This is a genomic window from Lacticaseibacillus salsurae (assembly GCF_045862175.1).
GTDB lineage: Bacteria > Bacillota > Bacilli > Lactobacillales > Lactobacillaceae > Lacticaseibacillus > Lacticaseibacillus salsurae.
Genome location: NZ_BAAFZI010000001.1, coordinates 172,370 through 230,040 on the forward strand (window position 1 = coordinate 172,370; position 57,671 = coordinate 230,040).

Consider the following 57,671-nt stretch of genomic DNA (forward strand, 5'->3'; position numbering starts at 1 on the left):
GGTGGTCAGTCCACTGTTTGGCTTCAACTTCACGCAACTGTTGTTCGCACTTCATTTGGTGCGTCACTGATTTGATCAATTTCACACCAGGAAAAAAATCCAGGCGCTCAAGTCGCGTGGCTGCCCAAGCCAATTCGCCATATTTGCCGGCCAAACGTTTCAGATCAGCAGCGCCGTACCCTAACGCGTCTGCCAACTGCCACATGATCGTCACGAAGCGCCGATTGTCGCGCTTGACGCGCTGACTCCAAATCATCGAAAGGATCAAAAAGATCCCATAAGCGCCCCATCCAACAACCGAATGATAATTTGATCGGCTCATGAGGATAAACGCGACCGCAAACGCAGCCCAATAGCAGATCAGAAAACCCATCGGTGTCGCATATTGCCCCTCCTGCAATCTTCGATCACATCGTCGACATGATCACTTTAACTGCCGCAACTGATGCACCATCCGTACTGGAAACGTGCAGGTCAACGAATCTGGAAACTGGATCAGCCCTTTTTTGTAGTCGATACAACGGATCTGCGCGGGGTTGATCAAATACGATTTTTTCACTCGCATCAATGCCGGATAGGCGCTGGCAATATCGCGCAATTTACCATAAAACTCATACTGAAATCCCTCGCCATGCAGCACCACGCAATGTGGACGAGAAGCAGCTTCGATAAAATAAATCGCATCAACATCGACCCGAATCTGTCGCGACCCGACTTTGAATGTGAAAAAATTGCGGCTGTTGAGCCTAAGTTGACCAGTCGTATGCGCTACTTCTGCCAATAATGATCGGATCTGAGCTTTGTCATGATCCCCTTTTTCAATGAGATCAAGCGCAGTGATGCGCCGCTTTAAAGCTTCGATCACCGCTTCGTCAGCTGCGGTGACACACACGATTTGCGCTTGGCCAGCTTGCTGTATCCAACACATCTGCTTAACTGATTTTTTCGTTTGCACAACCACATTGTGCCATTACACGCGACTGATTTAGGCCAAATGTCTTCAACCGGCAGATTTTGCGCCTGAAATCACGGCTGGTTCGATCACTGACCCAAAACCATCATAATGGAAACGGTCACAACAAAAAAGCCAAATTTTGCCGGCTTCGACAAAATTTGGCTGATCTGATGATTCTGCGTTAATTCGCTAGTGTTCAACGATAAGCTAAAGCGTTATTTACCTTTCACATCATCGTCGTTCATTTTCAAAATACTCATAAACGCTTCTTGCGGCACTTCCACAGAACCCACGGCTTTCATGCGCTTTTTACCGGCTTTTTGCTTTTCCAGCAATTTGCGCTTACGGGTGATGTCCCCACCATAACACTTGGCCAAAACGTTCTTGCGATAAGCTTTGACGGTGGAACGCGCAATGATCTTGTTGCCAATGGCTGCTTGGATCGGCACTTCAAATTGTTGCCGGGGAATGGTTTTTTTCAAGCTAGCGACGATCGCCCGCCCGCGATCAAAAGCGAAATCTTTATGCACGATGGTCGATAAAGCATCCACTGGATCGCCATTTAACAAAATATCCATTTTGACCAGATCAGACGGCCGATAGCCGGTGATCTCATAATCCAAGCTGGCATAACCTTTAGTCGACGACTTCAAGTCATCAAAGAAATCATAAATGATTTCTGACAGTGGCAAGTTGTAGATCACATTGACGCGATATTTGTCCAAATAATCCATGGTGACAAATTCACCACGTTTGCGTTGGGCGATTTCCATCACTGGGCCGACATAATCATTAGGTACCATGATGCTGGCTTTGACGTATGGTTCGCGGATCTCTTTGATTTCTGACGCATCAGGCAGTTCTGACGGATTGTCGATGGTGAGCTGGGTGCCATCGGTTTGATCGACTTGATAATCAACACTTGGTGCCGTCATGATCAAGTCCAAATTGAACTCACGCTCCAAGCGCTCTTGGACCACATCCATATGCAACAAGCCTAAAAAGCCCACACGAAACCCAAAGCCTAATGCTTGAGAGGTTTCAGGTTCAAATTCCAACGAGGCATCATTGAGTTGAAGTTTTTCCAAAGCATCACGCAAATCGACAAATTTGGCATTATCCACTGGGAACACCCCAGAATAAACCATCGGCGTGATTTGGCGGAAACCTTCCAAGGCCTTTTGCGCTGGGCGATCAGCTAACGTTACGGTATCGCCAACGCGGGTGTCTTGGATGGTTTTGATCGACGCGGTGATGTAGCCCACATCCCCGACCATTAAGAAATCACGGGTGACAGCTTTTGGCGACATCACCCCAACTTCAGTGACTTCAAATTGTTTGCCGTTAGACATCAATTCGATTTTGTCACCGGGTTTGACGATGCCTTGCTTGACGCGCACTGCTAACACCACGCCTCGATAAGAATCATAAACCGAATCAAAAATCAGCGCTTCTAGTGGGGCATCCAAATCGCCGCTTGGTGCGGGAATGTCAGACACGATCCGCTCCAGCACTTCAGGGATCCCTAAGCCAGTTTTAGCCGAGGTCAAAATCGCATCAGAAGCGTCCAAGCCGATCATTTCTTCGATTTCTTCTTTGACCACTTCAGGTTGGGCGCTGGGTAAGTCGACTTTGTTGATGATCGGCACGATCTCCAAGTCATCATCCAATGCCAAATACACATTGGCCAAGGTTTGTGCTTCAACCCCTTGGGCCGCGTCCACTAACAACAGCGCACCTTCGCACGCTGCCAAAGAACGTGACACTTCATAAGAAAAGTCCACATGTCCTGGGGTGTCGATCAAATGAAAAATATAGGTTTCGCCGTCTTTGGCATGGTAGTGCAATTCCACGGCATTAAGTTTGATGGTGATCCCACGTTCGCGCTCCAGCGCCATGTCATCAAGCACTTGCGCTTGCATGTCGCGTTTGGCGATGGTATCCGTCAACTCCAAGATCCGATCCGCCAGCGTCGATTTCCCATGATCGATATGCGCCACGATCGAAAAGTTGCGAATGTGTTTTTGGCGATCGAGTAAGGCTTCTTTATCCATTGTTCGCTCTCTTTCAAAACTTCTTTCTTACAGTATACCAAAGTTTGGCGCAAGCGGTAGTCAGGGACATTTTTCCACGATTTGAAAATTATTGCAAAAAAGGCTTGTTCTCATCACGTTATGGGAGTATAGTCAGCGTAAATTAATCGTTCGCTCATAAACCGTTGAAACGGAGAATGGGTCAAGCCGCGCGCACAGAGAGTCGTGATTGTTGAGAATACGACCGTAGCACTTGATCAAATGGACCGTTGAGGGTACTTCGGAACGCTTTGGCCAGTATGAAGTAACGTGGCGGAATACGTCAGTTTCCAAAAGGTTGTTAGACCTTTGCAAAGTGCGCACAAATTTGTGCGAATCCAGGTGGTACCGCGGATCTTCGTCCGTCCTTGACAAGTGTTTAGGGCGGACTTTTTGTATGCTGACGCGATCTGAGCAACATCAGATCAGGCGATAACTTGGAGGAAAAACATATGTTGAAACGATGGCAACTCGGGTGCTGACTGTCACACACGCCATTTGGAGGAACACCCGATGAAATATTCAGATCTGATCCCTTTTCTTAACGAATTTCCAGCTGTACCGGTGGTGATCCAATACCGCCAGCCTGACTTTGACAGCTTAGCCGTGCTCAATCGCTTAAGTAGCGACGATCAGCGCGCAGTATTACTCCGCTCTGCAGACGATGGCACCACGTTGATCGCCGCTGAAACCACTGCCGAATATGACTACCGCAACGGTAAGTTGACGACGACGATCGGAGATACCACGCAAACCACCACCCAAGCGCTAGGGCCGGTGATCGACCAATTGTTACACGATCAGCGCACGCCACACTTGGCCGACTTGCCCGTCTTCACCGGTGGTATTGCAGGCTATTTTGCTTATGAATATGCCCAATATGCCAAAAACCATTTGGACTTACACGCCGTGGATGATCATCAACTCCCTGACGCGCAATTGTTTGTGGTGCCTACTGTTATCGCTTACGAGCGCGACAAGCAACGCGTGACCATCAGCCATATCGTGCCAAGTGCAGACTTGACGCCTGACAACTTTGATCAAACCTTGAGCAAGTTGCAAGCATTGCGTGAACAGATCACTTATGGTGCGGCGACTTATCACCCCACCCCGTTTCAATTCACCACGCCATTGCACATGACGTTTGACGAGGATACTTTTGAAGCCCGTGTGCGCCAAGCGCAAAAGCATATCGTCGCTGGCGACATTTTTCAATTGATCATGGCAAACCAACAACGCGCCACGATTTCAGGCGACTTGCGCAGTCAAGCGGCCAGCTTGTTTGCCAAAAACCCGACGCCTTATCAATTCTATTTCCAAGCTGGCGATTATGAAGCCCTTGGCGCCTCGCCAGAAACCTTGATCCGTCGCCGCCAAGATACTTTGTTCACCTATCCGTTAGCTGGCACGCGCCGGCGCGGTCGCACCCCTGAAGAAGACAATGCGTTAGCCCAAGAGTTGCAACACTCTGAAAAAGAACTGTCTGAACATAATATGTTGATCGACTTAGGCCGCAATGATTTAGGCGCGGTCAGTCAATTCGGGACTGTGGCAGTCACACGCACCCGCGCATTGTTGAAGTTTGCAAATGTGATGCATTTGGGATCAGTGGTTGAAGCCAAAGCCAAGCCGACCACCACCAGCATGCAGATCATTGATTCGCTGCTGCCAGCTGGTACGTTATCTGGTGCGCCCAAGCAAAGTGCCATGAGCATCATCGATGAACTTGAACCGCAAAAACGCGGCCTTTATGGTGGGGCCTTGGGGTATTTTGATTACAATGGTGACTTGGACTTTGCCATTGGGATTCGCTTGTGCTTCCGCCAAGGCGATACGATATTCATGCAATCAGGTGCCGGCATCGTCGCTGACTCTGATCCACGCTTGGAATATAAAGAGTTCAACAACAAGATCTCTGGGGTCAAAGATGCATTGGAGGCGCGCGCATGATTTATTTGATCGATAACTACGACAGCTTCACGTACAATTTGTATCAGCTCATGGGCACCCTCACGACGCAGCCGATCACCGTGGTCCACAATGACGACTTGACCGCCGCTGAATTGTTGGCCAAACACCCCAGTGGCGTGGTATTTTCCCCTGGCCCTGGCCGCCCAGAAAATGCTGGCAACATGCCGCAAATGATCCAAGCTTTGATCGGTAAAGTGCCGATTTTTGGCGTTTGTTTAGGTGAACAAGCGATCGGCCAAGCCTTTGGTGCCCAAGTTGTGGCGGCCAAGCACTTGATGCATGGCAAGCCATCGACCATCACGGTACAAGGCCATGGCGATTTGTTCAAATCCTGCCCCACCCATTTCACCGGTGCGCGTTATCATTCGCTGGTGGTCAAGCAAACACCAGCCGACTTGACGTTAACTGCAGTCGCTGACGATGGCAGTATCATGGCCATCGAAAACGATGCCAAAAAAGTTTACGGCGTGCAATTTCATCCTGAGTCGATCATGACTGATCCGGCAGTGGGCAAACAAATCGTGATCAATTTCTTAAACCAATGTCAATGACCCTCAAAACCTTTCTCAATTGATGAGAAAGGTTTTTTGTATGGACACACAGCAGAAAAACAGCCTGTGAACGCAAAAAATAGGCACTAATTCAACATTTGGTTGAATTAGTGCCCACTACACCAATTTAGGTGCCTTGAAATTCGTTTGTGAAGTGTGACCCTCGAGTGATTCAAGGTCACACGTTGTTATGCCCGTGGGCACTCTAACAGCCACAGTCCAAAGTTCGCTGTGGGTAAAACGGTGGCGCAGGTGGATCCCGATTTTTGCACAATCCGACGCGTCGTGATGAGGTTGTTGCAACGAAGATCAGGGAGCCATCGGACGAAACTGGGCGACAGTTGTCTCGATGATCCACTGATCAGTCGCGAAACGTTCAAACACGGCGGGCCGCTTCTGTGACTCACTTTTGTCGAAGTGATAGTTGACCATTTTCTTCGGTACGCCAACGCTCTTCTGCCCACGGGAATGCCCATCGCCACGCTTCGACATCATGGGGATGTTTGCTGCCACAAAGCGCAGACGATGTACCTAACCGCGCGGCTTTGCTTAGTGCTTTTGCCAACAAAAGCAAGTGCCTGTTACTTACTTTTTGTTGGTGAACGAAGCATAACACCATTGATTAAAAAATGCAAGCGCTTTTTTAAAAAACTTTCGGTAACAAGATGCCTCAACACCAGTTGATCCAAAAAAAGCGACTATCCGTTGGTTTGGATAGTCGCTGCCTGCCTACTTGCCTTTGAACGCTTCTTTGACCCGGTCAAACAAGCTTCCCTCTCTTGGGGTGACGTCATCACCGCTAGCGGCGGCAAAGGCCATCAAGGCTTCTTTTTGTTTGCTGTTTAAGTTCTTTGGCGTTTGGACATTGACCGTCACGATCTCATCGCCCATACCACTACCTTGTAGTCGTGGTGCGCCTTTACCGCGCAAACGGAACTTGCTTTGCGTTTGCGTGCCGGCTGGGATCTTCAATTCAACTTGCCCATGCACGGTGTCGACTTTGATTGCATCACCTAAAGCAGCTTGCGCAAACGAGATCGGGATCTTCAAATAGATCGTCGCCCCATCGCGTTCAAACTTATCACTCGGTGCTACCCGAAAGACAATGTACAGATCCCCATAAGGGCCGCCATTGGTCCCGGCTTCACCAGCTTCGCGCAAGCGCATTTGTTGGCCGTCTTCAACGCCAGCTGGCACTTTCACGTCGATGGTGTGGCGTTCATTCTTGTGACCAGTGCCGTGGCAATCTACACACTTATCTTTGATCTCTTTACCAGTACCGTGGCAGACGTCACAGACTTCTTGGCTCATCATCGCGCCAAGTGGGGTATTGCGCTGCACTTGAATGTAGCCTGAGCCATGACACTTGTGACAGGTCACAGGGCTGGTACCTGGTTTGGCACCAGAGCCGCCACAAGTATGACACAACGCTTGGCGATCATAAGAGATCTTGGTGTCTTTGCCAAACACCGCTTCTTCAAACTTTAAGTCCATGCGATATTGCAGATCAGCCCCTTGGCGTGGCGCATTGGCCCGTTGTTGTTGGCCACCGCCGCCAAAGAACTGACTGAAGATATCTTCAAACCCAGTTCCTTGACCACCAAAACCTTGGCCGCCAAAGCCAGAAAAGCCTTGGCCACCGCCACCAAATCCCCCTTGAGGACCATCAGCAGAGCCGTATTGGTCAAAGGCTGCCCGCTTTTGCGGGTCAGATAAGACTTGATAAGCTTCGTTGATCTCTTTGAATTTCTCTTCGGCCCCAGGTTCATGGTTGATATCCGGATGATATTTCTTAGAAAGTTGCCGGAAGGCCTTCTTGATGGTAGCGTCGTCGGCATCGCGACTAACGCCTAAGACATCATAATAATCTTTTTGAGCCATTATTGCCTCCTAAAGTCTGCACCAAAAGCTAATCCAGAATAACATAGATCGTCGCTTTCGACTAGCCTCTGGATTCAAACAAAAAGCCAAAGCCAGCTGGCTTTGGCTTCGTGCAGAGACTACTTCTTGTCGTTGACGTCTTTGTATTCGCCATCGATGGTATCGTCATCATCAGACTTCTTGTTGTCACTCGCATCGCTTGTGGCACCACTTGCTTGTTTAGCTTGTTGGTCCTTTTGAGCTTGTTCGTACAACTTGACCGTCAAGTCTTGAACGATCTTGTTCAAATCGTCGCGCTTGGCTTTCATGTCTTCGATGTTGTTTTCTTGTTGGGCCTTCTTCAAGGCTTCCTTGGCATCTTCAGCCTTCTTGATCTCGTCATCAGAAACCTTACCCTTCAAGTCCTTTAAGGTCTTGTCGGTTTGGAACAAGAGTTGGTCAACATCGTTCTTTAAGTCGACTTCTTCTTTACGCTTCTTATCGGCTTCTTCGTTTTCCTTGGCTTCTTTCATCATCCGATCGATTTCTTCATCGGATAAACCGCTGGAACTCTTGATGGTGATATCTTGTGACTTGCCAGTGCCCATATCCTTAGCGGAAACTTGGACGATACCGTTTTTGTCGATGTCGAATTTGACTTCGATTTGTGGCACGCCACGAGGAGCAGCTGGAATGTCAGTGAGTTGGAAGCGACCCAACGTCTTGTTGTCAGCAGCCATTGGCCGTTCACCTTGCAAGACATGGATATCAACAGCTGGTTGGTTGTCGGCAGCGGTGGAGAAGACTTGCGACTTGGAAGTTGGGATCGTGGTGTTACGATCGATCAACTTGGTGAACACGCCACCCATCGTTTCGATCCCTAAGGACAATGGCGTCACATCAAGCAGCACAACGTCTTTAACATCACCGGAAATGACCCCACCTTGGATCGCTGCACCTAAGGCAACGGCTTCATCAGGGTTGATGGAGTGGTCAGGTTCCTTGCCAGTCCAAGACTTAACCGCTTCTTGAACCGCAGGGATACGAGTTGAACCACCGTTTAAAATGACTTTGTCCAAATCAGATGCCGTTAAGCCGGCATCTTTTAAGGCGTTGTCAACTGGGACTTTGGTGCGTTCAACTAAGTCTTCCGTCATTTGGTCGAACTTGGCTTTCGTCAAGGTGCGTTCCAAATGCAGTGGGCCGTTGGCGCCAGCAGAGATAAATGGTAAGGAGATCTGGGTGGAAGAAACCCCAGACAAGTCCTTCTTAGCCTTTTCTGCGGCATCCTTTAAGCGTTGCATGGCCATTTTGTCTTTGGACAAATCGATGCCATTTTCAGCTTTGAATTCGTCAACTAACCAGTTGATGATCTTGTCATCAAAGTCATCCCCACCTAAATGGGTATCCCCGTTAGTGGACAATACTTCAAACACGCCATCGCCTAATTGGAGAATGGACACATCAAATGTCCCACCACCAAGGTCATAAACTAAGACTTTTTCATCAGCGTCGCCTTTGTCCAAGCCATAAGCTAAGGCAGAAGCAGTTGGTTCGTTGACGATCCGCGAAACGTTCAAGCCGGCGATCTTACCAGCGTCTTTAGTCGCTTGACGTTGGGAATCGTTGAAGTATGCAGGTACCGTGATGACAGCATCAGTCACGTCTTCGCCTAAATAATCTTGGGCAAAGCCTTTGATGTATTGTAAGATCTGTGCAGAGATTTCTTGAGGGGTATAGTTCTTGTCACCGACTTTAACGGTGTAACCTGCTTCACCCATGTGCCGCTTGATGGACACAATGGTATCTGGGTTGGTGATGGCTTGGCGCTTGGCCACTTCACCAACTTGGATCTCGCCGTCTTTAAAAGCGACGACAGAAGGCGTGGTACGGTTGCCTTCTGGATTCGTAATGATCTTTGGTTCGCCACCTTCAAGCACCGCAACAGCGGAGTTGGTGGTCCCTAAGTCGATCCCAATAACTTTACTCATTGTTCTACCTTCTTTTAAAATTGATTAACTGATTAAATAAGCTTCAATTGCTCAAAGCTTGCCGACTGTCACCAACCAGACGCTTGGTTTCCAGCCAAGCTGAAGCAAGCACAACCAAGTGCCGACTTCAGCTTGACTGGAAACGTTGACGCACTAGTTAGCCACAACCACCATGGCTGGACGCAAGACGCGATCTTTCATTTTGTAGCCAGCTTGTAACACTTGCACGATCGCATCTTTGGGATGATCATCATCTGCGGGAACAGTTTGGATCGCCTGATGCATTGTCGGATCAAATGTCCCATCAGTGGGGATCTTTTCGACGTGGTTTTCCTTTAAGGCCGCTTCAAGATGGCTGTATACCATTTCGACGCCTTTTTTCAGCGGATCGGTATCATCAGTTGCTGAAGTCAACGCCCGTTCCAAGTTATCTAACACTGGCAGTACGGCTGTGGCCAACTTTTGGCCATCATATTGCAACAAGGTCGCCCGCTCTTTTTTGAAGCGATTGTTCATGTTGCTGATTTCTGCAGCAGCGCGCAAATACTTATCTTCAAATTCGTCGCGTTCTTTTTGCAAGGCCTTGACGTCAACTTCTGAGGCGTTGACTTGTTCATCAAGGTCGGCTTTCATTTCCGCTTCGATTTCATCTTTCAATGATGGTTCAGCATCAGATTGAGTCTCTTTTGGTTTTGGTTCGTCTGCTTTGTCTGCCATAGCGGCCTCCTTGTCATTGATCAAAATGCGAATAATAATCGGTCAGCCGCTTGGCGAGCTCTTCGCGAAAGGCATCGAGCAAGCCGATCATTTTCGAATACGGCATTTGCGTCGGTCCAAGCAGCGCGATGACCCCAGTGCCATGATCGCCTACCGAATAACTGGCAGTGATCACTGAAAGATCATCCAGCACATCTGGGGTCAACTCTTGACCCAAATGGACTTGCACCCCTTGTTTGGGTGAAACCGGGCCGATCAGCTGATTGATATCGCTGGAATCATCGTCAAACAAGCTGAAGATCTGCTTGACGCGGCGCACGTCAGAATCATCCAGATAATCCATCAGATTCAACCGTCCGCCAACATAAAAGCGTTCTGCCGCTGCTTGTTTCAAGACACTGCCAAAAATGTCTAAGAAGCCATCAGGACTGGACATATATTGAAACAACAATGCTGGCACATCATTGGCCAACTTACGCGCCACTTCAGCCAGCGGCAAGCCAACCAATTGGTCGTTGACGATGCGGATCGCCTTTTCCACTTCTTCGGAATCGACTTCACCTGGCAAGGTAAACAGCTGGTTGACCACATTGCCATTGTTGGTGACTAAAATCGCCATCACCTGATGATTGCCTAATGGCACCATGCGAAAACCGGTCAATTTGAGTTGCGCAACTTCAGGGCCCAAGGTGATGGCCGTGTAGTTGGTCAAGTTGGATAAAATGCGCGCCGACTGGGCGACGATCTCATCCATTTTGTAAAAGTGGCCACCGAAACCTTGCTGGATCGCGGCGATCTCGGCAGGTTCTGCCTGCGCCGGTTCGACTAAGTTGTCAAGGTAATAGCGGTAGCCTTTGGTCGAGGGCACGCGCCCTGAACTACTGTGCGTCTTGGTGATCAATCCGGCTTCTTCCAACGCAGCCATGTCATTGCGGATCGTTGCCGAACTGACATGGATCGGCAACTCTTGCATCAAGGTCTTAGACCCGACAGGCTGATTGGTTTCAGTAAACGATCGGATGATCTCTTTTAAGACGAGCAGTTGGCGTTTCGTCAACATATTGCCACCTTCTTCTTAGCACTGAACACCTATGGAGTGCTAACTAACAATTACTATACTAGCAACCCCCATTAGCATAGTCAAGGGTAGAGTGCTAAAAAGTGCAGTTTTTCCCATTAAATCGGGCTTGAGACCGACTCGTCCTCAGCACTTGATCCATTTGCGATCAAATCAGCGGGTCATCCAATAAGAATTGTTGAAAGACTTCATTGCCTAAAAACATCCCTTGGTTGGACAAGCGCACTTGATCGCCGTTAAGTTCAACTAAACCTTGTTGGCGCAAGTCATCCAGCAATTCACCGTACACGTCTTCGATTCGTAAATGAAATTTATCAGTGAAACGCTGACGACTGACACCGGCGCGCGTGCGCAATCCTAAAAACATTTCTTCTTCGATTTGTTCTTCTAAAGGCACCAAGTGATGTTCGATCACTGGCAACTTGTGGTCATGCAGTGGCGCTAAATATTGTTGGATCGGGCCAAAGTTGTGATAGCGATCGCGCCCTAAATAACCAAACGCCCCAGCGCCAAACCCAAAGTAATGCGCATTTTGCCAATAAAGCAAATTGTGTTGGCACTCAAAGCCTGGCTTGGCGAAGTTAGCGATCTCATATTGTTCGCGACCGTTGGCATGCATTAAATCAATGGCATCTTGATACATATCAGCTTCAACATCTTGACTGGGCAACGTCAACTTGCCTTTGCGCATCAAGTTATAAAAAATCGTTTTGCGCTCTAAGATCAGCGAGTACGTCGAATAATGCGGCAGCTGCAACGCTAAGGCTTCGCGCAAACTGTGCAAGAAATTATCTCGGCTTTGGCCAGGCAAGCGAAAGATCAAGTCGATGGACAAATTTTCAAAGCCGACTTTGTGGGCATTGTCGATTGCTTGATAAACGTCTTTGACCCGATGGATCCGCCCGATGCGCTTTAAAATGGCATCGTCAAAACTTTGTACCCCAATGGATAAGCGGTTGACCCCATTGTCGTGCAGGACTTGCAGCTTTTGGGTATCTTGTAAGTCGTTGGGATTAGCTTCAAAGGTGAATTCGCCATGATCAAAATGCAAGATCTCGCGGATTCCGCGACATAATTGATCCAATTGCTTGGGGGTCAAAGTCGTGGGCGTGCCGCCGCCAACATACACAGTTTCAATGGGTTCGTTGGGATATTGTGGCATCACCAGTTGCATTTCTCGCAGTAACATCGCCACATAATCATCCACTGGCTGGCCTTCAATGAAGACTTTATTGAAATCACAGTAATAACAAATATGCTCACAAAACGGAATGTGGATATAAGCCCCTGCCATTAGTTTGCCTCTTTTTCAAGCCATGCTAGCGAATGCGTGCGATCCATTTGAAGCTGATCGATCAGCCCTTGCGCGCCATCAAATTTCACTTCACCGCGCAAATAGTGCAACCATTTGACCACGACTGGTTGGCCGTAGATATCCGCGTCAAAATCAAACAAGTTGATCTCAAGCGTCACCGCCCGGCCGGCACCAAACGTCACATTACGGCCAACTGACGCCATGCCTGGTAGCCACTGGCCGTTGACTTGCATCATCACGGTGAAAATGCCGATGCCAGGCAACCTTTCAGCATTTGGCGTGTCGATATTGGCAGTGGGGAAACCAAGCGTCCGCCCACGCGCTTCGCCATGCACCACCATGCCTGTGGTTTGATAATCATATCCTAATAAGCGATTGGCCAAATCGACATCGCCTTGATCCAAAGCTTTGCGAATGCGCGTCGACGAAATTTTTTCACCATCGTCTAAATGTGCAGGTACTGCAATGATCTCAAAGCGGTTTTGGGCAAACTCAGGAAGCGTATGCATGTTGGCGATGGCTTTTTTGCCATAAGTATAATCAAATCCCGCCACCACCACTGCCGCGTTCAAGCCGACTAAGTACTGATCGACAAATGCTTGCGGCGCCAAGCTGGCAAATTCAGGCGTGAAATGCACAAAATATAGCACATCGACACCAAGCATCGCCATTAAATCGATTTTGCGGGCACGTGGCGATAAATACTTCACTTCATCGGCAGGTTTGTGTTGGTAGATCACTGCCGGATGCACGTCAAACGTCATCACCGCCAAAGGCAGATTTTTGGCGTTGGCCACTTGTTTGGCTTGGGAGATCACCGCTTGGTGCCCACGGTGCACCCCATCAAAAAAGCCCAAGGCTAAGACTTGTGGGTGAGCGGGTTTGGTGACAACTGGCGGGTGAATATCAATGACTTGCATCTTCGGGACTTCCTTCGTTAGTTAAATACATCACATCTGGACGATATAAGGCGTCGGCTTGTTGGTACACGGCTTTAAGCACACCTTGATAGGTCAAACCGACTTTTGCAGCAGTTTCTTCCAATTGTAAAAAGCGGCCGTGTTGCACCCGATCCCATTGATCAGCTGATAAGGCCACCAATGGCAGATCCCCATAAGCGTATTCGATCGGGCGTAAATGTGCCGCCACAGCTTGCGGCGCCGTTTCTGGGGTCAAGTCGCGCAGATCAAGGGTCTGCGCCAAGGTAAAGCCGCCACTGGCAATACGAGTCAGTTGACTCATCACTGCTGGCACTGCGAGCTTGTGGCCGACGTCAACCGCTAATGTGCGAATATAAGTCCCTTTAGAAACTTGCGCTTCAAAGGTGAACTTTTGCACCCCAGCTTTAGCGTCAAATACCACGTCGCTGGTCCGCTTAAACGCATAAACCGTGACTTGCCGACTGGGCCGCTCAACAGTTTCACCTTTGCGGGCATACTCATACAAGCGCCTGCCGTTGACCTTAACTGCGGAAAACATCGGTGGGATCTGCGTGATCGTGCCAGTCAAGCTGGCCAAAGCGGCGTCGACTTCAGCGGCTTCAAAAGGCGAACTAAGATGCACCCGCTCGACTTCGGCGCCATCAAGGTCTTCAGTTTCTGTCGAAAAGCCTAACGTCACTTCGCCGGTGTAAGTTTTACCTAGCGCCATCAACGCCGGCACGCCTTTGGTCGCAGCGCCTAAGGCAATAGGCAATACCCCATCGACACTGGGGTCGAGGGTGCCTGAGTGGCCGATTTTTTTCATATGGATGAGGCGTCGCAATTGTGCGATCACATCAAAGCTGGTCATGCCAGCTGGTTTATATACTGGTAAAATGCCGTCCATGGCAAGCCCCTCCTTTTCAATTCAACGCCTTTCATTATACAAGAAATCCCCTTCAGACACCACGCCACCTCAAAAGCAGCCGAATTTGAAACGCGATCGTCACTGATCCCACACAAAAGGGGTAAGCCATGACTGGCTTACCCCTTTTTGCTGGTTATTGCTTTTTCTTCAGATCTGCCAATAATTGATCGATCCGAGAGCCATATGCCACAGACATATCTTGCTCGAATTTGATCTCAGGCGTTTTGAACAACTTGATGCGTTGGCCGACTTCTCGGCGGATCAAGCCAGTGGCCTTATCTAAGCCAGTTTGGGCATCAGCGATCTTCTTTTCGTCATCGGAAAGAATGCTGAAGTACACTGTGGCTTCTTGGAGGTCGCCGGTCAGCTTGATGCCGGTGATCGTCACACCTTGCACCCGCGGATCGTTGACATCTTTTAACAAAATGTCGTCGATCTCACGTTGGATCTGGGTTTCTACCCGACCAATACGATGCTTCATAGGTTTCTCCTTGTTAAGTTCAACACGTGACCGTGATCACGTTGAGTTGCGTTGATCAAAGCTTACTTCACCGGAACTTCTTCCATGGTGTAAGCTTCGATTTGATCGTCGACTTTGACGTCGTTGTAGTTGGCAATGGTCATCCCAAATTCAAAGCCGGCTTTGACTTCCTTGACATCGTCTTTGAAACGACGCAAGGAGCCCAATTCGCCTTCATGGATCACGATACCATCACGGATCAAGCGGACTTTCGAATCACGTTTGATGAAGCCAGAATCCACATAGCCACCAATAACGGTGCCGATCTTGGAAACGTTGATGGTTTCACGCACAGTGATCTGACCGGTGACTTTTTCTTCAAAGGTCGGGTCAAGCATCCCCTTCATCGCCGCTTCCACTTCGTCGATCGCTTTGTAAATGACCGAATGCAAGCGGATATCAACATCGTCAGCGTCAGCTTGTGCTTTGGCTTGTGGTGTTGGACGCACGTTAAAGCCGATGATGATGGCATTTGACGCACTGGCTAAGGTGACATCAGATTCATTGATCGCCCCAACGGCTTGATGGATGATGTTGACGCGAACGCCTTCAACTTCGATCTTCTTCAATGAACCGGCGATCGCTTCAACAGAACCTTGGACATCGGCTTTGATGATGACGTCAACTTCTTTAAGTTGACCTTCCTTCATCGTTTCAAACAAGTTGTCTAAGGTCACATGGGCATTGGATTGACGTTCTTTGTCAAGTGCCCGCTTAGCCCGTTCTTCACCAGCTGCACGCGCCGTTTTTTCATCATCAAAAACGACAAAGCGATCAGCAGATTGTGGCACGTCGTTTAACCCAGTGATTTCCACTGGCATGGCCGGAATGGCTTCTTTGACCCGACGACCACGATCATTGGTCATCGTCCGGATACGGCCATAGGTATTGCCGACAACCACAGGATCGCCGATGTGCAACGTCCCTTGTTGGACCAAGACCGTGGAAACTGGGCCGCGACCTTTATCCAAACGAGATTCGATCACCGTACCAACGGCTTTTTGATCAGGGTTGGCTTTGAGTTCCAACACATCAGCTTCCAACAAGATCATTTCCAGTAATTCGTCGATGTTTTTGCCGTATTTGGCCGAAATTTCAACGAAAATGGTGTCGCCACCCCATGATTCAGGGATCAATTCGTATTCTGCGAGTTGTTCCATGACATGTTGCGGGTTAGCACCTGGCTTATCGATTTTGTTGACGGCCACGATGATCGGCGCTTTCGCCGCCCGGGCGTGGTTGATGGCTTCAATGGTCTGAGGCATCACACCATCATCAGCAGCGACGACTAAGACGATGATATCAGTGATATCAGCACCACGCGCCCGCATGTTAGTGAAGGCCGCATGCCCTGGCGTATCCAAGAAGGTGATGACGCGATCATTCAAGCGGGTTTGGTAAGCCCCGATGTGCTGGGTGATCCCACCGGCTTCGCCTTCAGTGACATGGGTATGACGTAACTTATCCAGCAAGGTCGTTTTACCATGGTCAACGTGCCCCATGATGGTCACGACTGGTGGCCGAGATTGCAAGTTATCGGTGCTAGTGGTTTCTTCTTCAAAGACTTTGTCCAAGTCAGTGATATCTTCTTGGACTTTCTCTTGCGCATCGATGCCATAATCAGTGGCGATCAATTCAATGGTGTCTTTATCCAAAGATTGGTTTTGGTTGACCATCACACCAAGCATAAACAACTTCTTGATGATCTCAGCTGGTTCGCGATGCAAGATCTTACCCAGATCTTGCGCGTTCATGCCGACAGTGTAAACCAAGGTCTCTGGTAACGGACGATCTTTACGCTGTGGCATTGGCTTTTTCGGTGCAGATTGTTGCTGACGGCGCTTGTTTTTCTTGTTGCGACGGTTATTACGGTTATAACCATTGCCGAAGTTATTGCGGCCGTTGTTACGCCCACCACGGAAGTTATTGTTGCGACCATTATTGTCGTTGCCTTGCGGTGCCGATTCAAAATGGTTGCGCGCTGGCCGTGGTGCTGAAGTTGCTTGCTGTGGTGCAGCAGGCTTGGCAGTCGCTTGTGGGCGACTGTTTTGTGCAGGACGGTTATTGGCAGCCGGGCGCGCATTGTTGTTCGGACGGGCATTATTAGCTGGACGTGCTTGGCTAGTGTGAGCAGCAGGTTGTTGCGCTTGTTTTTGCGCAGCTTCTTGTTGTTGACGCTTAGCGGCTTTAGCAGCTTGTTGCTGTTTTAATTGTTGGATGAACTTTTCGTCATTGCCAGCAACTGGACGCGGTTGTGAGTTAGCGGCAGTGGCGCGACCAGCACGTGGCATTGGACCAGTTTGTTGATTGCGATCATTGCGACGGTTGTCACGATTGCGGTTATTGTTTGGCCGGCTGTTATTGCTTTGACCATTGCGGTCGTTAGAACGGTTATTGGCATTATTCGTGCGGTTATTGTCACGATTGCCATTTTGTGGACGGGCGCTGTTTTGGTTGGCGTTGCGCGCTTGACCACCGCGTTGGTTTGGCTGTTGGGCGGCATGGGGCCGACGAATAGCCGACTTGGCGATCAACGTCTTGCCATCTTTGGTTTTCACGCTGGCATGATGCGGACCAGGTGCAGGTTGCGCTGGCTTGACTTCAGCTTTAGGCGCTGCAGGTTTGGCTTCAGCTGGCTTGGCTTCGGCTTTAGGCGCTGCAGGTTTAGCCGCAGCCGGCTTGGTTGCTGACTGGCTACTGGTGCCCATTGCTTTGCGTAATGTCGCTTCTTGCGCTGGTTCCATGGTCGATTGATGACCTTTAAATTCGATGCCCGCCTTCGCAGCTGCTTCAATGACAGCTTTTGATGGGACATTCATTTCTTTGGCAAATTCATAGACTCGTTTTTTGCCCATTTCTTCACGCTCCCTGTTTAAGTTAGGTGAGCAGCTTTATCAGCTTCTTGGCGAAACCTTGGTCTTGCACAGCCACTGCTGTGCGCGGTGCACCGATCGCATCGCTGATGTCCAACTTGGTGAACACCGAAACGATCGGGACCTCATAAAAGCTACTTTTATCAGTAAATAATTTAATCGTATTGGCACTGGCATCACTGGCGACAATGACTAATTTGGCACTGCCATCGCGAATGGCGTTGATCACGAAGCCTTCGCCCATCGTGAGCTTGCCAGCACGGCGCGCTAAGCCTAAAAGGTTAGCGGCTTGTTGTTGTGGGGTCATTTGCTTTGGTCTCCGAAGAGTTCCATGCGGGCTTTTTTGTGGTCCACGTACGCAAACAACTCATCATAAAATGCCGGATCGACAGTCAGATCAAACGCTTTGTCGATCACTTTTTTGGCTTTGGCTTGAGTGATGGCTTCTGGACGTAATGCCACATAAGCCCCACGTCCTGCCGCTTTGCCGGTGGGATCGATAGAAACAGTGCCGTCAGCGTTTTTCACCACGCGGACCATTTCTTTTTTAGGAAACATGTCACCACTCAGCAAATCTTTACGCATTGGGATCTTGCGAACTTTTGCCATGATGGCCTCCTATTCTGCTGAATCAGTTGAAGCATCTTCAGCTGGTGCCTCTGGCGTTGTGGCTTCGGTAGCTTGATCATCAACTGGCGCTCGTGTTTGGGCGGCGGCTTGATCATCTTCAGCAAATTCATCATCATCGACGAATTCAACTTCAGATTCTGGCTTGATATCGATCTTATAGCCAGTCAATTTTGCCGCTAAGCGGGCGTTTTGGCCTTTTTTACCAATGGCCAAAGACAATTGGTAATCAGGCACGATCACTGTGCAAGAGCGATCGTTGTCTTCGTCGTTGAATTGCACGGCGATGACTTGAGCCGGGTTTAAGGCGTTGGCAATATAGTCGACTGGGTCTTCTTCATATTGCACCACATCCATGTTTTCGCCAGACAACTCGTTAACGACTGCTTGCACCCGCGCGCCTTTAGGACCAACTGTTGTGCCGACTGGGTCAACACTTGGGTTGTTGGACTTCACAGCGATTTTGGTGCGGTCCCCAGCTTCACGAGCAATGCCAGCAATTTCAACGACACCGTCAAAAATTTCTGGCACTTCTTGTTCAAACAAGCGCTTGACTAACCCAGGGTTGGTTCGAGACACGAACACTTGCGGGCCTTTGGTCGCATTTTCAACTTTGGTCACATACACTTTGATGCGATCATGGGCTTCGTAGTGTTCGTTAGGCATTTGATCTTGCTTGCCTAACACGGCTTCGATCTTGCCTAAGTTGACGTAAATGAACTTGTTATCCCGGCGTTCGACCACACCAGACATGATTTCTTCTTCATATTGAGAATATTCATCATATACGATGCTACGTTCGGCTTCCCGCACGCGTTGCATGATCACTTGCTTGGCAGTTTGCGCGGCAATGCGACCAAAGTCTTTTGGCGTTACTTCAAAGCGGATCTCGTCGCCGATCTCATAAGCACGGTTGATCTGCAAGGCATCTTTTAAGCTAACTTCCAAGCGAGAATCAAACACTTCTTCAGTGACTTCCTTGACGGCATAAACATGAATGTCACCGCGATCTTGGTCAAACGTCACTTCCACGTTTTGCGCTTGGTTGTAGTTGCGCTTATAAGCACTGGCCAAGGCTTGTTCCAGCGCGTCGATCACGATGGCTTTCTTCACGCCTTTTTCTTGCTCTAAGGCGTCAAGCGCCTCAATCATTTCCTTTGACATACTGATCTTCCTTTTCTACAGATTAAAACTCGATGGCTAAGCGCGCCTTGGCGATGGCACTACGCTGGAATTCTTGATCGAATTTGCGCGCCTTGTCCTTGAGCGTCAAAGTCAATGTGTCGGCATCGAGTGATTTAAGGGTGCCTTCATAAACTTTCTTGCCATTAACTTTGGAAAACAGTGAAATGTGAATATAATCGCCCACTGCATTTTGATAATCTTGCTCGTTTTTTAAAGGACGCTCGGCACCAGGGCTTGAGACCTCCAAAAAATAAGCTTGCGGGATCGGATCGGGATCCATGGCGTCGAGCTTTTCAGAAAGCGCCTCAGATACCAACACGCATTCATTCAGTGAAATGCCGCCAGTTTTGTCGACGTAAACGCGCAAATACCAACTGCCGCCTTCTTTGACGAATTCAATGTCACTGAGATAAAAGCCGTTGTCAGCCAAAATCGGATTCACGATCGCAGACACGGTTTCGACAACTGTACTCATACTTCCCCCCCTTAACTTGTATTGGAGTTGACATCGTCCATGAAAAAGAGTGAGCATCGCTGCTCACTCCCCGCCGACATCATAATTACTACAATTAATTTACCACATGAAACCAGTCATTGCAACTGTTGTGTCAATTGAAAAACTTGACACCATTTGTTGCCGGTTGCAACTTCGTGATCATTTGGCGCGATCCGCGCCGCTTCGCGCGTCAACCACTGCTCCGTAGCGACTAAAACAGCCCGTCAAATAAGGAAAGCTGGTTTTCATCTGGCAAGTGATCCAAAACATGATTTTCGGTCATGTAATCGATCAAAGTCTTTGACACTTTGCCTCGCGTCGCCAAGTCTTCTTTAGATAAGAAAGGCTTTTCTTCACGCGCCGACACGATTTGTTTGGCCACGTTATCGCCTAATCCTGGCACTGCCCGAAATGGCGCCAACAACGTGTGGTCATCCACGATCAAAAAGTCATGCGCATCAGACTTATCGATATCCACCATTTGGATCTTGAAACCACGCTCGATGCACTCATTGGCGATTTCCAAGATCGTTTGCAGGTTCTTTTCTTTGGCCGATGCTTCCATGCCTTTGTCGCTGATTTCTTTGATCGCAGCTTTCACCGCATCTTTGCCATGACTCATTGCCGCCAGATCGAAGTCTTCAGCTCGCACTGAGAAGTATGACGCGTAATAAACCAATGGGAAATAGACTTTGAACCACGCGATCCGCAACCCCATTAAGTCATAAGCGGCGGCATGGGCTTTAGGGAACATGTATTTTATCTTCAAGCAAGAATCGATATACCAATCTGGCACCGATTCATTGTCGCGCATGGCTTGTTGCCATTCATCAGGGATCCCACGCCCTTTTCTGACGTGTTCCATGATGTTGAAGGCCATTGAGTCATCCATGCCCCAATGGATCAAGTCCATCATGATGTTGTCCCGACAGCCGATCACTTCTTTGATGGTAACGACTTTGTTTTGGATCAATTCTTCGGCATTGCCTAACCACACATCTGTCCCATGAGACAACCCAGAGATCTGTAGCAACTCAGAGAAATGCTTGGGATGCGTTTCTTCAAGCATTCCGCGCACAAACCGGGTCCCAAATTCTGGCACGCCTAGCGTCCCAGTTTTTGAACCGATCTGCTCCGGCGTGACGCCTAACGCTTCGGTGCTGGAAAATAACGACATCACGCCAGGATCATCCATTGGGATCGATTTTGGCTCAACGCCAGAAAGATCTTGCAACATCCGGATCATCGTCGGATCATCATGGCCTAAAACATCCATTTTTAAAATGTTGTCATGGATCGAATGAAAATCAAAGTGAGTGGTTTTCCAGGCGGCATTTTGATCATCGGCAGGATATTGGATCGGCGAAAAGTCGTAAATATCCATATCTGCCGGCACGATCAAGATCCCAGCTGGATGCTGACCGGTGGTGCGCTTGACGCCAGTGGCGCCTTTGGCCAAGCGATCGATCTCAGCGCCGCGCATCATTTGCCCAGTGTCGCGTTCATAAGCTTTGACGTAGCCATAAGCAGTTTTATCCGCCACTGTGCCGATCGTCCCAGCCCGAAAGGCGTGATCTTCACCAAATAACACTTTGATGTAGTTGTGCGCAACTGCTTGATAATCCCCAGAGAAATTCAAATCGATATCAGGCACTTTATCCCCTTTAAACCCTAAGAAGGTTTCAAAAGGAATATCTTGGCCGTCTTTGACTAATTCAGTCCCACACTTGGGGCAATTTTTATCTGGCAAATCAAACCCAGACCCATATTCGCCTTTGGTGAAGAATTCAGAATATTGGCACTTCGGGCAGCGATAATGTGGCGGCAATGGGTTGATCTCGGTGATGCCTGACATTGTCGCAGCTAAACTGGACCCCACAGATCCACGAGAACCAACCAAGTAACCATCTTTGTTGGATTTTAATACCAATTGTTGGGCAATGTTATAAATCACCGCAAATCCGTTACCAATGATCGATTTGAGCTCTTTGTCCAAACGGGCGGAAACAATTTCCGGAAGCGGGTCCCCATATAGCGCATGGGCCGTGTCCATCACGTCTTTGGTCAAGTTTTCCTTCACGCCAGGAATATCTGGCGTGTAGAGTTTGGTTTTGACTGGCGTGATGTCGTCATCGATCCAATCTGCGACCACATGCGTATTGTCAACCACGATTTGGTGGGCTTGCGTTTCTGGCAGCCAGCTGAAGGCGTCCAGCATTTCTTTAGTGGAGCGGAAATGCACATCAGGCAAGCTGTGGCGATTTAGCGGATTAGCGCCACCTTGGGAATGGATCAAGATCTTGCGATAGATCGCATCAGTTTGATCTAAGTAATGCGCATCCCCAGTGGCGACCACCGGTTTATTTTGAGCCGCACCGATTTTAATGATATTGGTGATGATGTCTTTTAAATGAGCATCGCCTTTGACTAACTCTGCTTCTTTTAATGGCAAGTAGTTATCCAGTGGCTGCACTTCCAAATAATCATAAAACTTGGCTTTTTTTTCAGCTTCAGCGTAACCTTTTTGCATCATGGCGGTAAAAACTTCACCACTGGCACAAGCTGACCCGACCACTAAGCCTTCGCGCAGTTTTTGCAAACGCGAACGCGGTACTCGCGGCATGCGGTAATAGGTTTCGACGTTAGACATCGACACCAATTTGAACAAGTTCTTCAATCCCGCTTGGGTCTTGGCCAAGATCACAGCATGGCTTGGGCGACTTTGCTTCCAGGCATCGCCGGCACCAACGCGCGAGTTAAGTTGATCTAAGGTCGTGATGTCGTATCGTTTCGCGGCTTCTTTTTCCAAAGCGTACAACAAATACCCAGTGGCTTCAGAATCGGCGTTGGCGCGGTGATGATTTTCCAAGGCGATTTTGTAAGCTTTGGTCAAGGTATCCAGTTTGTGGTTTTTGCGTTCTGGATGTAGCATCCGCGACAATTCCAAAGTATCGACCACTGGATTTTGAATGTCAGCTTGCTTTAAACGCCGGTAGCCTGCATTGATAAAGCCCACATCAAAAGTCACGTTATGCCCGACCATGATACTGCCATCACAAAATTCCCGAAATAAGGCCAACACTTGTGCTTCGGTTTTAGAACCGTGCACCATGTCATCAGTGATATGCGTCAAATTGATCGTAAATTCTGACAATGGGAAACCCGGATCGATCAATTCTTCAAACTCATCGATCACTTTACCAGCTTGCATTTTCACTGCGGCGATTTCAATGATCTTATCATAAACCGCTGACAGCCCAGTGGTTTCAATATCAAACACCACATAAGTCGCCGACGCTAAATCACGCGCTTCATCAGCATGATAAGCCACTGGGGTACCATCATCGACTAAATTGACTTCCACACCATAGATCATTTTCATGTCGGCTTTAGCTGCGGCAGTATGGGCTTCAGGGTAAGCTTGCAACCCGGCATGGTCGGTGACAGCAATGGCGGTGTGGCCCCACTTTTTGGCACGTTTGACATAATCGGAAATCGACGTCATCCCATCCATCGTCGACATGTTGGTGTGCAAATGCAATTCGATGCGCTTGTCGCCTTCAACATCGTCTTGCGGCAAGGGATGCTTCACTTCTTGCACGTCTTGGGCCATGATGGTCAATTCACGCGAAAAGTTATCTTCTTGCACACTGCCGCGCACGCGCAACCACATTCCTGCTTGGATGCGATCAAACATTGCTTCGTCGTCGGCATTGTTGGAGAATTTCTTGGCAATGAAACTTGACGTGTAATCCGTCAACTTAAAGATCAAGAGCTTGCGTTTAGAGCGCAGTTCGCGCACTTCCACGTCAAACACATAACCTTCAACGGTCACCGAGCGTTCTTCTTCAGTGATCGATACCATTTGCTGAGGTTCGTCACTGGATTTGATCCCACGGCCTAAAGTGATCGGGCCACTACCAGCGTTGGGGTCAGCAGCTTGCGCTTGTTGACGCTGTTGCACCACTGCGGCAGCTTTTTTGGCCAATTCGGCAGTTTCTTGCGCCTTTTGGGCTTTGAAAGCTTCGATTTGGGCGTTGGCTTTGGCTTCGTCGACATCAGCATTTAAATGTAAGGTTTGAAAACCCACTTGCTGATAGGCCGCTTCAAGCTTACCTAGCCCTTGATTGACCAAAAATTGGCGCACTGGCTCATTTTCTGCTAGTAAGCTGACGCGCCCGTCTTCAAGTTTGGGTTCTTGTTTGGTACACAATTCGTAAACCAAGCTGGACTGGATCCCCGCATTTTTCACCACATGCGCCCAATAACCAGACAGCAAGGCTTGATCAAAGCGCGGATCTTTGGCCTTGATCGATAACCCGACACTGGCAATGTCTTTAAACGCCGCTTGCAAATGTTGTTCAAAAGGCGTAAACACCGCCACTGGTAAAATCGTCGGCACCTCGATCGTGAAATGGTAGTGTTTGGATTTGGTATGCACTGCCACTTGGTCGATCGTCGCTTCAGCAAAGCCAGGATAGTTGGCGAGATCTTGGGGAAGTTGCAGTTGTTCCAGCAACTTCATAAACATTTCGTGTTTGGATAAAGCCAAAAAACGGCCACCTTTCTTCTACGCCACAGCGCAGAATTTTGTCATGCATCTAGCTTAACTGTTTTTTTGTGTGGTCACAAGCGTTCTTGAAGTGACAATTGCGTGAAAAAATTCGCCGCAATTAAAGCGAGAGCCTACTGTCACGCCATCATCAAGCCCAGACACACAAAACGCCTTTGCCCAGCGATCCAAAGAAAGATCAAGGGACAAAAGCGCTTCGAGATTGCCTGAAACGAAATCAGTTTCTGGCCATTAATTCAATTGGTCGAGCAAAATATGCAAGGAGTTGATCAGTTCGGCTTGCTTGACTTCAAGCGTTTCGCCGGTTTTGCGCAACTTCAATTCGACGATATCGTCTTCAGCCTTTTTACCCACAGTGATGCGGATCGGCAAACCGATCAGATCAGAATCGGCAAACTTAACGCCAGCGCGTTCATTGCGATCATCCAACAACACTTGGTACCCAGCTGCTTGCAGATCATTGGTAATGGCTTCGGCTAAGTCTTTTTGTTCGGCTTTTTTCACATTGACTGGGATCACATGCACGTCAAATGGCGCAATATTCTTTGGCCATACCAAGCCGTGTTCGTCAGCTTGTTGTTCGGCGACAGCAGACAATAAACGTGACACCCCGATACCATAAGACCCCATGATGATCGGTTGGGCGCGGCCGTTTTCATCTAAGAAATCAGCCCCCATGGCTTTGGAATAGCGCGTCCCTAACTTGAAAATGTGGCCGATCTCAATGCCGCGAGTGAAATGCAAGACGCCTTGGCCATCTGGTGACACTTCGCCTTCAGTCACAAAGCGGATGTCTGCAAATTGTGCTGGCGTAAAGTCACGATCCAAGTTGACATTGACCAAGTGCTTGCCTTCAGCGTTAGCACCGGCAACTAGGTTGGCTAAGCCTTTCAAGGAGTTATCTGCGATCACTTGCACGTCGTCATCAACGCCAACAGGGCCAACGTTGCCAATGGCACAATGCATCGCTGCTTGCACTTGTTCTGGGGTGGCCATATCTAAGAAATCGGCGCCTAACAAGTTCTTCAACTTGACATCGTTGACTTCATAATCGCCGCGAACCAAGGCCAATACCGGCTTTTCATCAGCGATGAATAGCACGGATTTGATCAGTTGCGTCGCCGGCACGTTGAGCTTGGCGCTCACTTCGTCGATGGTTTTAGCAGCACCAGTTTCAACTGTTTCCAAAGGCTTCGCTTCGGCATGGCTCGGTTGAGGCATCACCATGCTGGTGGCCATTTCCAAGTTGGCGGCATAATCTGACGCATCGGAGTACACAATGGTATCTTCGCCAATTGGCGCAACTGCAGAGAATTCTTTGGAATCTTTGCCACCCATGGCACCACCGTCACCGATGATCGTCCGGAAATCTAAGCCCACCCGGTTGAAAATGTTGGTGTAGGCCTTTTCCATTTGCTTGTAAACCACATCCAGATCCGCTTCAGTCGCCGTAAATGAATAGGCATCTTTCATAATAAATTCGCGGCCACGCAACACGCCATAACGCGGGCGATCTTCATCACGGAACTTGGATTGGATCTGGTATAACACCAAAGGCATTTTTTTATAAGAGTTCACCGCATTTTTTACCGTATCGGTAAAGGTTTCTTCATGCGTTGGCCCTAAGATAAAGTCGCGGTTATGGCGATCTTTAAACTTAAATAAATTGGGTCCGTAAGTTTCATAACGGCCGGATTGTTCCCAAAGTTCTGCCGGTAAAATGCTTGGCATACGCATTTTAACCGCATCGATTTTTTGCATTTCATCATCGATAATGTTGTCGATGTTTTGCAAAACGCGTTCTGCCAATGGCAAGTATGCATAGACCCCAGCTGATACCTGGCGCACAAAGCCAGAGCGGATCATCATTTTGTGGGACAGCGCCACTGCGTCAGTCGGTGCTTCTTTAACTGTGGGGATAAACATGCGAGATTGTTTCAAGGATTTGCCTCCAAATTAGTTTGCCAGCTTAAAACTGGCGCAAAATATCATTGATCGTGACTGCCACTAACAGCAGCACCATCAACCCAGCACCGATCATGGTCACGATGCCTTCTTTGTCACGTGAAAGCGGCTTGCGGCGAATGATCTCAACGAAATTCAATAAGATCTTGCCACCGTCTAGCACAGGGATCGGGATCAGGTTCATGATCCCTAAGTTCAAGGACAGATACGCCAAGAAAAATACCAGCGAATTGATCCCTCCTGCTGCCGCCGAGCTGGTCATGGTATAAATACCCACTGGTCCAGCCAACTTATTCAACGAGAAATGCCCGGTGATCAACGACTTCAACACGGTCAAGATCCGCGTCGCCAACGACCAACTTTGCGTAAACCCATATGGGATCGCGGCTTTAGCAGACTTATCCATATAAGTGGTCACGCCGATCAACCCTTTTTTGGTGGGGGTGATCGTCAAGTGTTTGGTGGTACCTTGTTGTTTGGCCACCACCGTCAGCGGGCCGCCTTTATGTTTGGTGACGGCTTGTTGCAAGTCTTCAAAACTGCTGATGGGGGTCTTGTTGATGGTTTGGATCTTGGCGCCGCTGACCAACCCAGCACGCGCGGCAGGCGAGCCTGCTTGCACGTCACCGATTTGATTGGTGTTCAGTTGTGGCACCCCAGCCAAAAAGCCGACCAAAATAAACGCTAAAATCGCCAAAATGAAATTATTCATCGGACCAGCGAAATTCACCAATAACCGCTTCAACACTGGCGCATTTTGAAATTGGACGTCATTGGGCGCGATCACGACTTCAGTGCCGTCAGCTTCAATGATCGTGGCATCATGGTCCACTGACCAAGTCTTTAACGTCGTGTCGTCGCCGTATTCATAACCAGAGATCGTCAGCGCTTCTCGCAGATCCAAATGATCCACTTGCACTGCGATACCGCCGGATAAAGTGACTTTATTGGAAGTGTTGATGCGCGTGACCACACCCGCATCATTCAAGGTCAACGTCAACTGAGTGCCTGGTTTGATGTCGTCTTCTTCATCTTGCCAGCCAGCCATGCGGACGTAGCCGCCTAATGGCAACAAACGCAAGGTGTATGTCGTGTTATTTTTGCGCCACGCGACTAATTTGGGTCCCATGCCGATCGAAAATTCCCGCACTAAAATGCCAGAGCGTTTGGCAAACCAATAATGGCCAAACTCATGCACCAACACCAAAATGACGAAAACAACGATAAATGCCAGGATGGTCGTCATAGTGCCCTCCAAATTAAACGATCCCCAATAAATGCAACATGGGGAAAACCAACAACATCGAATCGAACCGATCCAAGATCCCGCCGTGACCTGGCAAGATCTTACCAGAATCTTTCACGCCATAATACCGCTTCAAAGCCGATTCGACGAGATCGCCGAGTTGCCCGACCACAGACAAGAACAAAGCGATGGCCATCATCGTCCAAAAGCCATAAAATTGGGGGAAGAAATGTAAGTAGATCGCCGCAAAAATCAAGGCGACGACATTGCCGCCAATAGAACCTTCCCAAGTTTTGTTCGGGGAAATGGCAGGCCATAATTTATGTTTGCCAAGCTTGCGCCCGACCATATAAGCGCCAGAATCCGTCAACCAAACGATCAACATCGCAAACAGCAACGTATCCAACCCAGCACCATTGCGCACGGTGATCAAGTTGTGAAAACCCGTCCCGATGTAAAACAAGGCTAACGTTGAAACTGCCACATCATCAAAACTGGTGCGGTTTTTAGTGGCCACTGTTACCAGTAGCAAGCACGCCACGGCCAAGTAGATCAGATCCAACCGGCCAAGATGTGCTGGCAACCACTTGAAGTAGCTATCTGGAAATACCACCAGCAACACCCCGATGCCTGCAAACAAGAAATCTGCTGACATAATGATGCGTTTTCTCATGATGAACACTTCAGACAAAGCCACTAGGGCCAAGGCGGCAGCGGCGACTTCAATCCAAATGCCCCCAGCCACAAGAATTGGGATAAAAATGATCAGCGCGACAACCGCGGTGATAACACGTTGTTTCATAAAATTACATGCCTCCATATGATCCGCTTGGGACCCAGGTTTATTTGGATAAGCCACCAAAACGCCGATCGCGACTTTGATAGTCAGCGATCGCTTGCTTCAAGGTAGCTTCGGTAAAGTCCGGCCACAAAGTATCGGTAAAAACCATTTCCGAATACGCCAGTTGCCACAACAAGAAATTGGAGATCCGCTCTTCGCCGCTGGTGCGAATCAGCAAATCAGGATCAGCCAACTGGCCAAGACCGGCAGTCATCAAATGCGCACTGACGGTATCGGCAGTGATCTCAGCTGGGTCGATGTGCCCAGCTTGCGCCAAAGTGGCAACTTGTTGGAACGCTTGCACGATCTCGTCACGGCCGCCATAATTCAGCGCAAAATTTAAGATCAAACCGGTGTTTTGCGCCGTATCCGCCACTGCATCAGCGGCGGCTTTGCGGGTATGCGCAGGCAAAGCATCAAGCTCGCCCATCACGCGTACTTGCACATTTTCTTTGATCAATTCCGGTACGAAGGTGTTAAAGAAATCGACTGGCAGCTTCATTAAGTAGTTCACTTCACTGTCTGGGCGTTTCCAATTCTCCGTGGAAAAAGCATACAAGGTCAAGACTTTGATGCCAAGATGACTGGCAGCTTTGGTAATGGTTTTAACCACTTCCATGCCTTGTTTATGCCCAGCGATGCGCGGTAAGAAGCGCTTTTTCGCCCAGCGACCATTACCATCCATGATAATGGCGACATGTTGTGGGATCCGTGCGGGATCAAGTTCTGGCAGGTTTGGTTTTGCCAACAGATGGATGCCTCCTTATACGGCGTTAGCCATTCTTACTGATTGTAGCAGAAAAACCCCACCGCTTGTAGCTTCCACCTAAAAATTCATGCCAGATGTCGTTTGTCGGCAAAATAAAAACGGTTCGGACCAAGATCCCAACCGCTAATGTAATGCCATTAATAGGCCCAACGCCACAAAAGCCACGCCTAAACCGATTTGGACAAACCGTAACTTGGATTTGGCAAACTTCCCGCGAGTGCTGGTGCCTAACAAAAACGCGCCAATGGCAAGCGCTGCTAACTCAATGATCGATGCCATGTTGACCCTCTTTTCATAACGGTAATTATCCGCTTTCTCAAAACTTGGGTCAAGCCTTAGCAGCCACTGAAAATTCTGCTGGCGGCGGCATCGTCGGATCAAAATAACTTTGGATGGCTTGCAAGATCCGTTCAGTGGCATGACCATCCCCGTAAGGATTTGGCGCTTGCGCCATGGCTTGATAAGCCTTAGGGTCAGTCAACAAAGTCATCATCGCGGCTTTGACGCGGTTAGGATCAGTGCCAACTAACTTCAACGTGCCTGCTTTCACCCCTTCTGGCCGCTCAGTGGTATCGCGTAACACCAACACCGGCTTGCCTAAAGCCGGTGCTTCTTCTTGCACCCCACCAGAATCAGTCATGATGAAATAACTGCGCGCAGCCAAATTATGAAAATCCACCACATCCAATGGCGCGATCAAATGGATCCGTGGATCATCTCCAAAAATTGCCCGCGCTGCTTGTTGCACCACGGGATTTAAATGCACTGGGTAAACGATCTGCACATTTTCTTGGGCATCCACCACTTGCTTCATGGCTTCAAATACCCGCCGCATCGGCTCGCCTTGATTTTCACGGCGATGCATCGTCACTAAGATCATGCGCTGGTTGACATCAAGTTGGGTCAACACCGCATGATGATAATGCGGGTCAACGGTTTGCTTTAACGCATCAATGGCTGTATTGCCCGTCACAAAAATGTGCGCATCTTGGTGGTGTTCTTGCAACAGGTTCGCTTTGGTTGCCGGCGTCGGCGCAAAATATAGGTCTGCTAGATCATCGGTCATTTGCCGATTCATTTCTTCTGGAAACGGGCTGTATTTTTGCCACGTGCGCAACCCTGCTTCAACATGTCCGATCGGCAATTGATGATAAAAAGCCGACAGCGCCGCCGCTAGCGTCGTGGTGGTATCACCATGCACCAAGACGATATCTGGTCGCACTTGTGCCATGATCGGGGCAAGTTTGGTCAACACCTTGGCCGTCAGCCCATCCAAAGTTTGCTTGGGTTGCATCACATTCAGATCATAGTCTGGCTGGATTCCAAAGATTGCTAACACTTGATCCAGCATTTGCCGATGTTGCGCAGTCACCACGCACGTTGATTCAAACGCTGCGCGTTGTTGCAGGGCCAGCACCACTGGCGCCATTTTAATGGCTTCAGGGCGCGTGCCAAAAACTGTCATCACGTGAATTTTTTTCATGAAGACGCCTCACACATCATATTCCAGTTCCTTGAGTCCGGCATTCATCATGTCGGTGGCGGTTTGCATTTTTTGGGGATCCCATTGCACCACACTGAGCTTTAAGCGCAGATCCACATCGCCTAACGTCTTGGAAGCAACCAACTGCTTTTCGAAAAATTCGCGGATCCGATCTGCGGCGATTTGCGCCCCATCAGCGTCAGAATACAACAACACCGCCCAAGTCGGGTCTTGCGAATTTAAAATATAGGTGATGTCATTATCGCGGGTGGCCGCTTTTAATGTGTCTAACGTCACCGTGATCAATTCATCGATCCGCTCAGCACCAAGCATTTGTTTGAGATCATTGAAATAGCGGATCTTGATGATCACAGTCGCCACCGGTATCTTAAAGCGCGTTCCAGTTTCGACATACACGGCAGCATCTTCCAAATATGCCACCGTGGTGCGCAAATTGGTTTGGCGATCAAACGCCCCGTGTTCCACCATGTTTTCGCGCAGTTGCACATTGTCTGCTTGGATCTGGCGTAAACGTTGCGTTACGCCATTGAAAGTCAGACACAATAACGCTGGCAACAGCAACCAAAAGCCTAACACCACCGGCACCGTATGCCCCGCCAAATGCAAATACACCATATAAAAACTTTGGGCGAAAATAAATACCAGATTGCCGCCAAGCCCAACGATCAAACCAAAGAAATACGTCATTAGCAGTAACAACAAAGTCACGGCCAAATCGATCATGTTGATCAGCACATGGCCAGTCAACATCATGCCCACGGCCATCACTGCGATCAAAAAAACCCCGGCGATCAAATACAAGTCACTGCGAAAATTTTGGCGATCACTCATGCCTTGGCCCTCCTTTGACGAGATTCTTGCGGATAGTTAAAAATACCGCCAAAATGATCAAGGCTACCGCGACAAACGCCCCGATCAAATAGCCGATCAATTGCGCATTCTTGTTGATCACTTGTTTGGCACTAGGATGTGCATGAAGCGCGGCGACTTTCTTGAAGCGGTAACTATAGTGCTGATCGTCAGGATCGACCACGATCGCATCGCCTGAATATTGCGAGATCGCCGCTTGTGTGGCAATTTGCGTCGAACCCAGTTGGGTCGCTTCTGGCGTCGCGCCAGTCACCACCAGCAGTGCTTTTTGGTCATTGGCTGGTGAGCGCAACAATTGCGCAGTGCCAATGGTTTGCCCATAAGCTTTTTCGATGGACAATTTTTCATTACTTAAAAAGCCTGAGCGATCACGGCGATATTTGAAGTAAAGTTGTGGATTCAACTGATCGATGAAGGCATTGGCTTTTGGCGTCCCAAATGCCACGACTGAAGCCGACTGCATTTGAGTTTTGCTAGGCGCCAAATGCGTCACAGCCAAGTGGCCGGTATTGCTTTTGGCGTAATTGCCAAACAAGTTGCCAATATTAGTCAGGGTTTGATAATCTGCCGCAGTCAGCGTTTTGGGCCGGACCAGCAATACGTTGGCATAACTTTCATTGTGAATGAAGGTGCTGGGAAAATTATTGAACAGGAGTTGCTTTTGCGTGGTCGATTGAATATCCGCTTCAGAACTGGCGTCGATCACCGCCCAAGGTGTTTGTGTGTTGTCACTGCTACCCGCCATAGCCAAATCAAAATCCACGCTCACAGTAAACGTATTACCAAGCGCTTGGCCTTTAGGTAAGGTCACCGTCATCGTGTCTGCATCGGCATGTTGTTGGCTGAGTGGTTGACTGCCGATTTTTCGCCCATTGACAGTGACGGTGGCTAAGGCTTGCTTGAAGTCCAGGTTTTTGGCATAACTGAAGCGCAAGCGGATCTTTGAGCCGTTGGCATTGGTACGATCATTAGGCAAACTGACAAAAAACGTGGCACTGTGATGCCCTGCCCCAGTCACAGTGGTATCTGCGCTGGCTAATTGATAGTGGCCTTGATATTGCAACACTGACGTAAATACTTGGGTTTGAGCGTCGATCGGCGCCACGCGGCTGCGGGTCTCTTGCATCAATTCTTGATTGGCCACAAAGCGAGCCGCTTGTTTCAACAAACTGTTAGTTCTGGCAGTGACGATCAAATAATGGGTATGGCCGTTGGTGTAAGTGACCAATTGCGCTTTTTCACTAGCCAAGTGCACCTGATTTCGCAATGCTTGAGGTAAATGCGCATAAGTGGCGACGACCAGCTGGTAATCGGTTTCCCCGTTGGTGGTCAATGGCAACTTGGTATCAGTGGTGGTGATCACCCGCGCGATCCCGCCTAGTGCATACATCGCCGCCGTCAGTTCGCCATCGCTGGCAACTTTGGGCACCACGATGCTGGCGCGATGATTGGCAATGGTATCCATCCCGGTAAAATGCGCATAAAACGACTGCATCGTTTGATCGGCTTCTTTCAAGTCGTATTGAAAGTTCACATTCGCGCCAGCCTCGATCGTCAACCAGTTGGCTGGTGTTTGCGGCAGTGAATTCTGGTTGTTGTTGATCACTTGACCATAGATCGTCAAATGATTGGTACCTTGCAACAGCTTCAGCGGCAAATCGATTTGCTTTGTTTGCAAACCAGTGGCCGCACTAGGCCGAAATGAGTCGAATTTGACCCCGTTAAGTGCCAAAGTCAGATCCGAAGTTTGCCGCGCAGCCAACTGCGAAAGCTGAAAATTCAAACTCAACGTGGCTTTTTTCACGGACCAATAATCTTCTTTGCTGAAATAAAGATCAGTTTGCACCGATTTGCCAGTTAAGGTCGTGGTCGGATTTTGGAAGATCTCAGTATAAGACTGTGTGGCTGCATGCACTGGCGTTGGCGCCAGCAGGATCAGCAAAAAGCAGACCAAACCCAGCCACCAGCAGTTATTGATAGCGTTTAGTTTTATACCATTTGGCTTGTTGATGAAAGACTTGTTCACGGATATACCCCACCATTCCATGTGCAGCTACTGCGAGCCACAACTGACTATAAACGATATACATGCCGATGATCACCAGCACATTACTCAAGCGCATTTCCGATTTTTCCGTGGTGATGGTCAAATAGGTGCTGACGATAAAAATCAAAATGGCAGCCAGCCACAAATTATTCGAAAATCCTTGGAGGCTCGAATGCACCACCCCGGCAACGGATAACACAAACACAGTATCAGACAAGATCAAGCTGGTCAGGAGCAAAAAGTAGATCGACAAAAAGTAGATCAAATCAAAACGAATATGCCTGCCGGCTTTGGTGAAGAGTTTGCCGGCATTTTTCAACACCACATAAATGTTGCCTTTGACCCAACGCGTGCGCTGATGAAACCACACGTCCAAAGTTTGTGGCTCTTGTTCCCAAGTGACGGCTAGTGGCTGAAACCCGATTTGAAACCCACGACGATACACTTGAAACGAGATCTCGGTGTCTTCAGACAACGCTTTGACATCCCAGCCGCCGATTTCTTCCAATAACTGACGACGGATCACATAATTGGTGCCTGGGATCGTGGTTAAATGAAACAGCTGCTGGCGACCAGCTTGGGCCATCCATTGAAACGACAAGGTCTCAACATTGATAAAGCGCGTTAAGATGGTGGCGTCTTTGTTGCGGGTACGGAACTTGCCGATCACCGCGCCACATTTGGGATGGTTCATCAGTTCTGCCACCAAATAACGCAACGCCGGATGTTCTGGGGTGTTATCGGCATCATAAATGGCAATAAGCGACCCTTTGGCTTGCTTCAAACCAATATTTAAAGCGTTGGATTTACCTTTGCCACCATTGGTTTGATCGGTATTGATCACGGTTAAATTGCGATCGGGATGCACTTGTTGCAGGTTTTTCAATAGATCTGCAGAATTGTCGCTGGAATTGTCGTTAATGACAATGATTTCATAGCGATCATGTGGATAATCAAACGTCAATAGCGCCTGGACGGTTTTGACGATCACAATGCCTTCGTTGTGTGCTGGCACCATGATCGACACAAACGGCGGCTGATCAGGCAACACTGGTGCCGGTCGATGGACCCAACGCAAGTAATAAATGTAGCCGGCGATGGTCAACACCACATTCACGATCAAAATCGCCCAAATGGAAAAAATCGCAATAAACAAACAATAATCTAATAGCGACACGTGCTCACCGCCTTTTATACATGCGTAAGTAAACTTGACGCCCAATGATCAACATGACTGCCATCACCGCGATGGTGACGGCAAAAAACGCCCACATGACTTTGCTTTGTCCCGCAAAGAATTTATTCATCCAAGACTGCGGCGTTTTTTCAAGCTTCAGTGCAGACGGCGTGTGATAAGACCCAGTAGCGCGACGGCCGTTGACCAAATACACGCTACTTTGATACGCCAAGTCAAGCATCCCCACTTGATACGTGGTGGTAAGCGTTTTGGGATCGCGCCAAGTTTGATCAAAAGCTTGAACATGCCGCTTGAAATTCTCAAAAGCTGTTTGCGAGTTTGGCATCAAAAACCACACGGCTAATGGCAAGCGTGTGTTGATCTGTGCGGTACTTAGGCGCGCGCCGTAGCGTGACGTCATCAAACTCGTCGCCGATACTGTGGCAAAAGCCAACTTTGGTGAAGTCGCTTGATCATCTTCGTCGGCAAACGTTTCGAATTTGGGGTTAGGCAACAAAACCGTTGTATCTGCGCCTGCCAAGGCTTGCTTGCGATACAGCTGATCATCGCGCCAATAAGTCGGTGAACTGACGCCGACTGGAAACACATGCCGCTGTGCCAACGCGGTCAAGGTATTGGTCATATCTGTTTGCAAAATTTTGGTGCCGACTAGCCCATTGCCTACTGCTGGCGTTTGCAAGAAAATCACGCCACCGGCTGCCATCACATGGCGCAAAGCTTTGGTATAACTGGCAAACGCGGCCAGTTCTGTGTTGCGGGCAACTGACGTGGCAGATACCGCAAACGCGATATTGTGAGCCGCCAAGTAATCACTGACTTGCGTTAATAACTTGAGATTCGAATATGGCGTGACATCTGTCAGCAAAAATAGCGGGGCTTGCAGACTTTTGGCGCCAAATAATCGGGCGATCACCTCTGCGCCGACTAACTCACTTTGACCACTGCCATCAAAATAAGGCAAATAGCCGTGATGCGCGACCATGGTGGCATAAGGATAAGTTTGGGCATTGCCTTGGATCTGCAGCGTCCCGATATTGACCGCAGACGTTGGCGTTTGAGTCAACACCCAAACCGGCGTGGTGTAAGGCAATAACTGCGCGCCAGCGGTATTTGGCCAAGTGGCGATCAGCTGCCGGCGATACAACGGCGTGGCCTTGGCTTGTAGGGCTGCCAGCTCGTCTGGCTGCAAATTGCCGCCAACATGTAGCGTCACGCCGCTAAAGTGTTGCCGATCGCGGGTGAGAGCGGCATTTTGCAAGTGTTGATCATCCCAATTGATCATGGTCACCACGCCTTGATAAGCCTTTAACTCCCCACGTTGATAGCTGGCTAAGCTTTGCGTATGCACCTGCATCCCAGCCGCTAATAAAAGTTGTTGCAACTGGGTGATGCGCGTCGCTTTTTGCTCAGGCACGACTTTGCTGTCATACACCAACAAGACTTTCGCGTCGGCACTGGCAAAAACCGGTTGCGGCGCAAACACCATCCAGCCCACCACAAGCATCAAGGCCAACAGCCAATTCCTTTTACGCATCGAATTGCTCCTTTCGCCAAGCGTGCCACAAGCGCCCATTGAGACTGTCAGCGATCAAAATCGTGAACAACAAATACAAACTGACTGGCACGTTAAACAAATGTTTTGCCAGATCCGCTGCCCCATCGCCAATGATCGATACAATAGGCACAAATACCACGATCGAAAGCAATCCCAACACCAATGCCAAACGCATCGGCCCTTCTTTTTCGCCGGTTTTCCAATCGGCAAACGCGCCGACCATAAACACCATGATCAGCGTCACCGCCAACATCAACCCAAACGCATAACGTTTGGGGTAAAAAGTTTGTCCAAGCTTGGTCACTGTGGTGTTGTGATGCATTTGCTGCTTTGGCTTGACGCCTTGGCTTTTGGTATAGTCGCCAACCATGGTCGGTTGCACGATCATTTGGTTTTTGGCAGCGACATCAAGCATCGCCACGCCTTGGGTGGGATGTTTGAGATAATACATCACGATCCAGCTGGTACTGAGTTTCTTGAGCAAGTGGTTCTTGGTGTAAAAAGCACTTGGCAATACCGCCGCGGTGCCAGGTGGATTGTAAGCGTCACCGCGCATCAAAGCATACTGACCATTGAGGCCAGCTTGTTGGATATTGCCAGTGGGATGCGAATTTTCCAACAAGACGCCGTTGGTGAAAGATTGATACAGGTTGATGTCATTGAAATCTTTTGAGATCAATGCAAACGTGAGCACGCCGCTTGCGGCCACGACACTTATGCCGATCAGCAAATACGGCCAGCGTTTGCGCACCGCAGGATACGCCAGTAAGCCTAAAGTCACCACCATAAACGATAACGCGATCGGGGCATTTTGCTGCTTGTTGGTGATGAAAACCAACACATTGAGGAAATACCCAATCACCCACAACTTGCGATGCTTAGGCATGCGCGCGATAAACAGCCACGCAGCAGTCGCATTAAGCAAGGCAATGTAGCCACCAGGTTCGGCAAAAAACGAATTGAAATACAGCGTAAAGCCGGCATCGGCAAACACCAATACCACCATGATTGCGATCAAATAACTGCGAAAACGCCGTAGCGGCGTCGTCAATGCTGTTGTCAATAACCAAATGGTGCCTAAAAACAGCGTGAAATACACCAACCCCATAAATCGCAGATCAAACACGGTGCGGCTATAAAACAGCCGGTTCAGCCACAAGGCCAGTTGAATAAATAGCGCTTGTGAGCTGTAGACTTGCGTTTGGTTTTCATTGAAGTACTGCATGATGTGGTAATGCGGCGCCACATAATTGAAGTAATCACTGCGATTTGATGCGGCAAAAGGATAAATGCCATTAGGCAAAATCGCGCGCCAAAAGTCCCCATTATCGGCATACCCGTGAATCGGGCTGATAAACAGCATTGGGGCCACCAAAATCACGGTCAACCCCACTGCCAACCAGGCTGGCGATACATGTTTGACCCACCATTGCCAAAATCGCCAGCTTAAATTTTTGCGCTTACTCATGCGCTTGCCTCCTCAGATCTGCGGCTAATAGCACATTTAAATTATTATAGGAGAAGGCTTTGCCCGTTTTGGCATCACCAAATCCGCCTTTAAGCGGCCCTGATTTGAGCTGTTGCGCCCAAATCAATGCCATGGTTTGATCATAATGGCGACGGTCATGGATGGTCGCAAAGATCTGCGCCACTAGCGCCCAGTTGGCCACTGAACGATCAGCATCAACGATCGCACCAGTGGTGGTCATGGCGTTAGGCAAGTCTTGTTTTTGGACGCGCTGGATCAGCCAGGCTTTGGTGGTGGCTTTTAAGTGACCGACACGGGCAAGTTGTAACACAGTTTCTAGCGCTTCAGACGTATTCAAATGCTGGCTTGAATACGCCACGTCATGCCAGTTGTAGCTAGCGGCATAAAGCGGAAAGGCATCACCTAAATACCCGTGTTGGACCACGGCAAGCAACTGACGATAAGCTTTGGTGTTGCCTCCTAAATAACGTAACGTTTGTAGATCAACATAAGCCAAGCTGACTTGGCCGCTGGCTTGATGATGCCGCACATCATAAAAATCACGCAGTTGGCCATTTGGTAAGCATCCTTTGGCCCAATTGGCATAAAGCGTTGCCACGGCTTTTTGGTAACGGGTCGACGCAGTGGCTTGATCATAAGCAATCAATGCGCGCATGATCCGCAAGTCATCAGCAGAGGCATTCACCGCACTGCGTTGGTCGCTTGGCCGCGACAGGCGATAAGCAAAATTTTGGCCGTTGTACAATTTGGCTTTACCTGCCGCATAAAATTGCCGAAATGCCGCATATTGTTTGATTTGCACCAAATGCAACAACCACAAGCCCATAGACTCAGCCAAATAATCTGCTCCAGAGGCGTCGTCAGCCCCGACTTTGGCCCCACCTAAGCTGGTCAACACCCCAGCATGTTGCACAAAATTGTGGTCGACAAAAGCCGCCAGCTGTTGCGACTGGAAATTCTCAGCCGTACTGGTGGTCACAAAATCTTGCGGTGGGGTCGTCGGCACTTTCACTTCAGCGCGCTGACATCCTGTCAACAAAATCACACCAAGCGTTATCATCAGTCTTAAGACACATCGCATCATGTCCTCCCAAACTGTCAAGTCACCAAGCCTTCATCTGCCTTTAGTATAACATAATTGCGCCAAAATGCCTTGTAACCTGTTTGTCATTTAGCTGAAGGTGACGCTACAATTGCCGATATTTCGCTGAAAATGTCGCTGAAATCACAGCAGAAAACACCCTTCCATAAGAAATTTAATAACGTTTTTTAGCTTGATGCCTATTTGCTTTCACCCGCTATCATGTCACGTTGACGCGTTGTGACCACGACAACCTTTCCCAAAACAACAAAAAAGCCCACGCATCGTTTGCGTGAGCCCAAATTGAAAGCCTTAGCCTTCAGTGATTTCTTTTTCTTTGTCGCTGGCGATTTTTTCGATGTTTTTAGCCGCATCATCGATCACCTTTTGAATGTCTTTTTCAAAGCGATGCAAGTCGTCTTCTGTGATCTCGCCGGCTTTTTCTTGCTTTTTAAGCTTGTCTAACGCTTCGCGGCGAACATTGCGCGTGGCGATCTTGGCTTCTTCAGCATATTTGCCGACTTCTTTGGCCAATTCTTGACGGCGTTCGCCAGTCAATTGCGGGATCACCAAACGAATGGCGCTACCGTCATTGGCTGGGTTGATGCCAAGGTCTGACATGTTGATGGCCGCTTCGATTTCTTTTAACGCCGATTTGTCATATGGGGTCACCATCAAAACGCGTGGTTCTGGAATCGTGATGGCAGCCATTTGGTTCAATGGCGTCATCACCCCATAATATTCCACTTCAATGCGGTTCAATAACCCAGCGTTTGCTCGGCCGGCACGAATGCCGCCAAGCTCGCGTTGCAAAGCCTCCGCAGACTTTTGCATGTTGGCTTTAGCAGCTTCAATCACTTCATTAGCCAAAATTATTTCCCTCCTCGAATCGTAGTCCCAATGTTTTCGCCTTCAACGACGCGACGAATGTTGTCAGCTTCGTTCAAGTTGAACACGACCAACGGAATGTCATTGTCCATCGACAACGTGCTTGCGGTCGAATCCATGACGTTCAAGCCTTTGTTGATGATGTCCAAATGCGTCAGGGAATCAAACTTGGTGGCAGTGCTGACTTTGTTAGGATCAGCGTCATACACACCATCGACGCCATTTTTGGCCATTAAGATCACATCCGCGTTGATTTCTGCAGCCCGTAATGCGGCGGTGGTGTCAGTGGAGAAATAAGGATTGCCAGTCCCACCAGCAAAAATCACGACGCGGCCTTTTTCAAGGTGGCGCACGGCTTTGCGGCGGATATAAGGTTCAGCGATCTGGCGCATTTCGATCGAAGTTTGGACCCGTGTTGGGACGCCGATGCTTTCCAAGCTATCTTGTAAAGCCAGCCCGTTCATCACCGTTGCTAACATCCCCATATAATCAGCTTGGGCACGTTCCATCCCCATTTCCGCGCCGGTTTCCCCACGCCAAATGTTGCCGCCGCCGCAGACGATGGCGATTTCAACGCCAAGATCATGCACCGCTTTGATCTCCTTGGCGATATCGGCGATCACTGGTGGCTTGATGCCAAACCCAGCTTTGCCTGCCAGTGCTTCGCCACTCACTTTGAGGACGATTCGTTTATATTTAACCATTGTCACGATTCCCTTCGTATTTACTGATAATAGTTTACCATAATATTCGCTTTGACGCGCAGTTAACGGCTCAACGCAAGCCCAAAGTTTTTTTCACCAATAGATCCACTTCAATGTTGCGATCGATCGGGTGCGCGGCATCATGCGAGTGCACTTTATAAAAGGCCAAGTGGATGGTCCCGGCTTGTGCCAAAATAAACTGCCGATAAGCGATGGCCGCTTTAGACTTGGCTTGCCAATGCCCCAAAGCCCATTCATGCACCCCTAAATAATCGGCATAGATCGCTAAGCTGCTTTTGTGATGGGCTTTGGCCCAAACGATCGCCGCTTTTACCGCGGTGACTTCGCCGATCACTTGATGCGAGTCATCATTGGGGTCTGCTGGCAAGGCTTTGGCCAAATGCGTGGTCGTGATCTGGCCATTCAGGTTTTCGATCATCACCACGCCATAAGCATACTGACGCGTGGTTTTGTTGTACGAGCCATCGGTAAACGCGATGGCTTCATCGGCTTGTAGTTTGGCAATATGGGCATTGATGGTCGCATTATCGCCAACGACTGTGTAACCCAAAGCTGATGGCGCCGCTTTGGTATGCGCGGGCCGGCTGAGGGCTTGACCACCCATGAACGCTTGGGCTTCAGCTGCTGACGTGAAGCTTTTATATTGGGCGCCGGAAAAGCCAGAGACTTGCTTTTTGGCCGCATCCCACGTCCGATAGATCCCAGTTTGTCGTCCAGCGCGAACGGCATAATATTTGCTTGGCATCGTCGTCCTCCAATTTCATTGCCTGAAGGGTCACAACTTCAAAAAAAGACGCCGCAAAATGCGACGCCTAAGTTGAACTGAAATTACTTCATTTGTTCGGCAACTTCTGCAGCAAAGTCGTTGGCTTTCTTTTCGATGCCTTCACCGACTTCAAAACGAACAAAGCCTTTGACTGTTGCGTTTTTGCTCTTGGCAAATTCTGCAACTGTCTTGTCGGAATCCTTAACGAATTCTTGGTCAACTAATGAGATCTCAGACAACCACTTGTTGACGCGGCCTTCAACGATGCGAGGGATGATTTTTTCTGGCTTGCCTTCACCTTTAGTTTCTTCAGTGAAAAGGTCAGTTTGATGTTGCAATTCATCAGCTGGCACTTGGCTACGATCCAAGTATTGTGGGTTGATGGCAGCCACGTGCATCGCGATGTCACGGGCAGCAGCTTCGTCGCCACCTTCAAGGGTAACTAATGCAGCGATTTGGCCACCGTTATGCAAGTAGGCACCAAAGTGGTCGCCATCATTTTTTTCAGCGATCTCAAAGCGACGCAAGGAGATCTTTTCGCCAATGACTGCAGTTAAGGCTTTGGCTGCTTCGTCAATGGTTTGGCCATCAAGGTCTAAGGCCAATGCCGCGTCAAGGTCAGCTGGTTTGTTAGCAGCGATGGTTTTGGCTACGGCAGTCACATAATCCGTGAACTTGTCGTTGGAAGCCACAAAGTCAGTTTCAGCGTTGACTTCAATGATGGCAGCGGTGTTGCCGTCAACAGCGATTTCAGCTAAGCCTTCAGCCGCAATGTTACCAGCTTTTTTAGCGGCTTTTGCCAAACCTTTTTCGCGTAAAACGTCGATGGCTTTGTCCATGTCACCATCAGCGGCAACTAAGGCCTTTTTAGCATCCATCATGCCGACTTGAGTCCGGTCGCGCAGTTCTTTGACTTGTTTTGCGGTAATAGCCATGAATCTTGTCCTCCTAAGGATAATTAAGTTTTAGATTGCGGCAAGCCACGCTGATCGATAAGCACCAGTCAGTGTCGCTTTGTCATCAAAACAAGCACCGCCTGCAAATCTTGCAGTAGCGAGATAACAGACCGTGCTTGTTTTGTCGAGTTCAGTGAACTCTGGAATTTATAGAATTACTTGTTGTCGCCTTCAACAGCTTCAACAATGTCTTCGATGGAGTCAACAGGCGCAGCTGCTGCTTGTTGGTCTTCAGCGTCTTCTTGGTCTTCGCCTTGGTTACCTTCGATAACAGCATCAGCCATTTTCGCGGTGATCAAACGAACGGCACGAATGGCGTCATCGTTAGAAGGAATGATCACGTCGATGTCATCAGGGTCAGTGTTGGTATCAACCATGGCAACGATCGGAATGTTCAACTTTTGGGCTTCGGAAACGGCGATCTTTTCCTTGCGAGGATCAACGATAAAGATCACATCTGGGATGCGAGGCATATCTTCGATACCGCCAAGGAACTTGGTCAGCTTTTCTTCTTGCTTCTTGAGTAAGGAAACTTCCTTCTTAGGCAACTTGTCGAAAGTGCCGTCAGTGGCCATCTTCTTGATGTCTTTAAGACGCTTGATCCGAGTTTGGATGGTGTTCCAGTTGGTCAAGGTCCCACCAAGCCAACGATGGTTAACATAGTATTGACCAGCGCGGGTCGCTTCTTCAGCGATGGCATCTTGGGCTTGCTTCTTAGTGCCGACGAATAAGAATACGCCGCCTTGAGCAGCTTCATCTTTAACGAAGTTGTAAGCATCGTCGATCATCTTAACGGTCTTTTGCAGATCGATGATGTAGATACCGTTACGTTCAGTGAAGATGAATGGCTTCATCTTTGGGTTCCAACGACGGGTTTGGTGACCGAAGTGGACACCCGCTTCAAGCAGTTGCTTCATGCTTAATACAGACATAATAGTCCTCCTAAAGGTTTTGTTCCTCTTGCCGTATCATTTCCGCCTCGACTCATTTTGAGCACCAAGATTTGGATCCGCGGCAATGTGGATTGTGTGTTCTCACACTCAAAATATCATACGCCAAGTACGCGCCCTTGACAAGCCTTACCATGGAATTTTATGCGCAGTCAAAAATGCTTCCTTCGCCGCACGAGATTGATGTTTGAAATGCCACTCTGCCGAAAGCGCCTCATGCTTGGTGGTAAAGCCTTCAAAATACAGCAATCGCACCGGTCGGCGGGATTTGGTGTACTTCGCCCCGCGGCCCGCATTATGGGTGGCCACGCGCGCGTTGACGTCATTGGTGAACCCGCCGTAAAACGTCCCATCAGCACATTCTAATATGTAGAAAAAATATTGCGCCTCAGCCACGATCGGCCTCTTTTCCATATAAAGCCGCCGCCACTTGCGGTGAATATTGCCCATTTTGATCATACACCACGATCGGAGGCAAAATGCGAATACCATCAGGCTTACCGGCTTTGACGGCTTCGATCAACACCATGTTGGCTTCCCGATCGGCTTTAGGGTGGATAAAGCGAATGCGCTTTGGCGCCAGCTTGGCCGCATTTAACGTTTGCAACAACTCTGCCAAGCGATCTGGTCGGTGCACGAAAAAGGCTTTGCCTTGGTATTTCAACAGTTCACTGGCGGTTTTTGCCACGATTGCAAAGGTAGTGGTCAATTCATGCCGCGCCAGCGCCAAATGGTCATTGGGATTGGTCACATGTCCTGGATCCAGCTTGAAATATGGCGGATTGCAAGTCACCACATCCACTGAATCTTTTGGTACCACTTGGGTTGTGTCTTTGAGATCGAGTTGATGGACATCCACATGGGTGAAGTGATTCAACGCCACAGAACGCTTGGCCATATCTGCCAAGCGCGGTTGCAATTCGATCATGGTCACTTGATTATCAGTGCGCGGTGCCACAAATAACCCCACGGCCCCATTGCCTGCTGCCAGATCGACCACGCGAGAATGTTTTTTGATCACTGCAAAGTCAGCCAATAACACGGCATCCAAAGAAAACGCAAAAACTTCCTTTGATTGAATGATCTTGACGCCAGCAGCTTGTAGTTGATCGATCCGCTCATCATCATGCACACTGATCACCTCCTTGAATTTCTCAGTACTGCCAGTATAGCATTGCCGCAGGGAGCATGAAAACCTGACTGCCTTTGTCCAAATCAATTGCACAAGGGCAAACGCTTTGGTAAAATGCTTGCGGTCAAAGCTTATTTTGGGAGGGTCGCAAATGAAGCCAACGAACATTGGGGCGTTTGTGCGCCAAGTGCGCAAAGATCGTCACTTATCACTAGATGACGCCGTGGTGGACGCAGGATGTTCAGCCGCTTCTTTGTCACGCTTTGAACGCGATCAAAGTGACTTGAGCTTAGCCAGCATGCGCCAGATCTTACACAACATTCAACTGACTTATTACGATCTGGAACATTTTCAAGAGCAACGCCAAGACAACTTGGCGCGCTTGGCCTACTTTTTGTTCATCGCCCAAGATCTGGCCAACTTGTCACATTGGACCAGCAATTTTCGCCAAGCGCATCGGCAACACGCTGACAAACCGTCGATCCAATTTGCCCAATTGGTCTTGACCTCAACTTTGCGTCAAAATGCTGACCACACCCCACTGACCACTGATGCTGAACAGCTGATGAGTGATTTCTTGCAGCCGTTTGCGGGTTGGCGTTTGTCAGTGCATACCTTGGCGATCGCCGCTGGGTTGACCAACGCGTCGCATGAGTTATTGGCCACGATCACTGAGCGTTTGGTCGCTTATAGCCAACGCTTCAATGCCCAAAATATTGGCGAGGCCGTCGTCGGTGCCGCAGATCTGGCGCATTTGGCGATCCATTTGCTGGCTCACCGCGAAACGAAACTGCTCAACCAACTGTACCCAGCGCTTTGCCACTACCAAACCTTGCGTCAAGCCCATAAAGATATGGGCACCATCGAAGCTGAAGCCGTACATGCCGCGCCGCTGGTGATGTTTGTTGGCATGGCTGACGCTTGGGTGGTGCACCAAGACCCCAGTGCCGCAAAGCAGATCGCGGGGTTATGCGCGCAACTTGACGCGCTAGAGTGCACTGATCTTGCTGGCTACTTGCGGCGTTGTTGGGCGATGATCCAATCTGGGCGCACCACTTGGCACAATCACGCTTTACGGGCTGAGGATCGCCAGTTGCAAACCGATCAATGGCGCTTTGATGGGGCCACGATCGCGCAGATCCGCCAACTTTATCACTTACAGTTGGCAGATGTGGCCTTGGATTGGACCACCGCCACGCAATCGCGGTTTGAAACTGGCAAAACGCAACTAGGCTTTCGTGCCGTGTTGACGTTAAGTAACACGTTGTTGCTAGACGCGCGGTTATTATACGAGAATTATTTTAGCGACATGCAAGTGCAACTGTTTCAAACTTTCAATCAACAACTTGGCCCAGCCAAAGTCGTCACCCCACAAACTGTCACCAACGCCTTACAAACGGCGTTGGCGCAAGCACCGAAACAGCCAGCTGGCCGTTATTTGATGGTGCAAGGGTCACTGACGGCACGAGCGGCGATGCATTTGGTCAATCAAGGGATGACTTGGGCGCAAGTCGCTGATTTCTTTGATGAGAAAACCACTGCCGAGGCAGTGATGAACGGATTTTGCAGCATCAAACACTTACAAGTTTCTGATCTGGCATTGTTGATCAATTGCTCAAGTTTGCTCAACGCCCAACAACAGATCACCGCTTGGCAGTGGTTGAAAGCCCACGCAGATTTCGACCTGCAACACACGCGCTTAGCCGCGATTTTGGCAGGTGAAGTGATGTATGCTTGCGGCATGCAAGCAGATGTCGACGCGATCAAAACGCTGAACCCAGAATTTGAGCCGTTATGGGTCAACCGGGTATGGCCTTCTTCAACTGTTGCGTCCAGTGGCGCGCATTTGATCGCCAAAGCCTATTTGCATCCCGAAAACGCCACCCAAATTTGGGCCACGATCAATGAAAATGCGCAAACCATGGTGACATTCGCTCAACCCAAACCAGAAACCGAATTTTGGATCGGGAATATGTTCCAATCGGTGGTTCAAGATATTCAACCGGTGTATCAAGCCTGGTTGGCCAAACGCGCCTAAAAAACACGCCAAATCGGCGTGTTTTTTTGATCAATTCATTTTCGTGCGCTTACTGCGGACCCATAACGCGGACCCTAACGCCACGATTACCATACTCAAGCCCCCACCGATCAGCACTTTGGTTTGCGTGCGGTGATTGGCGGCATTGAGGCGTTTGACTGTCGCCACTTGATCTTGGTTAGCGCGAGTCACTTTGATGGTTTTTTTCGCTGGGGGTTGCTTGCGTGTTGCGGGTTGTATCGTCGGTGCCTGCGCCGCGTTGAATTTGAAGCTCAACGTGTGCTGCGCCGCATATACCCCGACCACATTAATGGCGATATCAGAGTTAATGGTTTGCGTCAGATCCTTGGTTTCAAACGCATACTGGTAATCATAACCCTTGGCGTCGTGAGATTTGATGACATTGGCCGGCCCGACACCGTTGATACTTAAAACACTGACTGGCCAAGCGCCAAGAGTGTTGGCTGTATGAATAGTCATGGTAACCAAATACGCATCCCCATTGACCACCACTTGCGCTGGCTGCACATAATATTTTGCGGCCAAAGAGGTTTTGGTGGTGCCATAAGTTAAGGCCTGATACGCCACGCCTTTGGCCAAAACCACTTGCGAGATCCCCAACCCGGCGATCAGCGCGATCAGTAACCCGATTTGGGTAAGTAAATGTTTAATCATGTGCCACCTCCTGATGCTTGCGCCGACGGATCAACATGGCCGCTAGCACCATTAACGCATCGATCAAGACAAACCCTAACAATTCCCAACCGATCGGATATTTTTTCAACTGCGGCAAAGCTTGCGCCAGATTTTGCGCTTGCGCTGTTTGCGCAGTGGCGCTGGTAGCTTTGCTGGCGGTAGCTGAAGGCTTTTTAACGATGGTGGTCGCGGCTAACGCCTGAGCTTTGGGCTGAGTGGCTGATTGCCTAGCAGTGGCGCCAAAGGCCTTTGCTTGGCGCGCAAACGCCAATTGAATCTGGAAACTTTGATCGACGATATTGGCCATCGGCACGCTCATTAAAATCGTGGCTGGCACCAGGTGGTCTAAAGCTTGCGCGTCAGTAACATGAAACGAAAACGTCCAAACATCTTGCCCGCCTTGGACTTGATGCTGTAAATGGGTAATGCCTGCCCCGTTGACACTTTGCGGCGTGAATTGCACCAACCCTGCCGCGACTCGAACGGTCAAAGTGACAGTGTAGCCAGTGGCATCTTTAACAATATGAGCCAAATGCGTGAAATACTGATCCGCAGTTGATTGGGCCTCGCCACTCGCATCTAAAACCGTGTAAGCCACATTTTGTTGCGCTTTGGTGGCGTCGATGGCATGAGCCAATGGCGTTTGCGCAAACGCAGTGGGGCGACGCGTCGCCGCTTGCTGTGGTTTGGTGGCACTGGCATCCACATGGGCTTGTTGTGGCGTCACGCCAAGCAACAAGAATGCCGTTTGCGTCATTTGACTGGCACCTGGCACCGACAATACGAAGGTAACTGGCAACGCATCATGCAATTTGGCGTTAGGTAACGTCATCACCAGATCTGCAGTGGCCCCATGGCGCTTGGTGATCGCCACCAGCTGGCCGCCAACGCACATGCTTTTGATATATTCAGCGCCGCTGGTGTGCAACGTCACGGTACTGTCAGTCGCGTGGCGCACGACTGTTGCCGAAGAAGCGATAAATTGTTGGGCCGCTGACGGCGTGGTGGTGAGGTGCCCATCGCGCGCTTGATACAACTTGGCTGACACTTCACCAGCAGATTTAGCTTGAGGGGCTACCACCACGTGCGGTGTAACGATCGCAGTTGCCGGCTTGGCTGGCGTTTTTGGCTGGGTGGGTTTGGTCTCAGGCGTGGTTGTCAACGGCTGGTACAAGGCTTTTGCAAACACCAGATCCGCTTTTTGTTGCATGTTCATCACAGACATTGCCGCCGTTACCACTGACGTTTGAAACTGCGGGTCGATGTTGAAGGTCAAATCCGCGGTGTTGTTGGTGGCATTGGTGATTTTCGCTTGTTGCGCGCCGATGGCAAAGCTTTTGATCAAGCTGGCATACTTTTGCAAATGTAACGTGACCGTTGCCGGCCGACCGGCGATCAATGCCACGGTTGCCTCTTTGGCAAAAAAGCTGTTGGCGATCGATGGCGTCTTGGTGCCGGCTTTGTTCACTTGAAATTTCACGGTTTGCGTATTTGCTGACGACTGCGGCTGATACAAGGCTTTTGCAAACACCAGATCCGCTTTTTGTTGCATGTTCATCACAGACATCGCCGCTGTCACCACTGGCGTTTTAAACTGCGCGTCAATGTTGAACGTCAAGTCCGCGGTATTGTTGGTGGCGTTGGTGATCGTTGCTGGCTGCGTGCCAACAGCAAAGCTTTTGATCAAGCTGGCATATTTTTGCAAGTGTAACGTCACGGTTTTGGCTTGGCCATCAACACGCGTCACCGTTGCCGTGTGGGCAAAAAAGCTATTGGCCAACGACGGCGTATTGGTGCCTACTTTGTTCACTTGAAAGTTGACAGATTCCGTTGTCGTGCTTGCAGCAACCGACTGTGGTCGACTCAAGCTAAACAACCCCACCATCAGCAATAAAAGTCCAAGATATTTTTTCATTGGTTTCACCCCACTAAGCGTCGATGCTGACTTGATTGTATCGCCATCGGCGCTTCAAATACGTGCAACATTTCGCAAAAAAGCTTGTGGTACTGCGAAATGAAACGCTTCACTTGCCCATTATTGTGGAAGTGGCAACCGGTTTCAACGTTTAAACGAAACTTCAAGAAATTCCACAGACTGGCACAAGCGTCAAAAAAATCCTCGCCACAATTGACGAGGATCCAGAGGCTTAATTTAATTGTAATGGGAACTGCCAAACTTGCCGCTCGACCCCATCACGATCCGCTTGCGTCACAGCGATCGGCGCGGCGGAAAGTTGAGCTTGGCCTAAATAGCGATAAGCCCGGTGTGGCGCTGGGGCAAAAACATGCAACGCCAAGTCTTTGGCTTGGGCCAAGGTTTTGTTAGGGGCTTTGGTCAAACTTTGATCACCAAATCGGCCGACGCCAGAAAACATGAACTGGCCATCAGCATTTTGAGCGTCATCAGCCGCTGCGATCAATACCAAGGCCTGTTTGGCGCGGCGGATCCGGCCAGTGGTTTGACCATTGAAGTGCTGATTGATTTCGGCATTGGAATACGTCGCATCGACTGTTAAGCCAAATGAGCCTTGCGCGCTGGCAACTTTTGGTTTGGCAGCAGACTTGCGGGATTTGGGCTTAGTAGCAGGCTTGCGGACTTTTGGTTTGGTAGCAGGCTTGCGGGCTTTGGATAATTGGGCCATGAATGCCGCTTCGACTTTAGGATTTAACAGCTTCAAGGTGCCTTGCGGGATCGCTTGGGTCAACGCAAAAATCTTTTCCCATTCCGAAAAGTGGACTGTCACCAAGTCACCTTCCGCTTTAATGATTTGACCAACACCATAAAGCCGGTGCAACACCCATTGATTCAACATATAAATTTATCCCCCCGATACCAAATTGTGCGAATATTCGCAGATTTAACCATGCTCATTATACAAGAAAACGCCAAATGACGCACGTTTTTGCTAGGCTTGCGGGTCGATACCTAAAATCAAGCGGATGTCATCATCGCTTAAGCTGGCTTTATTTAGCGCCCCATCCATGACGACATCGACCAAGTCACGCTTTTTTTCTTGTAATTTGGCGATCTGTTCTTCAATGGTGCCTTTGGTGATCAAGCGATACACATCGACTTCATGCGCTTGCCCGATACGATGCGCCCGCGCGATGGCTTGGTCTTCCACCGCTGGGTTCCACCACAGATCCACTAAGATCACCAGATCTGCCCCAGTCAAATTCAACCCAGTACCGCCGGCTTTTAATGAGATCAAGAAAATCGGCAACTCACCGGCATTGAAGCGATCCACCATGCCTAAACGCTTTTGTGGCGGGGTGCTGCCGCGTAGCGTGAAGTAGCCTAACTGCGCGTCATCTAACGCCGCTGCGATTTGATCAAGCATGCCGGTAAACTGAGAAAAGACCAATACATGGCGCCCATTGCCCACGGCTTCTGCCAACAGATCTTTTAGCTGCTCTAATTTACCTGAGCCGCCTTGGTAGTCAGGCAAATATAACGCTGGGGTATCGCATAACTGCCGCAAGCGCGTTAAACCAGCTAAGATCGCCAATTTGTTTTTCACCAAGCTCTTTTGATCTAGCCCGCGGACTTGCACTTGCATCTGTTGCAACTGCGCTAGGTAAACGGCTTTTTGTGCTTTGGTCATTTCATTGGTGAGATTAGATTCCACGCGCGGCGGCAGATCTGGCAACACGCTTTGTTTGTCACGACGCAAAATAAACGGTGCCACGCGCGTTGCAACTGTTTCTGGCGCCAGTTGCTTGAATGCCTTTAAACCTGGTAGCAGTCCAGGCATGACCAAGGCAAAAATCGCCCAAATTTCATCAGTGCGATTTTCGATCGGCGTCCCAGATAATGCAAAAGTGTTGATCGGGTGTAACTTGCGCAAGGCTTGGTTGGTTTTTGACGCCCCATTTTTGACGAATTGGGCTTCATCCAACACCAAATAACCTAACGACGCGTCCAGATATTCGGCAATATCATTGCGCACACTGTTGTAGCTGGTGATCCACACATCAGCGCTGTCACTGATCGCAGCTTTTCGCTCAGTTTTGGTGCCATCAACGACGACAACATGAAGCGCTGGGGTAAACTTTTCAAATTCAGCTTTCCAGTTATACAGCAATGACGCAGGTGCCACCACCAAACTGGTATGGGTGGCATCTTGGTGATTATTCAAAAAGCTGATCATTTGTAAGGTTTTGCCGAGACCCATTTCATCGGCTAAGATCCCACCAAAGCCATGACTATTCAACATTTCTAGCCACTGTACGCCGCGTTGTTGATATGGGCGCATTTGCGCTTGCACTGGGCGTTGACCGACTACCTCAAATTGTTCTAGATGCGCCAGATCATTGGCGATTTGTTCAAACGCCGCATCAAATTGGACATCTTCGCCTAAGGTTGCGCGCACTGCCAGCGCTTGTGAAGCGGGCACTTGCAGCTGGCCGTTGGTAAATTTGGCGTGATCGCGCAACTTGGTCAATGCTTTTGAGACCCGGCGCAATTGCTCATCAATCGGCACCAGCGCCCCATCGCTGCGCTGCAAATAAGGGCGATCGATATCCAGTTGCGCCAACATCGCATCCACTTGACTGGTGGATACCCCATTCATTGAGAAATTGATCGCCAATAACCCATTGGCAGCTTTCACGGCCACTTTTGGCGTCAAGGTTTGGCTATCTTGCCATAACGCGGCTAACTCTGGGTCTAACGTCACATGCCCATTTTCACGCAGATTCGGCAACTCTTGCACAAAAAAGCGATACAACACATCAGGATCGCGAAAATCTTTGTGCCAGCCATGATCATCGACCACAAACCCCAACGCTTCCAAATACGCTTGGGCTTGGCGTTCTTGCGCCAGATTTCGCCGGGCGGCATCGCGTTTGACCACCTCTGAGGCACTTAAGACCTGATCGCCGTAATCAAACCGTAGATCCAGTTGCAAACTTTGCTTGTGTTTGCCCAAGTCAAATTGCGGGGTCATCGTCGGCGCTGCGATCAAGTCTGGCATGTCAATGGCAGCGATGGGTTTCAAATAAGCCACCAATTGGCGCAAACTTTCGCGTTCATCAAAACCAAAAGTCAAACGCAAGTCCCCACGCTCAACAAAAAACTCATCTAAGACCCGTTGGATCAAGTCAAATTGCCCAGTGGTGGCTTGATAAAAGTCGCCGCCGCGGATCATCAACTCGTCGCTGGTCACCACCGCATCAAAATCTTCATGGAAATCAAATTGATAGCCCGTGTCAAGCTTGGTCACAGTGCCATCAAACAGTCTTTGTTTGGCTGCAAACGGGATGACATTCACATGGTCATAAGGCGTTTGATCCGCCAGATTGATAAACACCACATGCGCCATTTGCTTCAAAGGTTGCACCACGCGAGAAAAGTCGCCAGGATTTAAAATTGCCAAGCGCCGATACACCGAAGCGGCACCGCTTAAGCGCACTTGCTCGACTGGTTGGGTATTGCTTAAAATCGCGATCAATTGGCGCTCAGCTTCACCAAAAACTTGTGGTGACAACGTGAACACATGCTTGTGCCCAGCTAAAGCCAAGCGGTCATGGTCATGATAAGCCGCCAAGAATTCTTGCATATCGCGCACGGCAAAAAAGCGCCCGTCACTGGCATTGGCCAGGCGTAATTTGATGAAAAGACGATCTTTTTTAGACCAATCTGCCGCCACATAAGGGTGGATCTCGACGGTGGCTTCAAGCAACAACTGGTCTTTCGTCACTGACGTCAAGCCGTGAAAATATTGATGCTCCGGCAGATCCAACCCCGCGACGAACCGCGCGCCTTGAGAGGCATTGCCATGTTGCGGCAAATCGGTATTGGCAGCCAACGCCGCTTCAATGGTTTGCCCTTGGGCTTTGAAATACAATTCCACAGCAGCCACGTGTTTGCAATACCCATGGGCTGGGAAAAACGGGCAACTACAGCTGTCTTGGCTGGCTCGGATGCCTACGATCACATCATAAGCATGCGTGCCATAAACACGCGCTTCAATCACTTTTAAATCCGGATCAATGGCAATGATCTCCACTTTATGAGCGGCGACGATAGCTTTGCCACGACTCCACATGACACTTGGCATTTTCCGATCCGACATCAACCTGACCTCACTTTTTCAATACCTTCAGTGTAACACAAATCCCCTTGTTGGCTGTGAGCCGACAGGCGTTTGGCTGAGGAGATAGTTAGCCGGCTAACTATCTCGTTGCCGCTGGGCGACTTGCCAAAGTCCAACGCTTTTTAGCGCCCACCAAAAAAGCCAGACCTCAGCCTGACTTTTCGATATTTATTTACTTAATGCCTTGATAGCCGCATTCAGTTGCGGATTGTCATTGGCATACTTTGAAGAAAGCTTGGCTACCAGCGTTTGCAGCGTCGCTGTGTCGGCAGTGCCATTTGCTGGCAACCCATTGGCAGCTTGGAAGGCTTTGACAGCGGCTTGCGTTGACGGACCGTAGTAGCCATTTTCAGTGCCTGGGTCATTGCCTAAGGCTTTTAACAACTCTTGCAAGGACTTCACATCGCCGGATTCATCCCCGACTTTCATGGAAGTCACAGAAAATGCCGTGATATTCATATAGTCTGGGTATTTCACTTTGATGGTCGGCGTCAGGCCTTTTTTGTTGATCCAAGTGCCATTTGGCGTCAGCCATTTGGCGACGGTCAACTTCAATTCAGCACTTGACGACATAGCGGCTACGTTTTGTACGGTGCCTTTGCCATAACTTTGTTCGCCGACTAATGGGGTTTTGTTGTTTTCGTTTAACGCCGCAGACAAGATCTCAGAAGCAGAAGCCGAGTTGCCATCGATCAAAATGGCCATCGGTTCGGTGACTTTGAAGCCTTTATCATATTTCTTGGAGGCTTTGTAAGTTTGCACAGCGCCAGAACGATCTTGGACCTTGACGATCGTTTGCCCATTTTTCAAGCACATGGAAGCGATCTTTAAGGCTTGGGTCAATTCACCACCAGGGTTGCCGCGCAGATCTAAGACAAACGACTTTGCCCCTTGTTTGCGCAACTTCTTGACGGTGGTTTCAAACTGCTTGGCCGTCGGATCTGAGAAGGTGTCCATGGTGATCACGCCAACGGTTTTGTTGGTTTTTGACAGCGCCCCCACCACAGTGTCGGTGGTGATCTTGGCGCGCTTCATGGAAAAAGTCATGGCTTTGCCATCACGTTTGACCGTGACTTTGACCGTGGTGCCAATCTTGCCGCGGATCTTGGCCACAGCGGCGTTGACGTCATCTTGGGCGACATTTTTGCCGTTGACTGCCGTCAGCACATCGCCAGTTTTGATGCCGGCTTTTTTGGCTGGGGTGTTGGCCATCACGCCTTGGATCGTCAATTTGTTGTTACCTTGTTGCACGGTGGCGCCAATGCCACCAAACGATGCGGAAAGCGTTGAATCCAAGCTGGACTTGGAATCATTGGTCAAATACGTGGAGAATTGATCCCCTAAGGAATTGACCATGCCTTTGATCGCGCCATTGGCTAATTTCTTGCTATCAGTGGATTTGTAGTAGCTGTTTTCAATGGTGGCATAAGTACTCAACACTTTATTAAAGCCAGCCGGTAAGTTCGCACTGGATGCGCCAACTGCTGAATCTCTTAACCCATGGGCATAATAGCCGATCAAACCGCCACCGACTAAGGTGACACTCATCCCAACGGCTAACAGCCATGCTGGGACTTGTAAATGTTTTTTTGCCACAATTATCCTCCGATCTGTTCAGACGCTAAATATTCGCGCCAGACATCGTCAAACACGCTCATGCTTTGCAAATAGTTGCCATTAAGTTCCAAGTATTCGCTAAGCGCGTCAAAATCTGTTGCTTGCTTGGGAAAACTGTGGTCCAAAAATGCGTTTTGCGCAAAACCGGCAATTTCGCCGTGATCATTGGGATTGCGCAAGGTCATCAAATATTGATAAAAGGTTTGACGCATGCCCGACTTCCTTTCAACTTACTGCCAGTTCTTGTCAATGAATGCTTGGCGTTGCGCATGTTCTTGCGCATAACGCCGCGGGTTATGTTGATAGAATTCTTGATGTTCTGCTTCGGCGGGATAAAACGTTGAGGCATCCTCGATTTGAGTGACGATCGGTTGGTCAAACCGGCCGCTAGCTTCAAGGGCGGCTTTAGACGCTTCAGCGATTTCACGTTGCTTGGCATTGGCCACATAGATCACTGGGCGGTAGTTATCACCGCGGTCTTGGAATTGGCCCATGGCGTCAGTGGGATCAGTTTGTTGCCAATAGATCTCAACCAGTTGCGCATAACTGATGATCTCAGGATCAAACGTAATGGCAACCGCTTCCGTATGGCCAGTGGTGTGGCTTTTGACTTGTTCATAAGTGGGGTTGGCAACATGGCCGCCGGTGTAGCCGGATACCACATTCAAGATCCCAGGTTGGGTCTCAAAAGGTTGCACCATGCACCAAAAACACCCACCAGCAAAAATTGCAGTTTCTTTCATGATCGCTCATTCCTTTGTTGAACTGTTTGGCAAGTAAACCGAAAAGTCGATATCGTCATTAGGTAAGTCGATTTTCGTGGCTTTGATCTGCATGCCATTTTGCAGTTTGAATTTGCTCAATTTTAACACAACGGTTTCTTGTGAGCTATTAAGTTTGACCCAGCTCGGCAATTTATAGCTGTGGCCAACATAATTTAACACATATGAAATCGGCACCGGTAAGCTGCCGATATTGAGTTTAGTGGCTTTAAGTTCGACGTCGCCGTTAGCGCGCACTAACGGGTCAAACTGCAAGCCAAACTTAATGGTCGCGCCAAAGAACTTGAAGTGCCCGCCTAGTACTGCCGAATCGCCAACGGTCACGGTGTACTTGATTTTGGAATCTTTTAAATAATCGTTTAAATAATAGTCCACAATGTGATTGACTTGCCGTTTGGTCAGTTGCACCGAAAAAGCGGCTTGCCTGTCGTCGGAGTTGGCACTTTGCGTGATCGGATCGTTGTAAGGCGTTAAGATCTTGGTGGTAAACCAGATCCCAGTGCCTAATAACAACCCTAACAAGATCAATGTCGCAAAGCGCCAGCCATTGATGGCTTTTTTTGGTTTGGTTTGTTTTTGTCGCGTCATATCATTGCTCCCATTGACTCTTGGTTTTGGTCATTTCATGCCACAACTGCTTGGTCATTTGCGCATACCCGGCATTGTTGGGATGGAAATGATCTTGCGTGAAGATCAGCGGATTGGCATCGCTGTCGCCAGCAACGGCAGCTTTCAGCGCCTTTTTTGTGCTGGTCGATGCACTGCTCGTATTGCCTTTGGACAAAACTGAATCGATATCGACAAAATAAGCGTGATCGACTTTGCGCAAGGTTTTTTTGGTTCCGGCATTCCAGTTTTGCACGCTGGTGGTCATCGCCGTTAAGTGAGGAAAATAAACATAAAACGGATTGTAGATCCCAAACACATAAATCGGCGCTTGGGGATTGGCTTGACGCATGGTGGTCAACAGCTTCAACAAGCGCTGTTGAAATTGGGCATTGCCTGTGGCCACATCTTTTGTGGTCATATCAAAAAAGTGTTTTTGAAGTACCGCCATTAAGTCGTTACCGCCGACGGTTAAGGTGATCACATCGGCTTGTTTAAGCGCTTTTTGCAACTTTGGTTGGTGATCGAGTCGGTGTTGGACTTGAGGCGCAGTGTTACCCGTCACGCCAAAGTTTTGCGTAGACACGGCGTAATCACCGCTTTGCTCCAGATCACGTTTGATCAACGCCACGTACCCGCCAGCATTGGTGGCATCCCCGACCCCATGAGTCAAGGAATCCCCAACGCCGACGACTTTCAGTGGTTTGACTTGGGTGGTCACCCCAGCCAAATGCGTGGCTTCAACTTTTGGGCCAAACAGTTGCCAGCCGCCAAACGCTAACAGCGACACGACAACCACTACAGCCAGATCTTGCCAGAAATGTTTGATGGTGTTCACCTCTTTGCCCTTGCTTTAAGTCAACTAAAAAATGGCAGGAGTCAGCCTCCTGCCAGCAGTGTTTTAATCGGTGTAGCACATGATGGCAAAAGCCCCGTCACCAGTATGCGTGGCGATCACCGGATCAGTCGGCCGCACCAGCACTGGCAAGTTTGGCAAAACGGCTTTGATCTTGTTGCCGATTTCTTGGGCGTATGCTTCACCACCAGCAAAGCTGATGCCGACTTCTTTAAGATTGTCTAAGCCTTGTAACTTCTCAATGAAGCTGTCAACAAAGCGGTGCAAGGTTTTGACCCCACGGCCTTTTTGCATCACTTTTAATTCACCGTCAGCGACTTGTAAGATGACTTTGATATTTAAGAAACTCCCGATGGCCCCAGCC

Annotated in this window: 49 protein-coding genes and 1 other annotated feature (2 of these 50 running past the window's edge); of the genes, 3 read left to right on the plus strand and 46 right to left on the minus strand. The window is 49.3% G+C overall.

Annotation, left to right across the window (positions count from 1 at the left end; translation table 11 throughout):
- The 3 genes from ACKTSG_RS00860 to lepA form a co-directional block, all read right to left on the minus strand.
- Nucleotides 1-322: the 5' portion of a hypothetical protein gene (locus tag ACKTSG_RS00860; protein WP_407891019.1), read on the minus strand. It extends 8 nt beyond the left edge of the window; 322 of the gene's 330 nt are visible here — the first part of the coding sequence; its start codon is at nucleotides 320-322; its stop codon lies beyond the left edge, outside the window.
- 102 nt (nucleotides 323-424) lie between these two features.
- A complete protein-coding gene (locus tag ACKTSG_RS00865) occupies nucleotides 425-928 on the minus strand; it encodes a LytTR family DNA-binding domain-containing protein (RefSeq protein WP_407891021.1) in 504 nt (167 codons plus the stop codon).
- Between the two features lie 242 nt (nucleotides 929-1,170).
- Nucleotides 1,171-3,009 carry a translation elongation factor 4 gene (lepA, locus tag ACKTSG_RS00870; RefSeq protein WP_407891023.1) on the minus strand — a complete coding sequence of 613 codons (1,839 nt, stop codon included), beginning with the start codon at nucleotides 3,007-3,009 and terminating at the stop codon, nucleotides 1,171-1,173.
- Nucleotides 3,010-3,164: 155 nt separating this feature from the next.
- Nucleotides 3,165-3,400, plus strand: a binding site (T-box leader).
- A gap of 140 nt (nucleotides 3,401-3,540) precedes the next feature.
- On the opposite strand from lepA, the gene ACKTSG_RS00875 reads away from it, so the two are divergent.
- Complete coding sequence (locus tag ACKTSG_RS00875) at nucleotides 3,541-4,977, plus strand: anthranilate synthase component I family protein (protein WP_407891025.1); 1,437 nt, start codon at nucleotides 3,541-3,543, stop codon at nucleotides 4,975-4,977.
- On the plus strand, nucleotides 4,974-5,549 hold the full coding sequence (locus ACKTSG_RS00880) for an anthranilate synthase component II (protein ID WP_407891027.1): 576 nt from the start codon (nucleotides 4,974-4,976) through the stop codon (nucleotides 5,547-5,549). The genes ACKTSG_RS00875 and ACKTSG_RS00880 overlap by 4 nt, the downstream gene beginning before the upstream one ends.
- 729 nt (nucleotides 5,550-6,278) lie before the next feature.
- On the opposite strand, the gene dnaJ is transcribed toward ACKTSG_RS00880, so the two are convergent.
- The 33 genes from dnaJ to ACKTSG_RS01045 form a co-directional block, all read right to left on the minus strand.
- Nucleotides 6,279-7,433, minus strand: coding sequence for a molecular chaperone DnaJ (dnaJ, locus tag ACKTSG_RS00885; RefSeq protein ID WP_407891157.1), 1,155 nt, complete (start codon nucleotides 7,431-7,433; stop codon nucleotides 6,279-6,281).
- 116 nt (nucleotides 7,434-7,549) lie between these two features.
- Nucleotides 7,550-9,400, minus strand: coding sequence for a molecular chaperone DnaK (gene dnaK, locus ACKTSG_RS00890; RefSeq protein ID WP_407891029.1), 1,851 nt, complete (start codon nucleotides 9,398-9,400; stop codon nucleotides 7,550-7,552).
- A 153-nt stretch (nucleotides 9,401-9,553) separates the two neighbouring features.
- Nucleotides 9,554-10,117 carry a nucleotide exchange factor GrpE gene (gene grpE, locus ACKTSG_RS00895; protein ID WP_407891031.1) on the minus strand — a complete coding sequence of 188 codons (564 nt, stop codon included), beginning with the start codon at nucleotides 10,115-10,117 and terminating at the stop codon, nucleotides 9,554-9,556.
- A 13-nt stretch (nucleotides 10,118-10,130) separates the two neighbouring features.
- Nucleotides 10,131-11,177, minus strand: coding sequence for a heat-inducible transcriptional repressor HrcA (hrcA, locus tag ACKTSG_RS00900; protein ID WP_407891033.1), 1,047 nt, complete (start codon nucleotides 11,175-11,177; stop codon nucleotides 10,131-10,133).
- 166 nt (nucleotides 11,178-11,343) lie between these two features.
- The gene (hemW, locus tag ACKTSG_RS00905) at nucleotides 11,344-12,489 is read right to left on the minus strand and encodes a radical SAM family heme chaperone HemW (RefSeq protein ID WP_407891035.1); all 1,146 of its coding nucleotides are present in this window, start codon (nucleotides 12,487-12,489) and stop codon (nucleotides 11,344-11,346) included.
- Nucleotides 12,489-13,430, minus strand: coding sequence for a riboflavin biosynthesis protein RibF (ribF, locus tag ACKTSG_RS00910; RefSeq protein ID WP_407891037.1), 942 nt, complete (start codon nucleotides 13,428-13,430; stop codon nucleotides 12,489-12,491). The genes hemW and ribF overlap by 1 nt, the downstream gene beginning before the upstream one ends.
- The gene (gene truB, locus ACKTSG_RS00915) at nucleotides 13,417-14,337 is read right to left on the minus strand and encodes a tRNA pseudouridine(55) synthase TruB (RefSeq protein WP_407891039.1); all 921 of its coding nucleotides are present in this window, start codon (nucleotides 14,335-14,337) and stop codon (nucleotides 13,417-13,419) included. The genes ribF and truB overlap by 14 nt, the downstream gene beginning before the upstream one ends.
- Before the next feature lie 154 nt (nucleotides 14,338-14,491).
- Nucleotides 14,492-14,839, minus strand: a complete 348-nt coding sequence (rbfA, locus tag ACKTSG_RS00920; RefSeq protein ID WP_407891041.1) for a 30S ribosome-binding factor RbfA — start codon at nucleotides 14,837-14,839, stop codon at nucleotides 14,492-14,494.
- 62 nt (nucleotides 14,840-14,901) lie between these two features.
- Nucleotides 14,902-17,733 carry a translation initiation factor IF-2 gene (infB, locus tag ACKTSG_RS00925; RefSeq protein WP_407891043.1) on the minus strand — a complete coding sequence of 944 codons (2,832 nt, stop codon included), beginning with the start codon at nucleotides 17,731-17,733 and terminating at the stop codon, nucleotides 14,902-14,904.
- A gap of 22 nt (nucleotides 17,734-17,755) precedes the next feature.
- Entirely contained in the window at nucleotides 17,756-18,058 is a 303-nt protein-coding gene (locus tag ACKTSG_RS00930; protein ID WP_407891045.1) for a YlxQ-related RNA-binding protein, read from the minus strand.
- Nucleotides 18,055-18,360, minus strand: coding sequence for an RNase P modulator RnpM (rnpM, locus tag ACKTSG_RS00935; protein WP_407891047.1), 306 nt, complete (start codon nucleotides 18,358-18,360; stop codon nucleotides 18,055-18,057). The genes ACKTSG_RS00930 and rnpM overlap by 4 nt, the downstream gene beginning before the upstream one ends.
- A gap of 9 nt (nucleotides 18,361-18,369) precedes the next feature.
- Entirely contained in the window at nucleotides 18,370-19,542 is a 1,173-nt protein-coding gene (nusA, locus tag ACKTSG_RS00940) for a transcription termination factor NusA (RefSeq protein ID WP_407891049.1), read from the minus strand.
- Nucleotides 19,543-19,564: 22 nt separating this feature from the next.
- Nucleotides 19,565-20,038: a ribosome maturation factor RimP gene (gene rimP / locus ACKTSG_RS00945; RefSeq protein ID WP_125706820.1), complete on the minus strand. Its 474-nt coding sequence runs from the start codon at nucleotides 20,036-20,038 to the stop codon at nucleotides 19,565-19,567.
- Between the two features lie 232 nt (nucleotides 20,039-20,270).
- Nucleotides 20,271-24,611: a PolC-type DNA polymerase III gene (locus ACKTSG_RS00950; RefSeq protein WP_407891051.1), complete on the minus strand. Its 4,341-nt coding sequence runs from the start codon at nucleotides 24,609-24,611 to the stop codon at nucleotides 20,271-20,273.
- Between the two features lie 252 nt (nucleotides 24,612-24,863).
- Entirely contained in the window at nucleotides 24,864-26,573 is a 1,710-nt protein-coding gene (locus tag ACKTSG_RS00955) for a proline--tRNA ligase (RefSeq protein ID WP_407891053.1), read from the minus strand.
- Between the two features lie 28 nt (nucleotides 26,574-26,601).
- Nucleotides 26,602-27,843 carry an RIP metalloprotease RseP gene (rseP, locus tag ACKTSG_RS00960; protein WP_407891055.1) on the minus strand — a complete coding sequence of 414 codons (1,242 nt, stop codon included), beginning with the start codon at nucleotides 27,841-27,843 and terminating at the stop codon, nucleotides 26,602-26,604.
- A 13-nt stretch (nucleotides 27,844-27,856) separates the two neighbouring features.
- Nucleotides 27,857-28,645 carry a phosphatidate cytidylyltransferase gene (locus ACKTSG_RS00965; RefSeq protein ID WP_407891057.1) on the minus strand — a complete coding sequence of 263 codons (789 nt, stop codon included), beginning with the start codon at nucleotides 28,643-28,645 and terminating at the stop codon, nucleotides 27,857-27,859.
- A 40-nt stretch (nucleotides 28,646-28,685) separates the two neighbouring features.
- Complete coding sequence (gene uppS / locus ACKTSG_RS00970) at nucleotides 28,686-29,441, minus strand: undecaprenyl pyrophosphate synthase (RefSeq protein ID WP_407891159.1); 756 nt, start codon at nucleotides 29,439-29,441, stop codon at nucleotides 28,686-28,688.
- A 135-nt stretch (nucleotides 29,442-29,576) separates the two neighbouring features.
- Nucleotides 29,577-29,732 carry a hypothetical protein gene (locus ACKTSG_RS00975; protein WP_407891059.1) on the minus strand — a complete coding sequence of 52 codons (156 nt, stop codon included), beginning with the start codon at nucleotides 29,730-29,732 and terminating at the stop codon, nucleotides 29,577-29,579.
- Between the two features lie 49 nt (nucleotides 29,733-29,781).
- Nucleotides 29,782-30,936, minus strand: a complete 1,155-nt coding sequence (gene wecB / locus ACKTSG_RS00980) for a non-hydrolyzing UDP-N-acetylglucosamine 2-epimerase (RefSeq protein WP_407891060.1) — start codon at nucleotides 30,934-30,936, stop codon at nucleotides 29,782-29,784.
- Nucleotides 30,937-30,945: 9 nt separating this feature from the next.
- Nucleotides 30,946-31,788, minus strand: coding sequence for a GGDEF domain-containing protein (locus ACKTSG_RS00985; RefSeq protein WP_407891062.1), 843 nt, complete (start codon nucleotides 31,786-31,788; stop codon nucleotides 30,946-30,948).
- The gene (locus tag ACKTSG_RS00990) at nucleotides 31,781-33,781 is read right to left on the minus strand and encodes a cellulose biosynthesis cyclic di-GMP-binding regulatory protein BcsB (protein ID WP_407891064.1); all 2,001 of its coding nucleotides are present in this window, start codon (nucleotides 33,779-33,781) and stop codon (nucleotides 31,781-31,783) included. Before ACKTSG_RS00990 ends, ACKTSG_RS00985 begins: the two co-directional genes overlap by 8 nt.
- A gap of 16 nt (nucleotides 33,782-33,797) precedes the next feature.
- The gene (locus ACKTSG_RS00995) at nucleotides 33,798-35,051 is read right to left on the minus strand and encodes a glycosyltransferase family 2 protein (RefSeq protein ID WP_407891066.1); all 1,254 of its coding nucleotides are present in this window, start codon (nucleotides 35,049-35,051) and stop codon (nucleotides 33,798-33,800) included.
- A 4-nt stretch (nucleotides 35,052-35,055) separates the two neighbouring features.
- Complete coding sequence (locus ACKTSG_RS01000) at nucleotides 35,056-36,606, minus strand: hypothetical protein (protein ID WP_407891068.1); 1,551 nt, start codon at nucleotides 36,604-36,606, stop codon at nucleotides 35,056-35,058.
- Nucleotides 36,599-38,095 (minus strand): glycan biosynthesis hexose transferase WsfD, encoded by a 1,497-nt coding sequence (gene wsfD, locus ACKTSG_RS01005; protein ID WP_407891070.1) that lies wholly within the window; start codon nucleotides 38,093-38,095, stop codon nucleotides 36,599-36,601. Before wsfD ends, ACKTSG_RS01000 begins: the two co-directional genes overlap by 8 nt.
- Nucleotides 38,088-39,152: a glycosyl hydrolase family 8 gene (locus ACKTSG_RS01010; RefSeq protein WP_407891072.1), complete on the minus strand. Its 1,065-nt coding sequence runs from the start codon at nucleotides 39,150-39,152 to the stop codon at nucleotides 38,088-38,090. The genes wsfD and ACKTSG_RS01010 overlap by 8 nt, the downstream gene beginning before the upstream one ends.
- Before the next feature lie 357 nt (nucleotides 39,153-39,509).
- Entirely contained in the window at nucleotides 39,510-40,067 is a 558-nt protein-coding gene (frr, locus tag ACKTSG_RS01015) for a ribosome recycling factor (RefSeq protein WP_407891074.1), read from the minus strand.
- Nucleotides 40,068-40,069: 2 nt separating this feature from the next.
- Nucleotides 40,070-40,789 carry a UMP kinase gene (gene pyrH / locus ACKTSG_RS01020; RefSeq protein ID WP_407891076.1) on the minus strand — a complete coding sequence of 240 codons (720 nt, stop codon included), beginning with the start codon at nucleotides 40,787-40,789 and terminating at the stop codon, nucleotides 40,070-40,072.
- 70 nt (nucleotides 40,790-40,859) lie between these two features.
- Nucleotides 40,860-41,555, minus strand: coding sequence for a ribonuclease H1 domain-containing protein (locus ACKTSG_RS01025; protein WP_407891078.1), 696 nt, complete (start codon nucleotides 41,553-41,555; stop codon nucleotides 40,860-40,862).
- Between the two features lie 83 nt (nucleotides 41,556-41,638).
- Nucleotides 41,639-42,511, minus strand: coding sequence for a translation elongation factor Ts (gene tsf, locus ACKTSG_RS01030; RefSeq protein ID WP_407891080.1), 873 nt, complete (start codon nucleotides 42,509-42,511; stop codon nucleotides 41,639-41,641).
- Nucleotides 42,512-42,687: 176 nt separating this feature from the next.
- The gene (gene rpsB, locus ACKTSG_RS01035) at nucleotides 42,688-43,464 is read right to left on the minus strand and encodes a 30S ribosomal protein S2 (RefSeq protein ID WP_054714795.1); all 777 of its coding nucleotides are present in this window, start codon (nucleotides 43,462-43,464) and stop codon (nucleotides 42,688-42,690) included.
- 147 nt (nucleotides 43,465-43,611) lie between these two features.
- On the minus strand, nucleotides 43,612-43,896 hold the full coding sequence (locus ACKTSG_RS01040; RefSeq protein ID WP_407891082.1) for a GIY-YIG nuclease family protein: 285 nt from the start codon (nucleotides 43,894-43,896) through the stop codon (nucleotides 43,612-43,614).
- Nucleotides 43,871-44,620 carry a tRNA1(Val) (adenine(37)-N6)-methyltransferase gene (locus ACKTSG_RS01045; protein ID WP_407891161.1) on the minus strand — a complete coding sequence of 250 codons (750 nt, stop codon included), beginning with the start codon at nucleotides 44,618-44,620 and terminating at the stop codon, nucleotides 43,871-43,873. Before ACKTSG_RS01045 ends, ACKTSG_RS01040 begins: the two co-directional genes overlap by 26 nt.
- A 145-nt stretch (nucleotides 44,621-44,765) precedes the next feature.
- On the opposite strand from ACKTSG_RS01045, the gene ACKTSG_RS01050 reads away from it, so the two are divergent.
- Nucleotides 44,766-46,652, plus strand: a complete 1,887-nt coding sequence (locus ACKTSG_RS01050; protein WP_407891084.1) for a helix-turn-helix domain-containing protein — start codon at nucleotides 44,766-44,768, stop codon at nucleotides 46,650-46,652.
- 30 nt (nucleotides 46,653-46,682) lie between these two features.
- On the opposite strand, the gene ACKTSG_RS01055 is transcribed toward ACKTSG_RS01050, so the two are convergent.
- The 10 genes from ACKTSG_RS01055 to ACKTSG_RS01100 all read right to left on the minus strand — a co-directional run.
- On the minus strand, nucleotides 46,683-47,327 hold the full coding sequence (locus ACKTSG_RS01055) for an NEAT domain-containing protein (RefSeq protein WP_407891086.1): 645 nt from the start codon (nucleotides 47,325-47,327) through the stop codon (nucleotides 46,683-46,685).
- Nucleotides 47,320-49,263 carry an NEAT domain-containing protein gene (locus ACKTSG_RS01060; RefSeq protein WP_407891088.1) on the minus strand — a complete coding sequence of 648 codons (1,944 nt, stop codon included), beginning with the start codon at nucleotides 49,261-49,263 and terminating at the stop codon, nucleotides 47,320-47,322. Before ACKTSG_RS01060 ends, ACKTSG_RS01055 begins: the two co-directional genes overlap by 8 nt.
- A gap of 232 nt (nucleotides 49,264-49,495) precedes the next feature.
- Nucleotides 49,496-50,161 (minus strand): SRA domain-containing endonuclease, encoded by a 666-nt coding sequence (locus ACKTSG_RS01065; protein ID WP_407891090.1) that lies wholly within the window; start codon nucleotides 50,159-50,161, stop codon nucleotides 49,496-49,498.
- 93 nt (nucleotides 50,162-50,254) lie between these two features.
- Nucleotides 50,255-53,425, minus strand: coding sequence for a DEAD/DEAH box helicase (locus ACKTSG_RS01070; protein ID WP_407891092.1), 3,171 nt, complete (start codon nucleotides 53,423-53,425; stop codon nucleotides 50,255-50,257).
- 189 nt (nucleotides 53,426-53,614) lie between these two features.
- Entirely contained in the window at nucleotides 53,615-55,042 is a 1,428-nt protein-coding gene (locus tag ACKTSG_RS01075; RefSeq protein ID WP_491062150.1) for a S41 family peptidase, read from the minus strand.
- A 2-nt stretch (nucleotides 55,043-55,044) separates the two neighbouring features.
- Nucleotides 55,045-55,275: a YozE family protein gene (locus ACKTSG_RS01080; protein WP_407891094.1), complete on the minus strand. Its 231-nt coding sequence runs from the start codon at nucleotides 55,273-55,275 to the stop codon at nucleotides 55,045-55,047.
- 18 nt (nucleotides 55,276-55,293) lie between these two features.
- Nucleotides 55,294-55,809, minus strand: coding sequence for a peptide-methionine (S)-S-oxide reductase MsrA (gene msrA / locus ACKTSG_RS01085; protein WP_407891165.1), 516 nt, complete (start codon nucleotides 55,807-55,809; stop codon nucleotides 55,294-55,296).
- A gap of 3 nt (nucleotides 55,810-55,812) precedes the next feature.
- Complete coding sequence (locus tag ACKTSG_RS01090) at nucleotides 55,813-56,433, minus strand: YpmS family protein (RefSeq protein WP_407891096.1); 621 nt, start codon at nucleotides 56,431-56,433, stop codon at nucleotides 55,813-55,815.
- Nucleotide 56,434: 1 nt separating this feature from the next.
- Nucleotides 56,435-57,289, minus strand: coding sequence for an SGNH/GDSL hydrolase family protein (locus ACKTSG_RS01095; protein ID WP_407891098.1), 855 nt, complete (start codon nucleotides 57,287-57,289; stop codon nucleotides 56,435-56,437).
- Nucleotides 57,290-57,352: 63 nt separating this feature from the next.
- Nucleotides 57,353-57,671 carry the end of a DegV family protein gene (locus ACKTSG_RS01100; protein WP_407891100.1) on the minus strand. It continues 524 nt past the right edge of the window, so 319 of the gene's 843 nt are visible here — the last part of the coding sequence; its start codon lies beyond the right edge, outside the window; its stop codon occupies nucleotides 57,353-57,355.

Bases quoted from the DNA above. Each gene is read 5' to 3' on its own strand.
- ACKTSG_RS00865 (WP_407891021.1), bottom strand. From the start codon at position 928: ATGTGTTGGATACAGCAAGCTGGCCAAGCGCAAATCGTGTGTGTCACC.
- lepA (WP_407891023.1), bottom strand. From the start codon at position 3,009: ATGGATAAAGAAGCCTTACTCGATCGCCAAAAACACATTCGCAACTTT.
- ACKTSG_RS00875 (WP_407891025.1), top strand. From the start codon at position 3,541: ATGAAATATTCAGATCTGATCCCTTTTCTTAACGAATTTCCAGCTGTA.
- ACKTSG_RS00880 (WP_407891027.1), top strand. From the start codon at position 4,974: ATGATTTATTTGATCGATAACTACGACAGCTTCACGTACAATTTGTAT.
- dnaK (WP_407891029.1), bottom strand. From the start codon at position 9,400: ATGAGTAAAGTTATTGGGATCGACTTAGGGACCACCAACTCCGCTGTT.
- grpE (WP_407891031.1), bottom strand. From the start codon at position 10,117: ATGGCAGACAAAGCAGACGAACCAAAACCAAAAGAGACTCAATCTGAT.
- hrcA (WP_407891033.1), bottom strand. From the start codon at position 11,177: ATGTTGACGAAACGCCAACTGCTCGTCTTAAAAGAGATCATCCGATCG.
- hemW (WP_407891035.1), bottom strand. From the start codon at position 12,489: ATGGCAGGGGCTTATATCCACATTCCGTTTTGTGAGCATATTTGTTAT.
- ribF (WP_407891037.1), bottom strand. From the start codon at position 13,430: ATGCAAGTCATTGATATTCACCCGCCAGTTGTCACCAAACCCGCTCAC.
- truB (WP_407891039.1), bottom strand. From the start codon at position 14,337: ATGGACGGCATTTTACCAGTATATAAACCAGCTGGCATGACCAGCTTT.
- rbfA (WP_407891041.1), bottom strand. From the start codon at position 14,839: ATGAAGCATCGTATTGGTCGGGTAGAAACCCAGATCCAACGTGAGATC.
- infB (WP_407891043.1), bottom strand. From the start codon at position 17,733: ATGGGCAAAAAACGAGTCTATGAATTTGCCAAAGAAATGAATGTCCCA.
- ACKTSG_RS00930 (WP_407891045.1), bottom strand. From the start codon at position 18,058: ATGACCCCACAACAACAAGCCGCTAACCTTTTAGGCTTAGCGCGCCGT.
- rnpM (WP_407891047.1), bottom strand. From the start codon at position 18,360: ATGGCAAAAGTTCGCAAGATCCCAATGCGTAAAGATTTGCTGAGTGGT.
- nusA (WP_407891049.1), bottom strand. From the start codon at position 19,542: ATGTCAAAGGAAATGATTGAGGCGCTTGACGCCTTAGAGCAAGAAAAA.
- rimP (WP_125706820.1), bottom strand. From the start codon at position 20,038: ATGAGTACAGTTGTCGAAACCGTGTCTGCGATCGTGAATCCGATTTTG.
- rseP (WP_407891055.1), bottom strand. From the start codon at position 27,843: ATGACGACCATCCTGGCATTTATCGTTGTTTTCGTCATTTTGGTGTTG.
- ACKTSG_RS00965 (WP_407891057.1), bottom strand. From the start codon at position 28,645: ATGAAACAACGTGTTATCACCGCGGTTGTCGCGCTGATCATTTTTATC.
- ACKTSG_RS00975 (WP_407891059.1), bottom strand. From the start codon at position 29,732: ATGGCATCGATCATTGAGTTAGCAGCGCTTGCCATTGGCGCGTTTTTG.
- wecB (WP_407891060.1), bottom strand. From the start codon at position 30,936: ATGAAAAAAATTCACGTGATGACAGTTTTTGGCACGCGCCCTGAAGCC.
- ACKTSG_RS00985 (WP_407891062.1), bottom strand. From the start codon at position 31,788: ATGAGTGATCGCCAAAATTTTCGCAGTGACTTGTATTTGATCGCCGGG.
- ACKTSG_RS01000 (WP_407891068.1), bottom strand. From the start codon at position 36,606: ATGCGTAAAAGGAATTGGCTGTTGGCCTTGATGCTTGTGGTGGGCTGG.
- wsfD (WP_407891070.1), bottom strand. From the start codon at position 38,095: ATGAGTAAGCGCAAAAATTTAAGCTGGCGATTTTGGCAATGGTGGGTC.
- pyrH (WP_407891076.1), bottom strand. From the start codon at position 40,789: ATGGTTAAATATAAACGAATCGTCCTCAAAGTGAGTGGCGAAGCACTG.
- ACKTSG_RS01025 (WP_407891078.1), bottom strand. From the start codon at position 41,555: ATGCCAAGCAAATATTATGCCGTTCGCGCTGGACGACAAACTGGGATC.
- tsf (WP_407891080.1), bottom strand. From the start codon at position 42,511: ATGGCTATTACCGCAAAACAAGTCAAAGAACTGCGCGACCGGACTCAA.
- rpsB (WP_054714795.1), bottom strand. From the start codon at position 43,464: ATGTCTGTATTAAGCATGAAGCAACTGCTTGAAGCGGGTGTCCACTTC.
- ACKTSG_RS01040 (WP_407891082.1), bottom strand. From the start codon at position 43,896: ATGGAAAAGAGGCCGATCGTGGCTGAGGCGCAATATTTTTTCTACATA.
- ACKTSG_RS01050 (WP_407891084.1), top strand. From the start codon at position 44,766: ATGAAGCCAACGAACATTGGGGCGTTTGTGCGCCAAGTGCGCAAAGAT.
- ACKTSG_RS01055 (WP_407891086.1), bottom strand. From the start codon at position 47,327: ATGATTAAACATTTACTTACCCAAATCGGGTTACTGATCGCGCTGATC.
- ACKTSG_RS01060 (WP_407891088.1), bottom strand. From the start codon at position 49,263: ATGAAAAAATATCTTGGACTTTTATTGCTGATGGTGGGGTTGTTTAGC.
- ACKTSG_RS01065 (WP_407891090.1), bottom strand. From the start codon at position 50,161: ATGTTGAATCAATGGGTGTTGCACCGGCTTTATGGTGTTGGTCAAATC.
- ACKTSG_RS01070 (WP_407891092.1), bottom strand. From the start codon at position 53,425: ATGTCGGATCGGAAAATGCCAAGTGTCATGTGGAGTCGTGGCAAAGCT.
- ACKTSG_RS01080 (WP_407891094.1), bottom strand. From the start codon at position 55,275: ATGCGTCAAACCTTTTATCAATATTTGATGACCTTGCGCAATCCCAAT.
- ACKTSG_RS01090 (WP_407891096.1), bottom strand. From the start codon at position 56,433: ATGACGCGACAAAAACAAACCAAACCAAAAAAAGCCATCAATGGCTGG.